The 57,671-nt window shown below is 62.8% G+C and carries 46 protein-coding genes and 1 tRNA gene (1 of these 47 running past the window's edge); 18 read left to right on the top strand and 29 right to left on the bottom strand.

Translation table 11 applies throughout. The annotated features are described in order from the left end of the window. From X751_RS136415 to X751_RS136445, 7 genes are all read right to left on the bottom strand, one after another. Window positions 1-889, bottom strand: partial view of a ribokinase gene (locus tag X751_RS136415; protein ID WP_023746259.1) — the 5' portion only. Its footprint begins 23 nt before the window's first position; 889 of the gene's 912 nt are visible here — the first part of the coding sequence; the start codon lies at window positions 887-889; its stop codon lies beyond the left edge, outside the window. Window positions 890-895: 6 nt separating this feature from the next. Further along, window positions 896-1,666, bottom strand: a complete 771-nt coding sequence (locus X751_RS136420) for a glutamine amidotransferase (RefSeq protein ID WP_023672474.1) — start codon at window positions 1,664-1,666, stop codon at window positions 896-898. Window positions 1,667-1,695: 29 nt separating this feature from the next. Further along, a complete protein-coding gene (locus tag X751_RS136425; protein WP_023746258.1) occupies window positions 1,696-2,784 on the bottom strand; it encodes a phosphotriesterase in 1,089 nt (362 codons plus the stop codon). A 1-nt stretch (window position 2,785) separates the two neighbouring features. After that, window positions 2,786-3,796, bottom strand: a complete 1,011-nt coding sequence (locus X751_RS136430; protein ID WP_023746257.1) for an ABC transporter permease — start codon at window positions 3,794-3,796, stop codon at window positions 2,786-2,788. Continuing rightward, entirely contained in the window at window positions 3,793-4,590 is a 798-nt protein-coding gene (locus X751_RS136435; protein WP_023686756.1) for an ATP-binding cassette domain-containing protein, read from the bottom strand. The genes X751_RS136430 and X751_RS136435 overlap by 4 nt, the downstream gene beginning before the upstream one ends. A 97-nt stretch (window positions 4,591-4,687) precedes the next feature. Then, window positions 4,688-5,629 (bottom strand): substrate-binding domain-containing protein, encoded by a 942-nt coding sequence (locus tag X751_RS136440; RefSeq protein WP_023672470.1) that lies wholly within the window; start codon window positions 5,627-5,629, stop codon window positions 4,688-4,690. A gap of 141 nt (window positions 5,630-5,770) precedes the next feature. Then, window positions 5,771-6,388 carry a cupin domain-containing protein gene (locus tag X751_RS136445; RefSeq protein ID WP_023672469.1) on the bottom strand — a complete coding sequence of 206 codons (618 nt, stop codon included), beginning with the start codon at window positions 6,386-6,388 and terminating at the stop codon, window positions 5,771-5,773. A 178-nt stretch (window positions 6,389-6,566) separates the two neighbouring features. Here X751_RS136445 and X751_RS136450 point away from each other — a divergent pair, with 178 nt between their 5' ends. Further along, window positions 6,567-6,776, top strand: a complete 210-nt coding sequence (locus X751_RS136450; protein WP_023701801.1) for a hypothetical protein — start codon at window positions 6,567-6,569, stop codon at window positions 6,774-6,776. Between the two features lie 448 nt (window positions 6,777-7,224). On the opposite strand, the gene X751_RS136455 is transcribed toward X751_RS136450, so the two are convergent. Beyond that, a tRNA-His gene (locus X751_RS136455) sits at window positions 7,225-7,301 on the bottom strand. Window positions 7,302-7,648: 347 nt separating this feature from the next. Next, window positions 7,649-8,107, bottom strand: a complete 459-nt coding sequence (locus X751_RS136460; RefSeq protein WP_023746256.1) for a phasin — start codon at window positions 8,105-8,107, stop codon at window positions 7,649-7,651. A 322-nt stretch (window positions 8,108-8,429) separates the two neighbouring features. Here X751_RS136460 and X751_RS136465 point away from each other — a divergent pair, with 322 nt between their 5' ends. Next, complete coding sequence (locus X751_RS136465) at window positions 8,430-12,434, top strand: PAS domain S-box protein (protein WP_023746255.1); 4,005 nt, start codon at window positions 8,430-8,432, stop codon at window positions 12,432-12,434. A 265-nt stretch (window positions 12,435-12,699) separates the two neighbouring features. On the opposite strand, the gene X751_RS136470 is transcribed toward X751_RS136465, so the two are convergent. Then, the gene (locus X751_RS136470) at window positions 12,700-14,664 is read right to left on the bottom strand and encodes an acetoacetate--CoA ligase (RefSeq protein WP_023746254.1); all 1,965 of its coding nucleotides are present in this window, start codon (window positions 14,662-14,664) and stop codon (window positions 12,700-12,702) included. A 365-nt stretch (window positions 14,665-15,029) separates the two neighbouring features. Between X751_RS136470 and X751_RS136475 the strand changes: the two genes are divergently transcribed. Continuing rightward, window positions 15,030-16,883, top strand: coding sequence for an AsmA family protein (locus X751_RS136475; protein ID WP_023746253.1), 1,854 nt, complete (start codon window positions 15,030-15,032; stop codon window positions 16,881-16,883). A gap of 42 nt (window positions 16,884-16,925) precedes the next feature. On the opposite strand, the gene X751_RS136480 is transcribed toward X751_RS136475, so the two are convergent. From X751_RS136480 to X751_RS136510, 7 genes are all read right to left on the bottom strand, one after another. Continuing rightward, the gene (locus X751_RS136480) at window positions 16,926-17,744 is read right to left on the bottom strand and encodes an ABC transporter permease subunit (protein WP_023669326.1); all 819 of its coding nucleotides are present in this window, start codon (window positions 17,742-17,744) and stop codon (window positions 16,926-16,928) included. Further along, window positions 17,741-18,706, bottom strand: a complete 966-nt coding sequence (locus X751_RS136485; RefSeq protein WP_027049422.1) for an ABC transporter permease subunit — start codon at window positions 18,704-18,706, stop codon at window positions 17,741-17,743. Before X751_RS136485 ends, X751_RS136480 begins: the two co-directional genes overlap by 4 nt. Window positions 18,707-18,715: 9 nt before the next feature. Beyond that, entirely contained in the window at window positions 18,716-19,855 is a 1,140-nt protein-coding gene (locus X751_RS136490; RefSeq protein ID WP_023746252.1) for an ABC transporter ATP-binding protein, read from the bottom strand. A gap of 83 nt (window positions 19,856-19,938) precedes the next feature. Then, window positions 19,939-21,036: a polyamine ABC transporter substrate-binding protein gene (locus X751_RS136495; protein WP_023746251.1), complete on the bottom strand. Its 1,098-nt coding sequence runs from the start codon at window positions 21,034-21,036 to the stop codon at window positions 19,939-19,941. 425 nt (window positions 21,037-21,461) lie between these two features. Beyond that, window positions 21,462-22,415: a DMT family transporter gene (locus X751_RS136500; RefSeq protein ID WP_023746250.1), complete on the bottom strand. Its 954-nt coding sequence runs from the start codon at window positions 22,413-22,415 to the stop codon at window positions 21,462-21,464. Between the two features lie 161 nt (window positions 22,416-22,576). Continuing rightward, a complete protein-coding gene (locus X751_RS136505; protein WP_023746249.1) occupies window positions 22,577-23,476 on the bottom strand; it encodes a DUF2167 domain-containing protein in 900 nt (299 codons plus the stop codon). A gap of 149 nt (window positions 23,477-23,625) precedes the next feature. Next, the gene (locus tag X751_RS136510; protein WP_023740469.1) at window positions 23,626-25,053 is read right to left on the bottom strand and encodes a short-chain fatty acyl-CoA regulator family protein; all 1,428 of its coding nucleotides are present in this window, start codon (window positions 25,051-25,053) and stop codon (window positions 23,626-23,628) included. 250 nt (window positions 25,054-25,303) lie between these two features. Between X751_RS136510 and aceA the strand changes: the two genes are divergently transcribed. The 3 genes from aceA (at window position 25,304) to X751_RS136525 (ending at window position 27,629) form a co-directional block, all read left to right on the top strand. Next, window positions 25,304-26,593: an isocitrate lyase gene (gene aceA / locus X751_RS136515; RefSeq protein ID WP_023701808.1), complete on the top strand. Its 1,290-nt coding sequence runs from the start codon at window positions 25,304-25,306 to the stop codon at window positions 26,591-26,593. Between the two features lie 55 nt (window positions 26,594-26,648). Next, the gene (locus X751_RS136520) at window positions 26,649-26,891 is read left to right on the top strand and encodes a hypothetical protein (protein ID WP_023669318.1); all 243 of its coding nucleotides are present in this window, start codon (window positions 26,649-26,651) and stop codon (window positions 26,889-26,891) included. Window positions 26,892-27,167: 276 nt separating this feature from the next. After that, window positions 27,168-27,629 carry a response regulator gene (locus X751_RS136525; RefSeq protein WP_023669317.1) on the top strand — a complete coding sequence of 154 codons (462 nt, stop codon included), beginning with the start codon at window positions 27,168-27,170 and terminating at the stop codon, window positions 27,627-27,629. 30 nt (window positions 27,630-27,659) lie between these two features. Here X751_RS136525 and X751_RS136530 read toward each other — a convergent pair whose 3' ends face one another. Continuing rightward, a complete protein-coding gene (locus tag X751_RS136530; protein WP_031196692.1) occupies window positions 27,660-28,361 on the bottom strand; it encodes an HAD family hydrolase in 702 nt (233 codons plus the stop codon). 86 nt (window positions 28,362-28,447) lie between these two features. Here X751_RS136530 and X751_RS136535 point away from each other — a divergent pair, with 86 nt between their 5' ends. The 5 genes from X751_RS136535 to X751_RS136550 all read left to right on the top strand — a co-directional run bounded on the left by X751_RS136535 (window position 28,448) and on the right by X751_RS136550 (window position 34,300). Further along, window positions 28,448-29,263: a class I SAM-dependent methyltransferase gene (locus tag X751_RS136535; protein WP_155922418.1), complete on the top strand. Its 816-nt coding sequence runs from the start codon at window positions 28,448-28,450 to the stop codon at window positions 29,261-29,263. A 2-nt stretch (window positions 29,264-29,265) separates the two neighbouring features. Further along, window positions 29,266-30,234, top strand: a complete 969-nt coding sequence (locus tag X751_RS1000000164930) for an ATP-grasp fold amidoligase family protein (protein WP_050588078.1) — start codon at window positions 29,266-29,268, stop codon at window positions 30,232-30,234. A 102-nt stretch (window positions 30,235-30,336) separates the two neighbouring features. Continuing rightward, window positions 30,337-31,773, top strand: coding sequence for a glutamine synthetase family protein (locus tag X751_RS136540; RefSeq protein ID WP_023681878.1), 1,437 nt, complete (start codon window positions 30,337-30,339; stop codon window positions 31,771-31,773). A gap of 120 nt (window positions 31,774-31,893) precedes the next feature. Further along, window positions 31,894-33,180, top strand: coding sequence for an FAD-binding oxidoreductase (locus tag X751_RS136545; RefSeq protein ID WP_023746247.1), 1,287 nt, complete (start codon window positions 31,894-31,896; stop codon window positions 33,178-33,180). 274 nt (window positions 33,181-33,454) lie between these two features. Next, window positions 33,455-34,300 (top strand): SH3 domain-containing protein, encoded by an 846-nt coding sequence (locus tag X751_RS136550; RefSeq protein ID WP_023746246.1) that lies wholly within the window; start codon window positions 33,455-33,457, stop codon window positions 34,298-34,300. Between the two features lie 21 nt (window positions 34,301-34,321). Here X751_RS136550 and X751_RS136555 read toward each other — a convergent pair whose 3' ends face one another. From X751_RS136555 to X751_RS136565, 3 genes are all read right to left on the bottom strand, one after another. Then, entirely contained in the window at window positions 34,322-35,617 is a 1,296-nt protein-coding gene (locus X751_RS136555) for a Mur ligase family protein (RefSeq protein ID WP_023746245.1), read from the bottom strand. An 85-nt stretch (window positions 35,618-35,702) separates the two neighbouring features. Then, on the bottom strand, window positions 35,703-36,998 hold the full coding sequence (locus tag X751_RS136560) for a Mur ligase family protein (RefSeq protein ID WP_023746244.1): 1,296 nt from the start codon (window positions 36,996-36,998) through the stop codon (window positions 35,703-35,705). A 180-nt stretch (window positions 36,999-37,178) separates the two neighbouring features. Continuing rightward, a complete protein-coding gene (locus X751_RS136565; RefSeq protein WP_027049416.1) occupies window positions 37,179-37,925 on the bottom strand; it encodes an SDR family oxidoreductase in 747 nt (248 codons plus the stop codon). Between the two features lie 323 nt (window positions 37,926-38,248). Here X751_RS136565 and zwf point away from each other — a divergent pair, with 323 nt between their 5' ends. The 3 genes from zwf (at window position 38,249) to edd (ending at window position 42,304) form a co-directional block, all read left to right on the top strand. Continuing rightward, the gene (gene zwf, locus X751_RS136570; protein ID WP_023701815.1) at window positions 38,249-39,718 is read left to right on the top strand and encodes a glucose-6-phosphate dehydrogenase; all 1,470 of its coding nucleotides are present in this window, start codon (window positions 38,249-38,251) and stop codon (window positions 39,716-39,718) included. Further along, window positions 39,700-40,416 carry a 6-phosphogluconolactonase gene (gene pgl / locus X751_RS136575; protein ID WP_023669306.1) on the top strand — a complete coding sequence of 239 codons (717 nt, stop codon included), beginning with the start codon at window positions 39,700-39,702 and terminating at the stop codon, window positions 40,414-40,416. The genes zwf and pgl overlap by 19 nt, the downstream gene beginning before the upstream one ends. A 64-nt stretch (window positions 40,417-40,480) precedes the next feature. Further along, on the top strand, window positions 40,481-42,304 hold the full coding sequence (gene edd, locus X751_RS136580; RefSeq protein WP_023746243.1) for a phosphogluconate dehydratase: 1,824 nt from the start codon (window positions 40,481-40,483) through the stop codon (window positions 42,302-42,304). Between the two features lie 77 nt (window positions 42,305-42,381). Here the strand turns inward: edd and X751_RS136585 are convergent, their stop codons facing one another. From X751_RS136585 to X751_RS136600, 4 genes are all read right to left on the bottom strand, one after another. Continuing rightward, window positions 42,382-44,040 (bottom strand): VWA domain-containing protein, encoded by a 1,659-nt coding sequence (locus tag X751_RS136585; protein WP_023746242.1) that lies wholly within the window; start codon window positions 44,038-44,040, stop codon window positions 42,382-42,384. Window positions 44,041-44,275: 235 nt separating this feature from the next. After that, complete coding sequence (locus X751_RS136590; RefSeq protein WP_032893326.1) at window positions 44,276-45,268, bottom strand: GlxA family transcriptional regulator; 993 nt, start codon at window positions 45,266-45,268, stop codon at window positions 44,276-44,278. Between the two features lie 17 nt (window positions 45,269-45,285). After that, a complete protein-coding gene (folD, locus tag X751_RS136595) occupies window positions 45,286-46,185 on the bottom strand; it encodes a bifunctional methylenetetrahydrofolate dehydrogenase/methenyltetrahydrofolate cyclohydrolase FolD (protein WP_023669302.1) in 900 nt (299 codons plus the stop codon). A gap of 356 nt (window positions 46,186-46,541) precedes the next feature. Continuing rightward, window positions 46,542-48,830 carry a GumC family protein gene (locus tag X751_RS136600; RefSeq protein ID WP_023746240.1) on the bottom strand — a complete coding sequence of 763 codons (2,289 nt, stop codon included), beginning with the start codon at window positions 48,828-48,830 and terminating at the stop codon, window positions 46,542-46,544. A 198-nt stretch (window positions 48,831-49,028) separates the two neighbouring features. Between X751_RS136600 and X751_RS136605 the strand changes: the two genes are divergently transcribed. Then, window positions 49,029-50,324: a lipopolysaccharide biosynthesis protein gene (locus X751_RS136605; RefSeq protein WP_023669300.1), complete on the top strand. Its 1,296-nt coding sequence runs from the start codon at window positions 49,029-49,031 to the stop codon at window positions 50,322-50,324. On the opposite strand, the gene X751_RS136610 is transcribed toward X751_RS136605, so the two are convergent. Genes X751_RS136610 through X751_RS136620 form a run of 3 tightly spaced genes read right to left on the bottom strand, consistent with a single transcriptional unit; the run spans window position 50,321 to window position 53,204 of the window. After that, entirely contained in the window at window positions 50,321-51,244 is a 924-nt protein-coding gene (locus X751_RS136610) for a DUF6492 family protein (RefSeq protein WP_023669299.1), read from the bottom strand. The two genes, X751_RS136605 and X751_RS136610, sit on opposite strands and share 4 nt — an antisense overlap. Beyond that, the gene (locus tag X751_RS136615) at window positions 51,241-52,035 is read right to left on the bottom strand and encodes a WecB/TagA/CpsF family glycosyltransferase (protein ID WP_023715617.1); all 795 of its coding nucleotides are present in this window, start codon (window positions 52,033-52,035) and stop codon (window positions 51,241-51,243) included. The genes X751_RS136610 and X751_RS136615 overlap by 4 nt, the downstream gene beginning before the upstream one ends. Beyond that, window positions 52,032-53,204 (bottom strand): glycosyltransferase family 4 protein, encoded by a 1,173-nt coding sequence (locus X751_RS136620; RefSeq protein WP_023746239.1) that lies wholly within the window; start codon window positions 53,202-53,204, stop codon window positions 52,032-52,034. The genes X751_RS136615 and X751_RS136620 overlap by 4 nt, the downstream gene beginning before the upstream one ends. 172 nt (window positions 53,205-53,376) lie before the next feature. Here X751_RS136620 and X751_RS136625 point away from each other — a divergent pair, with 172 nt between their 5' ends. From X751_RS136625 to proC, 3 genes are all read left to right on the top strand, one after another. Beyond that, window positions 53,377-54,375 carry a glycosyltransferase gene (locus X751_RS136625; RefSeq protein ID WP_023692395.1) on the top strand — a complete coding sequence of 333 codons (999 nt, stop codon included), beginning with the start codon at window positions 53,377-53,379 and terminating at the stop codon, window positions 54,373-54,375. Further along, window positions 54,344-55,663 (top strand): O-antigen ligase, encoded by a 1,320-nt coding sequence (locus X751_RS136630; RefSeq protein WP_023746238.1) that lies wholly within the window; start codon window positions 54,344-54,346, stop codon window positions 55,661-55,663. The genes X751_RS136625 and X751_RS136630 overlap by 32 nt, the downstream gene beginning before the upstream one ends. Window positions 55,664-55,746: 83 nt before the next feature. Continuing rightward, window positions 55,747-56,562 (top strand): pyrroline-5-carboxylate reductase, encoded by an 816-nt coding sequence (proC, locus tag X751_RS136635; RefSeq protein WP_023746237.1) that lies wholly within the window; start codon window positions 55,747-55,749, stop codon window positions 56,560-56,562. 22 nt (window positions 56,563-56,584) lie between these two features. On the opposite strand, the gene X751_RS136640 is transcribed toward proC, so the two are convergent. Then, window positions 56,585-57,484 carry an MBL fold metallo-hydrolase gene (locus X751_RS136640; RefSeq protein ID WP_023697315.1) on the bottom strand — a complete coding sequence of 300 codons (900 nt, stop codon included), beginning with the start codon at window positions 57,482-57,484 and terminating at the stop codon, window positions 56,585-56,587. Window positions 57,485-57,671: the final 187 nt, after the last annotated feature.

Below are 57,671 nucleotides of genomic sequence, written 5' to 3'. Positions count from 1 at the left end.
TTTCCATAAGCACTTTCATTTCCCGTCTGTCGGGGCAGGAACCGAGCGTGCCGGCGCGCCCGACCGAGATGGCTGCGGCGCGGACCGCAATCCGCGCTGCCGCGGGGAGCTCCATGCCGGCCGCAAGGCAACCAGCGAGGCAACCGCAAAAGACGTCGCCCGCGCCGCTGGTGTCTAGCACGGCCACCCTGGGCGCCGCGATCCGGTCGATCCGTCCTTCGCCATCGGCGACAAGGCAGCCGAGTGCGCCAAGCGTCACGATGGCAGCGCCGGCGCCCTGACGGATCAAGTCGCGGGCCGCCATGGCAGGGTCGCCAGCCCCGGTCAGTTGCGCCGCTTCGCCCGCATTGGCGATGACGACGCTGACGTCGCTCAAGCCCGGTGTGTGGTCGGCCGCAAGCGGGCTCGGATTGAAGATCGTCATCGCTCCCGCGCCCCGCGCCACCTTCAGGCAAGTGGCCGTCATATCCGGAGCCAGATTGCCCTGAAATACCACGATATCGCCGCGTTCGATCGCTCGGGTAAAACCGCTGTCGGCCATAGGATTGTACGCGGCGGCGCAACTGGCTCCGGTGACGATCAGGTTCTCGCCCCGCGCATCGACCATGATCGTTGACCGATCGCTGGGCAGTGGCAGCACCGCCAGATGGCTGGCATCGAGATCGCGGCTCAACTGCTCTGCGATCCAGGCTCCGGCGGGATCGTTGCCGATCGCGGCACGGAAGCGAACATCGGCTCCGGTGCGCGCCGCGGCCACCGCCTGGTTCGCACCCTTGCCGCCAAGTCCGTCAGCATGTTCCGATGCGTTCAGCGTTTCGCCCGGCTGGGGAAACCGCTCTAGCCGAAACGTTGTATCGACACAGACATTGCCGACGACATGGACGCTCATGGCTTGCTAGTCCTTGGCCGTAGCCCAGCCCAGCATCTGTTCGAACAATGTCTTGTAGCCATTCCAGGCGATGAAGCCCGGCGGCAGCCAATGCGGCCCTACATCCGAGGTCCAGGCGACAGTGCGGCCCCGGCCATATTTGCCGGTCACCAGCAGTGGCAGCGAACGGTAGTCGGAGGACACGGTGGCGAGAACTTCCGAACCATCCTTGACCGTGACCTCGTTGAAGCCAAGCAGGATTGGCCAGTCCTTGCCGAGGCCCTTGAGGATCGGATGGGTCTGCGGTCCGACGACAACCGGCGCATAGCCCTCTGGAACCTCGACACGGTCGTCCACCGGCAGGCAGATGACCGGCAGAACGTCCTCAACCGGCGTCTTGTGATAGCGCGCGCCGCCATTGATGCCCTGGAAGCTGTAATAGCCGCCGAACATCAACAGACCGCCGCCATTGCCGACATAGTCGCGCAACAGGCGCAGCCGGTTCGGCGTCGGTTTGGAGTGGATCCAGGTATCGGGGTGAAGCAGCAGCGTGTTGGCCCCCAGATCGGAGAGCACGACCGCGTCATAGGCCGAAAGCGCTTCCATGGTCTGCGGGAAATTCCGCTGTGCCTCATGCGCTGGCATGAAGGTGACGTCGAACAGGCTGTCCTTCATCGCGGCCAGCAACTCATCGGCACCGGTGTGATAGGTCACGGTGGGAAACTGATCGAAGCCTTTGATGTGGGTCGCGGTCGAGACCCAGGACTCGCCTGCGAGAAGAACCTTCTTCCTGGACATGTAGTCTCCCTATCTTGTTTTGGAGCGGCTCAGAGGCCCTCGGCGAACACAGTCTTTGGATTGTCGATGAGCATCGTGTCGATTGCCGACTGCTCGACACCATGGCGTTTCAGTCTCGGCACGAAATGCTTGAGGATGAAGCCGTAGCCGAAACCGCCGAAGCGGGTCAGCATGATCTTGAGAAAGACGTCCTGCGACAGCAGAATCCTGTCGAGCAGTCCCATATCGATCAGCGAGCGGATCGCCCGCGCATTCTGCTCGTCGGACGGCGACTGCGCATCCTGGTCGGCATAATAGAAATCCATGCCGATCATGTCGTATTCCAGGAAGGCGCCACGCGCGGCGAGGCTTTGCTGGTAGGCAAGATCGTTGTGGCTGGGGTTCATGTGGCAAAGCACCGTATGCCGGAGATCGGCGCCTTCTGCCTCGACCACGTCAAGCACATCATGCGCCAGCCGCTCCCAGCCGGGCAGATGAATCGTCAGCGGCACGCCGGTCATCTTGGCCGCACGGGCGGAGGCCCGCAGCGACTTGCGCTCCTCGTCGGTAAAATCCTTGCTGACGCCAACCTCACCGATAATGCCGGCAATGATTTCGGGCTGCGCCGACCCGCCGCCGACATCATTGACGAGGAATTCGGTGACGTCGTCAACGTCCATCGCTTTCAGCCAGACGGGATGGGTGTGCTGCAGGTAGAAGCCCGTCCCCATGACGATCCGCAATCCAGAGGCGCGGGCGATGCGCGCCAGCTTCACCGGATCGCGGCCAATGCCAATGTTGGTCGCATCCACCACGGTATGGCCGCCGAGCGCCCGGTATTTCGCCAACTCCGAAAGGGCTAGGTCGCTGTCGTCGAGCGAGACGTTGTCGCGGTTCATGTAGGGGTTCATCCGCAACTCGCCGATGATCTCCATGCTGACCGGCTGCTCGCCGATCTTCTTCTCGTCGGGATGGCAAGGGCATTTCCACGACGTCGCGCCATCGAGCAGTATGTGTTCATGCATCAGCGTCACGCCCATATCGGCAATCGCAACCGGGCCGGTAACGGTCATCACCGTGCCGGAGCGAACACCGATCGGTGGCCGTTCCCTTGGCTTGTCGTCGAACAGATGATCCATGTCAGCGGCTCCGCGTTGCGCCCTTGAACAGCCGGAAATTCAGCCAGATGGCAACGAGGATGATCGTGCCGGTAACGATCGGCGTCAGGAAGGGCGACATATGCGCAAGGATCAAGCCGTTGCCGATGACCGCGACGGTCAACGCGCCGAGCACAGTGCCGATGATCGTACCGCGCCCGCCGAACAGACTGGTGCCGCCAAGCACCACGGCGGCGATGACATCGAGCTCGAAACCCTGGCCGGCATTCGACGAGCCGGAACCGAGCCGGGCGGCGAGGATGATGCCGGCCACCGCCGCCGCCATGCCCGACAGGATGTAGACGAAGAGCGTCATGAAGCGCGTATCGACACCGGCTCGGCGCACGGCCTCTGTATTGGCGCCGATGCCGGTGACATAGCGGCCGAACGGCGTCTGGTTGAAGGCGAGATAGGCAATGATCAGCACGACAAGGGCGAGCAGCGCCGGTACCGGCACGCCGAGAAACCAGGCCCTGCCGATGTTGACGAAGAAGCTGGTCGGTTCGACCGGGATCGAATAGCCGCCGGTGATCAGCAACGCCACGCCGCGGATGACGGAGAGCCCGGCAAGGGTGACGATGAAGGGCGGTATCCGCTCGTAGGCGATGAAGAAGCCGTGCAAGGCGCCGATCGCAGCACCAAGCGCCAGCATGGCGATGACGACCAGCGGCCATGGCAGGTCGGCCTGCAGGAAAACCGCCGACAGCGTTGCCGTCAGCGCCAGCACGGAGCCGACCGAGAGGTCGATGCCGCCGGTGGTGATGACGAAGGTCATCGCGGCCGCAACGATCAGCAGCGGCGCCGACTGGCGCGCGATGTTGAGCAGATTGGGCGTCGTCAGGAAGGAACCGGTGATCAGCGAGAAGACCACGCAGACGACGATGAAGAACAGCGCAATCGAGACGACGCTGCCATTGGCTAACGCCACATCCTTCCACGTGCTGTTGTGAGCGCGTTTGGGCGAGGCGCCAACACCGGCGGAGGTAACGTTCATGGTTGGACCCCCTCATCGCGGCTTGCGCGGGCCGAGCGCGCGGTGAATTTGCGGCCGACGATCAGGTTGACGACCTCCTCGATGCTGGTCTCGCCGATCTTGCGCTCGGCGACATTGCGGCCTTCGTACATGACCTGGATACGATCGCAGACCAGGAACAGGTCCTGCAGGCGATGGGTGATGAGGATGACGCTGACACCACGGGCGCTGACGGCGCGGATGAGTTCCAGAACCGCCTCGACTTCCGCCACCGCAAGGGCGGCCGTCGGCTCGTCCATGATCAGCACCGAGGGGTCGAAAGAAGCGGCGCGGCCGATGGCGATCGACTGGCGCTGGCCGCCGGAGAGGTTTTCGACCTTGAGCTTGGTATCGGCAATGACGATGCCGAGCCGGTCGAGCATCTGGCGCGTCTCGCCATGCATGCGCTTGTTGTCGAGAAAGGGGACGCCGAGAACGCGGCGACGCGGTTCGCGGCCGAGGAAGAGATTGCCCGCCACATCCACCGTGTCGCAGAGCGAAAGGTCCTGGTAGACCATCTCCACCCGTGCGGCGCGGGCATCGGCCGGCGACGAGAAAGACACCGCCTTGCCATCGATCTCGATGGTGCCGGCATCAGGAATTACCGCACCGGACAGGACCTTGCTCAAGGTGGATTTGCCGGCGCCATTGTCGCCGACCAGGCCGAGCACTTCGCCAGGCTTCAGGTTCAGCGAGACATCGTCCAGCGTCTGGATAGGGCCGTACCGTTTGGAAATACCGGTCATCCTGACGCGGTAGGTCTCGCCATCGCTCATCATGGTCCAATTCTCTGGGCGCGACATGTTCAATCGGTCGCCGGGCTGCGCAGGCAACCCTCGGGTCAATGCGCAGCCCAGCGGTCCGGGGAGGATACTACTTGAACATGTCCTTGAACTGGCCGACATTTTCCTTGGTCACGATGGTGATCGGAACGTTGATGATCGGGTCGATCTTCTCGCCCTTCTTGAGCTTGACGAAAGCTTCGATGGCAGCCTTGCCTTCACCGGCCGGATCCTGCTGGACGACAGCGACCACCCAGCCCTCTTCGAGACCCTGCACCGCCGACTTGGTCAGGTCCCAGCCGAACACCTTGACGTCGCCCGTACGGGCCTGGCTGGAGACGGCGGAAACCGCGCCGAGCAGAGCCGGCTCGCCGGTCGCGTAAAGCGTCGTCATGTCAGGATTGGCGGTCATCAGGTTTTCGGAGGCGGACAGGGCGACGTCCTGGACGTTCTGGCCGTCGACCGTGTCGAGGAAGGTGACCTTCTGGCCGCTGTCGGTGACAGCCTTCTTGAAGCCGTCGAGGCGCTGGTTCTGGATAAACGAATTGAGCGCGCCAACGACGCCGATCTTGGCGGTGCCGCTCAGCTTAGTCTTCACGTATTCGGCGTAGGACTTGCCGATATCCTCGCCTGCCTTGGTGTTGTCAACGCCGACGAAGGCGACGTTGTCGCCATTTGGGATCTGCGCGTCAATGGCGATGACCGGAATGCCGGCGGCTTTGGCCGCGGTGATGGCCGGCTTCACACCGTTGACATCGATGGCGACGAGAATGATGCCGTCGACCTTCTGGGTGATGTAGTTCTCGATGGCGTCGTTCTGCGCGCTTGGTACATTGTTGGCGTTGAAGATGACGAGGTCCACGCCGGCAGCCTTTGCGGCAGCCGTTGCGCCGTCATTGATCTGGTTGAAGAACAGGGCCTGCTGGTTGATGGTCACCAGCGCATAGGTCTCGGCCATGGCGGAAGCAGAGCCGAGGGCGAGGGTCATGGCGATGGCTGCGGCGCAGCCTGAAAGGATCTTGGTAAGACGCATTCCGGTTCCCCTTGGTTTTCTCGAAAAGGCCCTTGATCGGGCTCACCTGGCGCCTGAGCGCAGAGCATATTTCAAGATGCTTGATTTCTTGTCAAGTGACTTGAATTGGCATCAACGAAGACAAATGAGGGGCTCGCCCGATCAGAATGTTGCCGGCGTGTTCACCCAGAAAATGCTGGCGCGTTCGTCGCCGACATTGCGGTACCAGTGCGGCAGTTCGGAATTGAAGACGAAGGAATCGCCGGCCGACAGGCGAAACGTCTTTTCGCCGACCATCAATTCGATCGCACCTTCCAGGAGGTAGCCGACTTCCTCGCCAGCGTGCTGGATCGGGCCGGCGCTCTCACCTCCCGCCTCGATGTGATGGATGTTGCACTGCAGGAGATGGCCGGGCGAATACGGAATGACGCGCTCGAGCGAAATGCCTTCGCCGCGCCGAAGCGGATCGAGCGCGATCAACGGCCGCGATCCAGCCCGAAAGACGATGCCTTCCTCACCATCGGATTCCTCGAACATCCAGCCAATGTTGGTGCCAAGCACCTCGACAAGCCGGTGCAGCATGGGAAGCGAGGGCGAGACCTTGCCGTTCTCGACCTTGGAAAGCAGGCTTTCAGAGCAGTTCGCGGCGGCAGCTAGCGCCTTCAAGGTCAGCCCACGCGTCTGCCGGGAGAGTTTCAACCGTATGCCGAGCCGCAGAAGGCTGGTGGCGGTCGAGCGCTCGTCGCCGCCCTTGCTGTTTTGGGTGTCCATCTTGTTCATTTGGGGACGCGAACATCTCCGCTGGTTGGGCTGACTCGTAAAACTGATCCCAGGCGTTGTCCATCCTGTGAAAAACGGACGATGCATCCAATCGACTCGGCTGGGCTTTTCAAAACCATCATCCCCGACCAAACGCTACGACGCCTTCGTGATTCATTGCGGTTGAAAGGAGACCGCGATGGGCAAGCCGCTACCGCTTGAGTTGCGTCAGCGCGTTGTGCGTATGTCGATGAGGGGCATGGTCACCGCGAGGCAGCGCGCCATTTCCGCGTTTCGCCTCGCTTGTGAACAAGACGCACTCTGCCAAGCACTCGGCGATATCTGCCACCTGTTCGAGCCAGCTGAATGCAGAAACTTCTTCAAGGTTGCCGGATACGAGGCTAATTAATCGTGACACGCTTTAGCTGAGCGTGAGCAAGGACGGAGGCTGGTTCAACCCATCGGGACGGCGGCGACCACCCATCTCCTGAAGCCGCAGATCGGCCGGCTGCCGAACGGCATCGATCTCTCCAACAGCGTCGAGAACGAGTATCTGTGCCTTAAGCTACTGCAAGCGTTTGGCGTTTCCGCCGCCCAGGCGCAGATCGCTGACTTACCGATGGTGACGTGGCGGGTGCTCCGATCGTGCGCTCGACCCTCTGCAGGATCGTGTCGAGCGGCTCGGCGACCGGAATCTCGGCAAGCGGCCGATAAACGAACCCCAGCGATTCGGCGCGCTTGATCGCTTGGCGGTATCGGGCGCGCGCCCCGTGTGGATTTTCGCCCAGCATCAAAGCGCAACCAGGACGAAGCGTTCGCCAAAGTTTTCCAGTGATTCAAACAATCGGGAAGGTCGGTGGTACCGTTGGCTGGGATCGAACCAGCGACCTCCGGATCCACAATCCGGCGCTCTAACCATCTGAGCTACAACGGCACGTTCGCCTGAGCCAGATCGTGGTGAAAATTCATTCTCCGAGATCCGCTCTGTCGTTCGGCGATGCGTCCAATACGGTCTATCAGAGACTAATTCAAGGCCTTTGATAAGGCAAAGCCGGTTCTGCCAACAGGCGCCGGTTTTCTTCGGCAAAAGAAAAAGGCCGGCGGGAGGAGGTGCCGGCCTTTTCCTGTTACGAGCCAGCGGGAGGAGGTGCTGGCTGGTCACCCCGGAGAGCAGAGGGAGGAGGTTCCACTCGCCGGGTATTCATTTGGACAACTCTATCGCACACCTATTTGTCTGACGAAATGCGACGTTTTGATGCATCGCAGAGTTGTGCGCAATTGTTAGGCGGCCTTGATGTCCTTCAGGGCCTTCTCGAAAGCGGTCTTGACCGGCTTGGCGACGTCTTCGGCAGCCTTCGAAGCAACAGCCTGGAAGTCCTTGGCCTGCTCGACCGTGGTCTCGACGCGCTTGCGCAGGAAGGCGGTCTGCAGTTCGACCACTTCCGACAGCGACTTGGCGCCGATGAGGGCCTCGAGATGCGAGAAGCCGGCTTCGGCATTGGCGCGCAGAGCGGCGATGGTCTTGAGCGACAGGTCGCTGGAAACGGTCTTGGCAGTCTCGAAGGTCGATTCCAGGACTTTCTGGGTCTCTTCGGCGCCGGTCTTCAGCTTGGAGTAGGCTTCCTTCGACTGCTCGACGCCCTTTTCGGCGAAAGCGCGGATCTGGTCGGTTGCCTTGGAAGCGTCGAAGCTCGGGAATTCGACGTTTTCGATGGTCTCAGCGGTCTTGGCCTTGGTCATTTTCCATCCTTTCGGGGTAGCGGCTTTGACAAAAAGCCGTCTCGTTCATGTATGATGGCAATATAGCGGTTTTTTTGTGCGATGCAATATGTTTGTTGCAGTGCACCATAAATTTCTTCCCATGCGACCCAAGAGGTTATCCAGGGACATTCCGAGAGGCTGTTAACCAAGTGGCCAGAGATTCCACCTGCTTCCCGCCATGGCTTGTGGACCTTCGCCGCGCGGGCTTTTATTAACAAAGCGTTAACTGCAAATTGCCCGCCTTGTAGGTTCGCCAAGAGGGGTTCGCCAAGAGGTTTCACCGAAAGGGTCCGCCAAGCGCATGCCTTCCGAGAACTACTCTTTCCTCGATGTCGCCGTGCTTGATGCGGTTCGCCAGCGCTTCGCCGCCGGCGACGCGATCGCGATTCTGTCGGCCGACCTCGAACAGGTGATCTGGGCCAACGGCCCGGGCGCTGCGGTGTTCGGCTATCCCGATATCGAGGCCATCATCGGCGCCTCGGCTCAGCTGCCGCTGATCGCCAGGCGCCAGATCATGGCGACCGCGGGCTTCCCGCAGATCGGCAGCGACCGCGCCATTACGGTACGGCTGGCGACCGGCATCACCAGCCGCGCCGTCGGCTTCCTGGCCAGTGCGGTGACTATGCCGGACGGCGAAAGCGCCATTATGCTGGTGGTGCCGGCAGCGCAGGCCGGCTCGCGCAGTGCTGCCGACATTGCGGCCCGCGCCATCAGCGGCTTTACCGAAGACGGCCATTTCATCGCCTTTGTCGACGCCGCCGGCACTGTCGAGGCGGCTTCGGATGGCTTTGGCGCGCTCGCCATCCGGCCTGAGACGCTGGCCGCGCTTGTCGCCGACGTGGCGAGCCAGGACGACCGCATCGTCAAGCGGCTGGTCCCCGGCGGCGCAAAGTCCTATCCGGCCGGCTTCGCGCGCCTGACCGAGTCCAGGCATCTGCTGGTGGTCATCGACGAGGATCAGCTCGGTGAGGAAAATCCTGTCGGCGAGCTGGATGCCGAACCTGCTGCAGCGCAGGTCGACGATGGCCCGGCGCAAGCCGCCGCGGAGAACGCGGTAACGGTGGATGCGGTGGCTGACCACCCCACCGCAAGCGGGAATCAGGGCGCCCCACTCGCGGCCGCGCCTGATGTCGGGGAGACAGGTCCGGCTGCCACCGAGCATGATGCTTCGGCGTCAACCGATACAAAGGCGGACCATCGCGAGCAGACGACCGGCCGCGAGCAGGCGGCGAATGACAGCGCGCCGGCGCAACATGATCATTGGTACTTCCATGCCGGCGAAGAGCCGCAGGCGGGCGAGCCGGACAGCCCGGCGCAGGCCGAGCCGGACTCTGTTTCCCCGGCCGAGAGTGCGCAGTTGGACAGCAGTGCCGCTGCGCCCGCCCTGCCGTCCGACGCAGCCCCACCGGCTGCGCCTCCCGCCAAACGTGAGGTCGACCGCTCGGCGCCGCCGCTGCGCTTCGTCTGGCGCACCGACGCCGACGGCAAGTTCAGCGCGCTGTCGCCGGAATTCGGCGACATTGTCGGCAAAGCCGCCGCCGACGTGATCGGCCGCCGCTTCAAGGACGTCGCGACAACTTTCGGCCTCGACGCCTCGGGCGAGATCGCGGGCCTGCTTGAACGGCGCGACACCTGGTCGGGCCGCTCGGTACTGTGGCCGGTTGCCGGCTCCGACCTGAAGATACCGGTCGATCTGGCAGCACTGCCTGTCTATGGCCGCAGCCGCGCCTTCGAAGGTTTTCGTGGTTTCGGCGTCGCCCGCGCCGGCGATGCGGTGGTCGATCCGGAAGCAATCGGCATGGCGCTGGTCCCCAATGGCGCGCCACCGGCAGCAGCCGAGCCGGCCCCGGAACAGCCCGTGGCGGAAGCTCCCAAGGCGGCCGATCCGTTCGAGGGCGAAGTGCCGGCACTGACCATCGTGCCGAAGCAGGAACGTCGTTTTGCCGACAAGGTCATCCGGCTGGCCGAGCATCGGCAGCCCGCCAGCGACAAGCAGCCGACAAGCGAGAGGGGCCTGTCGACGCTGGAGCGCAGCGCTTTCCGCGAAATCGGCGAGCGGCTGAAGAAGGACAATCCCCCGCCGGAGCAGCCGGAGACTGCCAAGCAGGCCGAACCGGCCAATCCGGATCAGGTAATGCCAGACCAGGCCAAGGCAGATGAGCCCAAGCCGGATCATGTCGAGGCGGACCAGGCTGAAACAGCCGCGCCAGCCCGACAACCCGCCGAGGTCTCGAGTCCGGACGAAGCCGGCCCGGCTGCCGTGGCTGAACCATCGGCAGCCGCACCCGAAAGCGAAACGGCTGAGGCCGAACCGCCGGAAAGCGATGCCGAGGACGAAAAGGACCTGACGCGGCTTGACGGCGAGCAGCCGGACGACGGCCTTGCGGACAGCGAAGCAGGCGAGGCGAAGGCGCCGACAGTGTCGCGCTCCCTGCTCGACTATGCCGATCCCGAACCAGGCTCCGTCACCGAAGACAGTACGGAAGCAACGTCGTCCAACGACGAACTTGCGCCGGCTTCCGAACCGGATGATACGCAAGCCCAAGAGATCGTCGAGGCCGCAGAGCCACAGCCGGTTGTTGCCGAGACGCCGGCCAATGCCGGTGAAGACGACAGCATGACGTCGGCCGACTTCCGCGATGCCGAGGACAATGAGGATTGGGCGCCGTCCGACGAGGCGACCGATTCCGCCGTGGAAGACGGGGACAAGGCCGGCGATGCGGACACAGTGCCGGCAGAACCACAGCGCCTGAAAGTGCCGCCGCTCAAGCTTGAGGGGTTCATGCCTTCGGCATTCTCGGCCGGAGATGAACACAAGGCCCCTGACACGTCGATCCTCGGCAAGCTGCCGGTGCCGCTGCTCATCCATTCGGGCGACGAGCTTCATTACGCCAATGAGGAATTCCTCGGCCTGACCGGCTATGACACGCTTGAGGACCTGAGCGACGCCGGCGGGCTCGACGCGCTGTTTGCCGATCCCTATTCAGAAATGGCCGGCGAAAGCGACCACACACTCAAACTGAAGACGCGCGAGGGCCAGGAATTTCCGATCGAAGCCATTTTGCGTTCGGTGCCGTGGCGCGCCGGCAAGGCGCTGATGCTGGTGGTGCGACGTACCGGCGACAACGAGCCGCCGATGGTTGCGCATCTCGCAGCCGACGAGCAGACGCAGCCCGATGTCTCCGAACTCAAAGCGCGCATTGCCGAGATGCGCACCATCATCGACACCGCGACCGATGGTGTGGTGTTGATCGGCCGCGACGGCGACATCCGCTCGATCAGCCGGCCGGCCGAGGCGCTGTTCGGCTTCGACAGCGACGACGTCACCGGTAAACCGTTCGCCTCGCTGTTTGCCATCGAAAGCCAGCGCGCGGCGCGCGACTATCTGAACGGCCTGTCCGAGCCCGGCGTGGCGAGTGTGATGAACGATGGCCGCGAGGTGATCGGGCGCGAGGCGCAAGGGCGCTTCATCCCGCTGTTCATGACCATCGGCAGGCTGCCCAATGACAGCGGCTTCTGCGCCGTGGTGCGCGACATCACGCAGTGGAAGCGGGCCGAAGAGGATCTGACCCAGGCGCGCGCGGTGGCCGAGCGCGCCTCCTCGCAGAAGACCGATTTCCTCGCCCGCATCAGCCACGAGATCCGCACGCCGCTCAACGCCATTATCGGCTTTTCCGAGCTGATGGTGGACGAGAAGTTCGGCCCGGTAGCCAATGACCGCTACCGCGACTATCTCAGAGACATCAACCGCTCGGGCAACCATGTGCTCGATCTCGTCAATGACCTCCTCGACATTTCGAAGATCGAGGCCGGCCAGCAGGAAATGGACTACGAGGCGGTGTCGCTCAACGATACGCTGGCCGAGACGGTGGCGATGATGCAGCCGCAGGCCAACCGCGAGCGTGTCATCATTCGCTCCAGCTTCGCCTCGCGACTGCCGGAAGTCGTCGCCGACCTCAGAAGCGTGCGCCAGATCGCGCTCAACATCCTGTCCAACGCCATTCGCTATACGCAAGCCGGCGGACAGGTGATCGTGTCGACCGCCTATGAAACCTCCGGCGACGTTGTCATGCGGGTGCGCGATACCGGCATTGGCATGAGCCATGCCGAGATCGAGCAGGCGCTGAAGCCATTCAAGCAGATCAATGCGCTGAAGCGCGGGCGTGGCGACGGCACCGGTCTCGGCCTGCCGCTGACCAAGGCGATGGTGGAAGCCAACCGCGCCCGCTTCACCATCACCTCGACGCCGGGCGAAGGGACGCTGGTCGAGGTCGCCTTCCCGTCGACGCGGGTGCTGGCCGAATAGGGCCGGCCATTCCCGGGCGAGAATCCCGGACAAAGAAAAGGCGTCCAACAGGACGCCTTAAATGGGATTTGCTGTCACAACGGGGGCTTGAGCGAATCTGATCCTCAGGGGACGAGGAACGGGATTTCTCCCTCAAGTTACGTGCGACTATCGGCGCCGGGCCTTAACAACTCCTTACCGGCCGTCCAAAAAATTTACGAATGTGTACCACTCATGAAATCTAGGTAAATTCGACCGACATATCTGGTTAACCATCCCGGCCGCGTCACTCAGTCAGCTGCGGCAGGTTCCTGAACAGCTCCAGCGCCTCTGGATTGGCCAACGCTTCCTTGTTCTTGATGGCGCGGCCATGCACCACGTCGCGCACTGCAAGCTCGGTGATCTTGCCCGATTTGGTGCGCGGAATGTCGCTGACGGCGACGATCCTTGCCGGCACGTGGCGCGGGCTGGCGCCGCCGCGGATCTTGGAACGAATGCGCTTTTCCAGATTCTCGTCCAGCGTCACGCCGGTGGCCAGCCGCACGAACAGCACGACGCGGACGTCATTGTCGAAATCCTGACCGATGCACAGCGCCTCAAGGATCTCCGGCATCTGTTCGACCTGATTGTAGATCTCCGCCGTGCCGATGCGCACACCGCCCGGATTGAGCGTCGCGTCGGAACGGCCGTGGATGATCATGCCGCCATGCGCGGTCCATTCGGCGAAGTCGCCGTGGCACCAGACATTGTCGAAGCGCTCGAAATAGGCCGCATGGTATTTCTTGCCCTCAGGATCGTTCCAGAAGCCGATCGGCATCGACGGGAACGCTTTTGTGCAGACCAGCTCACCCTTTTGCTCGCGGATCGGCTTGCCGTCATCGTCCCATACATCGACAGCAAGGCCGAGGCCGGGACCCTGGATCTCGCCGGTCCAGACCGGTTGCGTCGGTACGCCGAGCACGAAACAGGAGACGATGTCGGTGCCGCCGGAAACCGAGGCCAGATGTACGTCCTTCTTGATGCCGTCAAAGACGAAGCGGAAATCCTCCGGCGACAACGGTGAGCCGGTCGAGGAAATCGCCCGCACACTCGACAGATCATGGCTGCGGATAGGCTTGAGCCCGGCCTTGCGCACGGAATCGATGAATTTGGCCGAGGTGCCGAAAAAGGTCATCTTCTCGGCATCGGCGAAGCTGAACAGCACATTGCCGTCGGGGTGGAAGGGTGAGCCGTCATAGAGCAGCAGCGTGGCGCCCGAGGCCAGGCCCGACACCAGCCAGTTCCACATCATCCAGCCGCAGGTGGTGAAGTAGAAGAAGCAGTCGCCTTCGACGAGCCCGGCATGCAGCCGGTGTTCCTTGACGTGCTGGACCAGCGTGCCGCCGGCCGAATGGACGATGCATTTGGGAATGCCGGTGGTACCTGACGAAAACAGGATGTAGAGCGGATGCGCGAACGGCAGCCGCTCGAACGTGACCGCTTTGGCGGTAAAGGGTGACAGCGCCTCTTCGAGCGCCACGGCCTTGTCGATGATCGCTGCGATATCGCGCGAGGTACCGAGATAGTCGACGATCAGGACCTTGCGGACGGTTTCGAGCTTCGCCGCAACGGCAGCGATCTTGTCGGCTACCTCGATTGCCTTGCCATTGTACCAATAGCCGTCCGGCGCAATGAATATGACCGGCTCGATCTGGCCGAAACGGTCGAGCACGCCCTGCTCGCCGAAATCGGGGGAACAGGACGACCAGACCGCGCCGATGGAGGCGGCCGCCAGCATGGCGGCGACGGTTTCCGGCATGTTGGGCATCATCGCCGCGATGCGGTCGCCCTTTTTCACCTTGAGCGACAGGAAAAGCTGCTGAAAGCGCGAGGTCAGCTGGTGCAGTTCGTTCCACGACAGCCGCCGCTCGATCTTGCCCTCGCCGCGAAAGACGATCGCGTCACCGGAACCGGTCTTCTTCAGCAGGTTCTCGGCGAAGTTCAGCGTCGCATCGGGAAAGAACGATGCGCCGGGCATCTTGTCGCCATCGACGAGCACCGTCCCATCGGTCCCTTTGTCGCCGACAATGCCGCAAAAGTCCCACAGCAGGCTCCAGAAGCCTTCGCGATCCTCGACCGACCAGCGGTGCAGTTCGGCGTAGGAGGTGAAGGATGTGCCGCTTTTGGCCGCTGCTGCCTTCATGAACGCGGTCAGTGGTGCTGCGTCGATCTGCTCTTGCGTCGGAGTCCAGAGCGGTGCTTCGGCAGCCATGATCGATCCTCCTTGAAGCCGGTCGGCGTCGCAAGATAGATATGCTTTTGTTTTGATGCACGTCGTTGTCCCGGAACCGCTGCACTCTTCCGGGCGACATGCACTAGCCTCAGCTTTACAGGCGCCGCTGTCCCAAAAACGCCGCGCCTCGTAACAGGCTGAAGCTGCATCGCTTATGCCTACCACCGTGCGGCAGAGCAAGATTTTGTTCCGCTAAACTCGGCCATATGTGCGCAATTGCCATCGCCGGGCCATAAAGACTTGAAATGCCTCAGCCCTAAGTCGTAGTGACGGCTGGAAGGCGTGGTGACGACTGGCGGTTACACCCGTCAGGCGTTTATCGGAATGAAAGCAACCGGGGCAATATGCCATCACCTTTGATCCGGCGCGGAATATGGGCGATCGGCGTTGCCGTGCTCGTCATCGCGCTGGTCGTCGCCGCTCTGCCGCTGTTTGCCTCGACCCGGATCGTGCGCGATCGCATCGCCTGGGAGATGAGCGCGTGGAGCGGTTTCAGGGTCACCATCGCCGGTTCGCCGCGCATCGAGGTGTGGCCGAAGTTCCGCGCCATATTGAGCGACGTCACGCTGTCCCAGTGGACCGAGACCGACGCGCCGCCGGTGATCGAGGCCGAACGGGTCGAGGTCGACCTGTCGGCCATGGCGGCGCTGCAGGGCGATGTGGTGTTTTCGACGGCGCGGCTGGTGCGGCCGACGATCCGGGTCCAGCGCGCCGCAAACGGCATATTCCTGCCCGCCATACCAACGGGCGGACGCATCACCCGCTCCATCGACACGGCGCGCGGCGTGGTCAACGCCGATCCGACGAAGCCGGACCTGAGCAAGCTGCCCGCCGATCCGTTCGGCACAGTGGAATTCAGGGACGGCCGCATGGTCGCCTCCATCGGCGGCAAGGACGTCGAATTGTTGACCAGCCTGTCCGGCCAGGCGAGCTGGGCAGCGATGAACAGCAACGCGACCTTGTCGGCGACCGGAATCTGGCGCGGCGAGAGCGTCACCGTCGATGCCGCCTCGGCCAAGCCGCTGGTGCTGTTTGCCGGCGGCGCCGCACCGGTCACGTTTTCGTTCAAGGCAGCGCCGGCCAGCTTCTCGTTCGACGGCACGGCCAGCATGTCGCAAAACGCCTATTTCGATGGCCAGGCGAAATTCGCCGCGCCCTCGCTACGGCGCGTGCTGGAATGGTCGCAGGCCGGCATTGCTCCTGGTACGGCGATCGGTTCGGTCTCGATTTCGAGCAAGATCACGGCGACCGCCGGCCGCGTCAAATTCGAAAACACCGCGGTGACGCTCGACAACAACCCGGGAATGGGGGCGCTGGATTTTTCGTTCGGCGACGCCTTGCCGGTGATATCAGGCACACTCGCCTTCGATACGCTCGACCTCAGGTCGCTGTTTTCGGCCTTCACGCCGCTGGCACCGACCGGCGAGACCGGTCCCGGCGAAATCGACACCAGCTTCGCCGACCGGATCAATCTCGATCTGAGGCTGTCAGCGGCGCATGCCTCGGCCGGCGCAATCCAGCTTGCCGACGTCGCCGCCACGGCGCAGGTGAAGAACGGGCTTGCCGTCTTCGATATCTCCGATGCGTCGGCCTTTGGCGGCAACGTGCAAAGTAGCCTGCGTTTCGACCGCAAACCGGAGGGCTCGCAGGTCGAGATCCGGCTGCTCGCCTCCGACATTGACGGCGCCGCTTTCGGCACCGCGGCCGGAATGACGCGGCTGGTGCCGGCCAGCACCGGCACTGTCTCGGTCATTCTCAAAGGGCCGGGCAAATCCTGGGACTCGATCTTCGCGAACGCGGACGGCTCGGTCTCTGCGACGTTCGGGCCGGGCGCGCTGAGCGGGCTCAATTTGCCGGCATTTCTGAAGCACACGGAACAGGGCGGCTTCTTCGCGCTCGACGACGTCTCGGACGGGACACTGCCGATGGACGGCGCCGAGCTCAAGGCCACCATCTCGAAGGGTGTGGCAAGGCTGGACAAGGCCGAGGCCAATTCGGCGAAATACAAGGTCTGGCTGTCCGGCATCGCCTCTTACGGCGGACGCGGGCTGGCGCTTTCGGGGGGTGTCACCCAGGCCGACCCGGCAGCGGCACCGGTCAATGGCCAGCAGGGATCCAACCAGTCGTCATTCTTCGTCGGCGGCACCTGGAGCACGCCGTTCATCTCGCCGATCAGCCGCGGCGTCTCAGGCGAATAGGCGGACCCTTACCGGGGTCGCCCTATCCCTCGTTTGACGCAATCAACCGCGCTGCGCGGCCTGTTCGTCGAGCTGGCGTTGCACCTCACGCCGCTTGTTGGCGACCGAAGCGATGATGACGCCTACCGCCACGACGGCGATCAGGATTGTGCAGGCGGCGTTGATTTCCGGCGTCACGCCGAGACGCACCTGGCTGTAGATCTTCATCGGCAGCGTGGTGGCGCCAGGCCCGGAGGTGAAGGAGGCGATGACCAGGTCGTCAAGCGACAGGGTGAAGGCCAGCATCCAGCCGGAGACGATGGCCGGCATGATGACCGGCAGCGTGATCTGAAAGAAGGTCTTTACCGGCGTTGCGCCGAGGTCCAAGGCAGCTTCTTCCAGCGAACGATCGAACGACACCAGGCGCGACTGCACGACGACAGCCACGAAGCACATGGTCAAGGTGATGTGAGCAAGCGTCACGGTCAGGAAGCCACGGTCGAGACCGACGGCAACGAACAGCAGCAACAGCGACAGGCCGGTGATGACTTCCGGCATGACCAGCGGCGCAAACACCATGCCGGAAAACAGGATGCGGCCGCGGAAGCGGGTGTAGCGGGTCAAGGTCAGTGCTGCCAGCGTGCCGAGCACGGTTGCCACAGTGGCGGAGATGACACCCACACGCGCGGTCACCCAGGTGGCGTCCATCAGCCCCTGATTGTGGAACAGCGAGGCATACCATTTGGTCGAGAAGCCGCCCCAGACGGTGACCAGCTTCGACTCGTTGAAGGAGAAGACGATGAGCAGCACGATCGGCAGATAGAGAAAGGCAAAGCCCAGCACGACCGAGGTGACGTTGAAGCGGCTCCAGGTGGCGTTCATTTGTCCTGCTCCTGGGCGCGTGCCTGGGCCTGCTGGAAGAGCATGATCGGCACGATCAGGAGCAGCAGCAGGATGACGGCGACGGCCGACGACACCGGCCAGTCACGGTTGGCGAAGAATTCATTCCACAAGGTCTTGCCGATCATCAGCGTCTGCGAGCCACCGAGCAGATCGGGAATGACGAACTCGCCAACCGCTGGAATGAACACCAGCAGGCAGCCGGCGATGACCCCGGGCAGCGACAGCGGGAACGTGATCTTCCAGAAGGCTGATGTCGGCGGGCAGCCGAGATCCTTTGCCGCCTCGATCAGCGAGTAATCCATCTTTTCCAGCGACGAATAGAGCGGCAGCACCATGAATGGCAGGTAGGAATAGACGATGCCGATGAAGATCGCCGTGTAAGTGTTGAGGATGATCAGTGGCTGATTGATGATGTGCAGCGACAACAGCAGCTGATTGAGCAGACCCTCGGGCTTGAGGATGCCGATCCAGGCATAGACGCGGATCAGGAACGACGTCCAGAACGGCAGGATAACCAGCATCAGCAAGGTCGGACGGATCGTCGCCGGCGCGCGGGCCATGCCGTAGGCGATCGGGAAGCCGACGAGCAAGGTCAGGATCGTCGAGACAGCAGCGATGATAACACTGGTCACGTAGGCTTTGAAGTAAAGCGCGTCCTGCGTTAGCCAGACATAATTGTCGACGCTGAGTTCGCGGAAGCGGACAAAGAACCCGGACATGCCGTCCCTGAAATCGAGCGCCGGCGTGTAGGGCGGCATGGCGATCGCCGACTGCGACAGCGAAATCTTGAAGACGATGATGAACGGGATGAAGAAGAAGAACAGCAGCCAGAGATAAGGCACGATGATGACGAGCCGGCTGACAAAGCCGGCACCGAGCCGCATCAGGAACGGTTTGGCCGCGGCCGATGGACCGGCGTCGGTGAGTGCAATGTTGGACATGGCCGCCCCCTACCGCGTCAGCACGACGCCGGCATCCGGCCGGAAGGAGACCCAGGCGCGGTCGTTCCAGGTCAGCGGGTCCTCGGTGACTCGCGCCGCGTTGAGCGCGCTTGCCCTGATGATCTGCCCGTCATCCAGCCGGATGTGGTAGACGGTCATGTCGCCGAGATAGGCAACGTCGTAGACCTCGCCCTCAAGCGCATTGACTGCGTCGGCCGGTTTCTTCGACGACACCTTGATCTTCTCCGGCCTGATGGCGAAGACGATGTCGGAACCGGCCTTTGTATCGGTGCTGTTTTCGACGACGATCTGGGCCCCTGTCGCGCCGGTAATGCGCGTGGTGTTTGCCGCACGCTCGGCGACCTTGCCTTCGAACATGTTCACATTGCCGACGAAGTGGGCAACGAAGCGTGAGCTCGGCGCCTCATAGACTTCCGCCGGCGTCGCCACCTGCATCACCTCGCCCTTGTCGATGATGGCGATGCGGTCGGCCATGGTCATCGCCTCTTCCTGGTCGTGGGTGACGACGACGAAGGTAAGGCCGAGATTTTGCTGCAGGTCCATCAGCTCGAACTGCGTTTCCTCGCGCAGCTTCTTGTCGAGCGCGCCGAGCGGCTCATCGAGCAGCAAGACTTTTGGCCGCTTGGCAACCGAGCGGGCGAGCGCGACGCGCTGGCGCTGGCCGCCCGACAATTGGTGCGGCTTGCGCTTGGCGAACTGCTCTAGCTTCACCAGCTTCAGCATCTCGGCGACGCGCTTTTCGATATCCGGTCCCGGCATGCCTTCCTGCTTGAGGCCGAAGGCAATGTTCTTTTCCACGCTCATATGCGGGAACAGCGCATAGGACTGGAACATCATGTTGACCGGGCGGCGGTAGGGCGGGATGCCGCGCAGATCCTGGCCGTCGAGAAGGATACGGCCGGCGGTCGGATCCTCGAAGCCGGCAAGCATCCGCAGCAACGTCGACTTTCCGCAGCCCGACGCGCCGAGCAGGGCGAAGAACTCGCGCTCGAAAATCGTCAGCGACAGATTGTTGACGGCGGTGAAGTCACCGAACCTCTTGGTGACGTTCTCGAATTGGATATATGGCTTGGCGTTTGGGTCGTTCCATGGCGCGAAATCCCTGCGGATGCTGCCAAGCGATTTCATGTCCCACTCCGTCCTGTTTTTTTGCTTCTTGCCCCAGAGAAGAATGGTCCCGGCAGGTGACTGCCGGGACCATGTCGCCTTGCTTACTGACCGGTGACGATCTTGGTCCAGCTGCGCGTGATCAGGCGCTGGGTCTTGGGATCGTAGGGCTGGACGGTATAGAGCTTTTTCAAGGTCTCGGCGTCCGGATAGACCGCCGGATCATCCAGCAGTGCCTTGTCGACGAACTGCTGCGAAGCCTTGTTGCCGTTGGCGTACAGCACATAGTTGGACGACTTGGCGATCACTTCCGGCTTCATCATGTAGTTGAGAAATTCGAGTGCCTCGGCGGCATGCGGCGCATCGGCGGGAATCGCCATCTGGTCGAACCACATCTGGGCGCCTTCCTTGGGCACGGAATAGCCGATCTCGACGCCTTGCTTGGCCTCGACCGCGCGGTTGCGCGCCTGGAAGACGTCACCCGACCAGCCGACCGCCAGGCAGATGTCGCCGTTGGCGAGCGCGTTGATGTATTCGGACGAATGGAATTTGCGGATATACGGCCGCACCTTCAGCAACGTCTCCTCGGCCTTTGCGATGTCGTTAGGTGAGGTGCTGTTCGGATCGAGGCCGAGATATTTGAGCGCCGCCGGGATGATGTCGGCCGGCGAGTCCAGCACATAGACGCCGCAATCCTTCAGCTTGGCCAGGCTGTCGGGATTGAAGAAAACATCCCAGCTGTCGATCTTGTCGGTGCCGAGTGCAGCCTGCACCTTCTTGATGTTGTAGCCGATGCCGACCGTGCCCCACATGTAGTTGATCGAATATTCGTTGCCCGGATCGTATTTGGCGGTGCGCTCCGAAACCGTGTCCCACATGTTGGAAATGTTGGGCAGCTTCGACTTGTCGAGCTTCTGGAACACGCCGGCCTGGATCTGGCGGGCCAGGAAGTTGCCGCTGGGCACGACGACGTCATAGCCGCTGCCGCCGGCAAGCAGCTTGGTCTCGAGGATTTCATTGGAATCGAAGGTGTCGTAGACGACCTTGATGCCGGTCTCCTTGGTGAAGTCGTCAATGATCGAACTGTCGATGTAATCCGACCAGTTGAAGACGTTGACGACGCGGTCCTCGGCATGGCCGCCGACGGCGAAAAGCGTCAGAAATGCCGAGGTTGCCGAAAGCCAGAGCGCTTTGCGGATCATGCTGTTCTCCTTTGATGAGTGTTCCTTCGCCAAGTCGTCGCTGTTCGAGCGCGATTGGGCATTTGCTTCAGAGTATTGAGCTTTCCGGGCAGCCACAAGCATGAACTGCCAGCGCCGTCCGGGCGGTTCGACGAGCGGCAGATGATGGCTCTGTGTGCCCGCATGGCGGGCGCGCTGACGCCGTCAGAGGCTTTCGCCGCGGCGCTGGCAGGGATACGACGCTGTGGTCCGGTCTTGGTCCGACCGGCGGGGACACTTGGCAAGATAAGCCTGTCTTGTTGTTGCCGTGCCCCAGCCTGCCCGTGCCGCAGCAAGGTTGTCAATGGCCCGCGCGGGGAAGCTCGGTCAATAGGGCGTGCGGCTTCGCTAATTGGGGAAAGACGGGCGTAATTAGGGAAGACGGGCTCAACCAAGGGAAAGGCGGGTCAATTAGGGGATGGCAGGCCGGTGGTCCCCGGCCGTGCAGGTCTCGCCTGGCGCTTGAATTCAAGCGCGATATGGACGAGCAGCGCGGCGACCACCACCGCGCCGCCGATGATGGTGCGCACCGAGGGCACCTCGCCATGAACGAGCCAGACCCAGATCGGTCCGAGGATCGGCTCGAACGTGCCGAGGAGTGCTGCGATCGCCGCCGGAACCAGCCTCGCGCCGGTGGCGAAGAAGGCAAGGCCCAGGCCGAGATTGATGACGCCGAAGGCAAACAGGAAAGCCATGTCGTGGGCCGACGTGGCAAACTGCGTGGCTTGCGATGCGGCGAAAGCCGCTGCCAGCATCGTGCCGAGGCACGTCGCCGGCGTCATGCGCACATGGGCGAAGCGCCGGGTGATGACGGTGGCAATCGAGAACATGACGGCGATCAGCAGCGACAGCCCGTCGCCGATGGGCGATACGGCGCCGTCGAGCGATTCCGACACCATGATGGCGACGCCGGCGATGACGGCGGCGATCGCCACCCAGGTCGCGACGGCGACGCGTTCGCGAAACAGCACCCAGGCAAGCAATGCCGCCAGCAGCGGCACACCGGCCTGCATCAACAGGATATTGGCAACGGTGGTGTAGGCGAGCGCGACAACGAAGCACGTCGACGCCGTGGCGAAACAGACGGCCACGGCAAGGCCGGGCAGGCCCATGTCGCGAAACAGCCGCAACATGCCGCGCCAGCCGTCGCGCCAGGCCATGAAGCAAACCAGGAACACAGCCGCCCACAGCGAGCGCCAGAACACCACCGTCCAACTGTCAGCGGTGTCGATGAAGCGGGCGATGGTGCCGCCAAAGCTCCACATCAGCGCCGACAGGAACACCAGCAGCAAGCCGACCCGCTCTTCGCGCGGCGAGACGATCGGCGATGCGGCGATTGGAGAAGATGCGGTATCGGTCATGGGGTGCGACTGTCGGCTATCTCGGGGCGGCATGATGCACAATGGACGACAGAAACGTGCCGTATTCGCCTAGCGCATAGGCTACCGCCGGACGTGATCCAGCCCGGCATTCCCTTTGGCGCACCGCCAACCGGCAGCCATACGGGCAAACACCGCCGTTTCTAGGACATGCCCTTGTTGCCGCGGATAAAGCGCCAGAGACCGGCCAACGGTACCAGCAGCAGAATGCCGAACTTTTTCAGGGCGATGAGCGCGACTGCAATCAGGCCGGCCTTTGCCGCGAGTTTTCCGGCGATGAGGCCGCCAATGCCAACCGCGGCGACCGTGTCGGTGCCTGGCAGAAAATCGGTGTATTTCTTGCCGGTGTTGAAGTCCGCCACGCCCAGCACTTCGTCCAGGCTCTGCTTGATCTCCGGCAATTGTTCGACCGTAGCGATGTAGCTCATCACGAAGACGCCTTCCCGGCCGAGGAAACGGACGTCGTAATTGAGCGTGTGGACGGTATCGTCTCCGAACTGCAGTTCCTTGGCCCAGTGCAGCCGTTTGTGGACGAAATCATAGACCGGCGGCGAGGCCCAGCCGATCAGCTTGATCGGGGGAAAGCCGTCCTTCACCCGCTGATCGTTGGCCGACAATGTGTCCGCCTGCATGCTGCTCAGCAATTCGGTGTAGTCGATGGATGCGGCGTCGGCGTCATCGACATGGCCGATCTTTTCATAGCGCAATTCGATGCCCCAACCGTTGCCGGCGATGGGCTCGTACTTGGCCGGGAAGATCATGCCGATTGCTTCGGACGCGGTATCAGCCGGATTGCCCCAGGCCTCGGTCAGGACGGACGTCGCGTCCTTCTTGCCCAGAAAATAGAACTTGTCCTTGAGATCGAGATGGATGCCTTCGGGAAGGTCGACCGCGCCGGTCTTTGGATCGATCTTGTCCAGGAATGCCTTGCCGTCGTCACTATACTGTTGATAGTCCTTGAAGAATTCCGAGGATTTTTCCGCCAGAGCTGGCCCTGCCGAAACGGCAAGCGCCACGCCAAGCCACAAAGCTTTCCTGTTCATAAGCCGTCCCCCCTTGGCTGCCCTGCGGCTCACCTTTCGATAGCGCAGCGCCGATGCTTAATCAATATTTGGTTCGGCGGTGGTTCGGGCCGCACTCTATTGCTTAAGGCCAATAGCTCCAGTCTTCCGGGACGGCCAGCTCGAGAGCATCACTGGAAATCGAAAGCGCTCAGGCCCGTCACCATCTCGTCGAGGCCCAGCGGACGGGTCACCGGCGGCTCGGCGCGGGCGAGGCAGCCGATGCGTTCGCACAGCCGGCAAGCGGGACCGACCGGCGTGGCGGCGCCCTGTCCGGCCTTTGCCGGCAGCCCGGCGCCATAGACGATCTCGTCGCGAAAGCCGATATCGCAGCCCAACAGCAGCGCGGTGCGGCGCGGACGCTCGGAGAACGAACCCTGCGGCCCTTCGAGCGTGCGTGCGATGCAGAGGAACTCGGCGCCGTCGGGCATTTCCACCGCCTCCACCAGGATTTGGCCAGGCGAAGCGAAAGCGGCATGGACCGGCAGTTTCGGGCAGCCGCCGCCAAAGCGGCTTTGCGGAAAGCCCTGGCCGCCGGCCTTGCGGAAGCGGTTGCCGGCATTGTCGACCTCGAGCATGAAGAACGGGACCCCGGACAAGCCAGGACGCTGCAGCATGGTCAGGCGGTTCGCCGCCTGTTCGAAGGAGACGCCGAAACGCGAGCGCAGCACATCGATATCGTAACGAGCCCGCACGGCGGCGGCATGAAAGGCCTGATAGGGCATCATCAAGGCATTGGCGGCGTAGCGGCCGAACTCGAAGCGGGCGAGCCGGCGGGCTTCGTCCGTACCGAGCTTCAGCGCCTGAATTTCGCCGGCGATCGCGACCGTCATGCGGATCAGGCAGGCCTCCATGGCGACTTCGCGCAACTGGTCGAACGGCGACAGCCGCTCCGATAGAAAAAGACGCTGCGAATGACGGTCATAACGGCGGCGCCAGTTCGGCATGGTGGCGACCGGCAGCACTTTAACGACAATGCCATACTCGCGCTTCAGCCACGCCTTCAGCGCGCCGAACAGATCGTCGCCGGGGTCGAGCACCGAGGTGAAGGCCTCGGCCTCTTCCTCCAGTGCTGCAAAATGGTTCGGCCGGCGCTCGAAAATCTCGTGCACTTCGTCGATCGGCAGCCGCGCACCGGACAGCGCCGTGGCGCGGCCCTCGCGCGCCAGAAGCTCGTTGAGATCGGACAGCCGCTCGGCCTGCTCGCGGTAAGCGCGAAACAGTTTTATCATCGCAGCCGATGCGTTGGGGGCTGCCTCGGCCAGTTCGATCAGTTCCTGGTCGCCCGGCAGCTCACCGGCAAGCAGCGGGTCGCCGAACACTTCCTTCAAGGCCGAGATCGACCCTCTCGCCTCACCCTGCAATTCATGCGGGTCGACCTTGTAGACAGAGGCCAGCTTCAGGATCAGTTGCACCGTCAGCGGCCGCTGGTTGCGCTCGATCAGGTTGAGATAGGACGGCGAGATGCCGAGCCCCTCGGCCATCGCCGTCTGGGTCAGGCCTCTGGCGATGCGGATGCGGCGGATGCGCGGCCCGGCGAATATCTTCTGGTCGGCCATCGGCTTTCCTTGACAGGAATTTACACGACTTGCGAGCGATGAACGGCGCACCATCTTTTACAATCATGACAGATTTACCGCGATAAGCAGTCAAACACAACACAGGTTTTCTCTTATTTTCTACCAGAAATAGCGGTTTTCCTCGCTCTCGTCGCGGCGCAGTGTAAATGATGTCACACACACAGACGACGCACACTGTCCCAGGGCGCGGCGTTTCAAGACACTGACATCGATTGATCTGGAGTGACCAATGACTGATTTTTACAATCTTGTCCCATCCGCGCCCGAAGGCCGCTTCGACGGCATCGAACGAGCCTATTCGCCGGACGATGTGAAGCGGCTGCGCGGGTCGGTCCAGATACGCCAGAGTCTTGCCGAAATGGGCGCCAACCGGCTGTGGAAGCTCATCCACGAGGAAGACTTCGTCAATGCACTCGGCGCCATGTCGGGCAACCAGGCGATGCAGCAGGTGCGTGCCGGGCTGAAGGCAATCTATCTCTCGGGCTGGCAGGTCGCCGCCGACGCCAACACCGCGTCGGCCATGTATCCGGACCAGTCGCTCTATCCCGCCAATGCGGCGCCCGAACTGGTCAAGCGCATCAACCGCACGCTGCAGCGCGCCGATCAGATCGAGACCTCGGAAGGCAACGGCCTGTCGGTCGAAACCTGGTTCGCGCCGATCGTCGCCGATGCCGAGGCCGGCTTCGGCGGACCGCTCAACGCCTTCGAGATCATGAAGGCGTTCATCGAGGCGGGCGCTGCCGGCGTCCACTATGAGGACCAGCTGGCCTCTGAGAAGAAGTGCGGCCATCTCGGCGGCAAAGTGCTGATCCCGACCGCCGCGCATATCCGCAACCTCAACGCGGCGCGTCTGGCGGCCGACGTGATGGGCACGCCGACGCTAGTCGTGGCACGCACCGATGCGGAAGCGGCAAAGCTTCTGACCTCCGACATTGACGAGCGCGACCAGCCTTTCGTCGACTACGATGCCGGCCGCACGGTTGAAGGCTTCTACCAGGTCAGGAACGGCATCGAACCGTGCATCGCGCGCGCCATTGCCTATGCGCCGCATGCCGACCTGATCTGGTGCGAAACATCCAAGCCCGATCTGGCGCAGGCCAAGAAATTCGCCGAAGGCGTGCGCAGGCATCATCCGGGCAAGCTGCTCGCCTATAATTGCTCGCCGTCGTTCAACTGGAAGAAGAACCTCGACGACGCGACGATCGCCAAGTTCCAGCGCGAGCTCGGCGCCATGGGCTACAAGTTCCAGTTCATCACATTGGCCGGGTTCCACCAGCTCAATTTCGGCATGTTCGAGCTGGCCCGCGGCTACAAGGCGCGGCAGATGGCCGCCTATTCCGAGCTGCAGGAAGCCGAGTTCGCGGCCGAAGTCCACGGCTACACCGCGACCAAGCACCAGCGCGAGGTCGGCACCGGTTATTTCGACGCCGTGTCGATGGCGATCAGCGGCGGCCAGTCCTCGACCACCGCCATGCATGAATCGACCGAGCACGCGCAGTTCAAACCGGCGGCGGAATAACAGAAAACAACCAGAGGAAACGCCCAACAGGGCAAAGGGACATAGGAGAAGAAAAATGGCATCGATAAGCCGCGTCAAGGAACGTGCAGAAGAGCAGTCGACCACGATGAGCGTCGACCAGCAGGCGACGATCCGCATGCTGGCCAACGACCTGCACAGGCTCAATCAATCGGTGATGAAGGCAGTCGAGGCCGGCGTCTCGGTGGAACTGGTGCGCTCGGCCCGGCATCATGGCGGCGACGGCAATTGGGGCGACCTGCTGATCCCGGTGATCGTCACGCAGAAGAGTCACGGCTGATCTTCCCTTACGGAAGCTTTGTGCTTGTGGAACCTATGGGCCCCGCCGCTCACTGGCCGATTTCAACGTCACCCGCGAGTTTTCAGCGCGGGTGACTTTCGCTTTTGAGCGTGAACTTAACTACAGTTCGAAAACAGAACTTGTCTCCGGGGTTTAATATTTCCGGCTATATTTCGCAGGTCCGTCATTTCAGCTTGACATGGCGGGCGATCTCACGCCAATTGGCTCTCGGATTTCAACCCTGCATTGAAGCAGCGCCGAGTGCCCGCCCCGCCCATGTGCCCTGTGAACCGCGAGACCGACACCGCCAAACATCTGAATTCGTCAAGCAGGGACGCGAACTCCGAGATATCAACGGATTTCTCCCACGTGCTGGTCGTTGGAAAATCGCCGATCAACCGGGTGGTGGTGTCGAAGATCGTCGAGAAGTCCGGACTGAAGCCGATCTCCGAGTCGCCCGAGATGGCGGCCAAGACATTGCGAACCCTCATTCCGGGCGCCGTCGTTCTCGATGGCGGCCCCGACAACGAGGACTGCCGCGCGCTGATGGCGGCCATCGACGCCTTGCGGCGGACATCTGGGCGGTCGCTCCCCAAGGTGATCCTGCTTTCAACCAAGACCGGCACGCCCGACAGCCTGGGTCTGTCGAGCGTGGTCGATGTGGTGGTAACCAAGCCGATCACCACCGAAAGGCTGCAGCCGGTGGTCGACCGGCTGATCAGTCTCGGGCGCGGCTGATCGCAATCCGCCCGAACGCGTGTGGGGCGGTCAGCCTTCCTTGCCGATGCTCTCGATCAAAGCCGGCAGTTCGCCAAGATCGACAAGCTGACGAAAACGCGGTGCCTCGACCGGCGGCTCGACGTGTTCGAGCACCCAGGTCAGCTCGTGCGGCACATACACACCCCAGCTGCCGGCCTCGATGGCCGGCACCACGTCCGACTTGAGCGAATTGCCGACCATCATGCTGGTCTGCGGGCTGCCGTGACGGCCAAAGATCCTGGCATAGGTGGCGGCGCTCTTGTCGCTGACGATCTCGACGGCATCGAACAGGTCGCCAAGGCCGGACGCCGCCAGCTTGCGCTCCTGGTCGAACAGATCGCCCTTGGTGATCAGCACCAGATGGTAGGCGCCGGCGAGCTTTTCGACTGTCTCGCGCGCATGCGGCAGCGCCTCGACAGGATGGCCGAGCATGTCGCGGCCGGCGGCAAGGATTTCGGCGATCGTCGAGGCCGGCACACGGCCCTCGGTCACTTCTATCGCCGTTTCGATCATCGACAAGGTAAAGCCCTTGATGCCGAAGCCGTAGACGGCAAGGTTGCGCTTCTCGGCCTCCAGCAGCCGTGCCGAAATGTGTTCGGCCTCGCCATGGTCGGCGAGCAGGGTTGCAAAATGCTTCTCGGTCAGGCGGAAGAACTGTTCGTTCTGCCATAGGGTATCGTCGGCGTCGAAGCCGATAGTGGTCAGGGGCATGGTCGACTGTCCCGTTCAAGTGAAGGCAATGATGTAGACGTTGTCGCCGCACACTGCTAGCTACGGCAAGGGAATGGTGGGAAGCAATGCCGGAATTGGGCGCCTGGAAGCGTGAACTGGAGCAAATTGTGGGCTCCTTGCCAGGGCGTACTCCGACTGAACTCATAAATGCCATCCGAGATCTTGGCATCGCCATGGGACACGATACCGGCGAGGCGTTGCTTGAAACCTACCCGGAGATCCTTTCGTACCGACCGGCGCTGACCGCCGCATTCGGCAAGATGGTGCAGGAGCAAGATACCGCCGAGATCAGGCACATGCTGGATCAGGATCTGAGCGGTCCGGCATCCTTCGGGCAGATCGCAGCGGGAAAAACAAGCATCGGCGTGCTGTCATCCAGGGATGCGTATAATCGCCTGAACGAAGTCTTCGATCAGGTCGATTTCGGCAGCTGCTGCCGCGCTGTCATGGTCGGCTGCGGAGGGCGTCCGTTTACGATGTTCCGCATACACGACCAGACTGTCGTCCCCGAAATCATCGGTCTCGATATTGTGCCTGAAGCGGTCGAAACGGCAAACAGGCTTGCGGCCAAGCTCGGCTATGTGCGGATGCGGGCCGAGCTTTGCGACGGCCGCGACTATGACTATGGCGAGGCGCAGGTCGTTTACGTCGCCAGCATGGTATCGCCCAAGGCAGCGGTGGTTTCTCGCATAGCCGATACCGCGCCTCAAGGTGTGCAGATCGTCTTGTGGGAGCCGGTCTCGCTTGGCAGGCTGTGGGCGGAAAGCGTAGAAAGAACGCTTGATCCCCGGCTTGCGGTTACCGGCCGCACGAGCATCCATCGAAATATGACGCGGGACGTGTTCGTTGCACGCGGGAGTGTTCCCAGGCCAGCAAGCTGATCATGCCAGGGCTGCGGATGAGCGACCGCGTGCTGCTTACCCTGGTACAGGCATGGTGCCTTGTCCGCCATCCGATGATTTGCGCCCGCACCTTCAATCATAGCGGCGTGCTGCCCGATCCGGCAAGGCCCGCTTCCTATGCAGACAAGTTCCTGTGGCGCAAGATTTTCGACCACAATCCCTTCTTCACCACGGCTTGCGACAAGCTCGCCTCGAAAGCCTACGCTCTGTCCACCTGTCCAGAACTCAAGACCGCTGCGGTTCTGTGGTCCGGATATGACGCGGCAGAACTTCCGGCGGAGCTGCTCACCGGCAATGTCATGGTGAAGGCCAATCATGGCTGCCGCTGGAACATGATGGTGCGCAACGGTGAGGTAGACAGAGCTAGGCTGCGCCGGCGTACGGCACGCTGGATGCGCCACCGCTACGGCAGGAAGCTCGGCGAATGGGGCTACAAGCACGCCAGCAGGCGCATCCTCGTGGAAGAGATGCTCCTCGAGGACGGTCAGCCCGTTGCTTTGGAGTACAAATTCCACGTGTCTAACGGGACGACGGCCTATGTCTATGCCGCGCGTCGGGATGAGCACGGCAACGAACAGAAATGTCATTTCGACCGTGACGGAACCTACGCGCCGCCACCGCCAGGCAGCGGCCCCCAGTGGGTCCGGATCGACCTGCCGGCATCCTTCCCGCGCATGCTTGCCATCGCCGAGCGGCTGACCGCGCCGTTCGATCACATGCGATGCGATTTCTACGAAATCGAAGGCGCGATCTTCTTTTCCGAATTCTCGGTCTATCCGCTATCCGGCAAAGGCATCATCAACACAAGGCTCAGGGATCTGTGCGCAGACAGCTGGAACCTCAGCCAATCCTGGTTCCTGACCGCGCCGCAAAGCGGATGGCGCAGGCGCTATGCCGGTGCCTTGCGCAGATGGCTGGGCGCAAATGCGCCGCCCGGCAAGGCCGTCTGACATAGGCCGTTCAGCCTCGTTGCCGCACCTATCGGGCCGGCTCCCCTTCCCTTCCATCACCGGCAACGGCTATACTCCCAAATCCGCAACCCAAACTGGTGAATGATGCCGCCTGCGAAAAAGGAAGTCCGTCCGTCGACCCGCGGAGGACGCGTCCGAACGCCTGCCTTCGTGAAAAATCAACGCGGCGTGAAGAACTGGAAGGAAGTCAGCGCCTGGCTGGAATGGCGCGGCATCGAAGACATAGAATGCATCACGCCTGATCAGGCTGGCGTCGCGCGCGGCAAGATGATGCCGTCGAAGAAATTCACTTCCAACACCTCGCTGGCGCTGCCATCGGCAGTGTTCATGACGACGATTTCGGGCGGCTATCCCGAGGACGGCAACGGTTTCCACTATCCGGAGGATGATGGCGACCTGAAGCTGATGCCGGATCTGTCGACGTTGACCGTGGTGCCGTGGGAAGAAGACCCGACGGCCGCCGTCATCTGCGACCTCGTCCATCAGGATGGCCGCTCGGTCGAGTTCACGCCGCGCAACGTCCTGAAGCGCGTGGTGGCAGCCTATGACAAGCGCGGGCTGAAGCCGGTGGTGGCGCCCGAGATCGAATTCTATCTGGTGCGCAAGAACCCCGACCCGGATTACCCATTGACGCCACCAGTCGGGCGTTCCGGGCGGCCAATCGGCGGCGGAGCCGGCTATTCGATCGCCGGCGTCAACGAGTTCGACGAACTGATCGACGACATCTACCATTTCTCCGAAAGCCAGGGCCTGGAGATCGACACGCTGATCCACGAGGAAGGCGCCGGCCAGCTCGAGATCAATCTGCGTCACGGCGATCCGGTCGAGCTCGCCGATCAGGTGTTCATGTTCAAACGCACCATTCGCGAGGCAGCGCTGAAGCATGAGATCTATGCCACCTTCATGGCCAAGCCGATCCAGGGCCAGCCAGGTTCTGCCATGCACATCCACCAGTCGATCATCGACAAGAAGACCGGGCTGAACATCTTTTCGGCGAAGGACGGCTCGGAAACCGACGACTTCTTCCATTTCATCGGCGGCATGCAGAAGCATGTGCCGAACGCACTGGTGATGTTTGCTCCCTACGTCAATTCCTACCGCCGGCTGACGCAGTCGGCCTCGGCGCCGGTCAACAACAAATGGGGCTATGACAACCGCACCACGGCGTTCCGCGTGCCGCGCTCGGATCCGGCGGCGCGGCGTGTCGAAAACCGCATCCCGTCTTCCGACGCCAACCCCTATCTGGCGCTGGCGGCCTCACTTGCCTGCGGGCTGATCGGCATCACCAACAAGATCAAGGCCGAGCCTCCGGTGCTGACCACCGCAAACGCCGATGAGATCGACCTGCCACGCGGCCTGCTCGAAGCCGTCGACCTTTTCGAAGGCGACGAGGAACTGTGCGCTCTTCTGGGCAAGTCCTTTGCCGCAACCTATGCAGCGATCAAGCGGGCGGAGTTCGAGACCTTCATGGAAGTGATCAGCCCGTGGGAGCGGGAGTATCTGTTGCTCAACGTGTGAGCGGCGACTTCGTCGTGTGAATGGTGAATAGTGAATGGTGAGTAGTTTCATATTGGATGGATGAGCGCAGACGTCGTGCGTCTCGCAGCCATTCACCATTCACCATTGGCTGGTGTCCCCATGCCTTACCAATCACCTATCTCCCCCGGTCGCTCCTGGTACGAAGACACAGCCGGACCACGCCCTGAGTACCCTGCCCTGGACGGCGACCGCAGCTGCGACGTCGTCGTGGTCGGCGGAGGCTTCACCGGGCTGTCGGCGGCCGCTCATTTGGCGAAGGCGGGAGCCGACGTCGTTCTGATCGAGGCGCATCGCTTCGGCGACGGCGCTTCAGGGCGCAATGGCGGCCAGCTCGGCACGGGCCAGCGCGCCTGGGCCGAAGAGATGGAGGCCGAATACGGCTTCTCCCGCGCCAAGGCGCTGTTCGACCTTGCCGAGGAGGCGAAAGCGCACCTGCTCGAATTCGCCGCCGTCAACCAGATCGACATCGACTATATGCCCGGCCAGTTGTCCGTGGCGCACAAGCCGCGTTATCTCGACGACTACAAGGCGCATGCCGAGATCATGGCCGGCCGCTTCAATTATCCGCACATCGCCTTCATGGATGCCAGGGAAACGGCCGAACGGCTGGGCTCCACACGCTACTTCGGCGGCACCCGCGACACCGGCACCGGACACATCCACCCGATGAAGCTGGTGATCGGCACGGCAAAGGTGGCGGCAGCGGCCGGCGCGCACCTGTTCGAGCAGACACTATCGACCGGTGTTACCTCCAGCGGCGGCAAGGTCAGGGTGACGACTCCGAGAGGCACCATCACCGCCCAGAAATGCCTGATCGGTGTAAATGCCTATGGCGGCACGCTGGAGCCGGTGAGTGCCGCGCACATCATGCCCATCGGTTCCTTCATCGGCGCGACGGTGCCGCTGGGCGTGGATTCGAAAGTGCTGCCGGGCGGCGAGGCGGTCGACGATTCGCGTTTCGTCGTGCGTTATTTCCGCAAATCCAGGGATGGAAGGCTGCTGTTCGGCGGGCGCGAGGTCTATGGCGTCAACGATCCGAAGGACATCCATGTCCATATCCGCCGGCAGATAGCCGAGCTTTATCCGGAGCTGAGCGATGTCGAGATCACCCATGGCTGGGGCGGCTATGTCGGCATCACCATGCCCAGGAAACCGTTCGTGCGCGAGGTGATGCCCAATGTGATCTCGGCCGGAGGCTATTCCGGCCACGGCGTGATGCTGTCGAACTTCTTCGGCAAGCTCTATGCCCAGACCGTCGCCGGCAACCGCGACAGACTGAAGCTGATCGAGGACCTGAACATCCCGGCTTTTCCCGGCGGCCGGCGATTTAGAACGCCATTATTGTTCTTGGCACTGAACTGGTTTGCCCTGAGGGACCGAATATAGGGAAAGTATCTCATATCAGCCGTGGCTGGTACTGAGCTGATTCTATTGAGCTGTTGGTTGCCGCAGCGAGACGTTGCAGAATCCTTAACAAGAGCGCACAATTCCCCTGAGGGCGCACTGATGCCACAATCAAGGGCAAAGGATGCCGGTTCTGGGCGATTGAACGGGGATTTCTGCGGGCCTGCCCGCTTTGTTGTGGGACCGATGCCGATCGAATGCCGGGCTGCCGGCGCCGATCGAAAGAACACCGGCCCATCTTTTGGAGGTGGCAAGAGTGAACGAGCCCTTCAGTTTCGGCGCGCCGGAACGTCGGCGCTTCGCCATGCAATTCGGTTATGACATGCGGCCCTCCTTCTGGCAGGGGGTGCGCACGAATTCGCATCTGGTGATCGCCGCGGTCGGCACCGCAGCGCTGCTTGGCGTGGCGGGCATAGCGCTTTGGCTGGCGTTGCCGGCCAGCGACCGGCAAGCGATCGCCAGCACACAGCAGAACGTTCCGACTTTTCCGGTCAAGACGACCAAGATTGCCCCGGTCGCGGCCACGGCTGCCGCGGTAGCGGCGCCACAAGCCGCGCGCAAGGGCGATGCGGTTTCATCGACGGTCGCTGCCGGTGGGGCTGCCATGCCGCCGCTGTCGGCGAACGATCCGCGCTGGACTGCGGCGCAATCCAACAGCGACCCTGCCGCGACGCCATCCGATCAGGCGCCTGCCGAGCAGGCTGCCGCCAAACCGTCTGATGCCGCGGCATTCGAAGAACCGGCGGCGCAGAGCGACGCCACGACGCAGCTGTCAAAGGTCGCTGCTCCCGCCAATGACGACGACGCTGAGACCGCCGCCATACCGACGCCAAAACCGCAACTTCCAGACGAGCAATCTTCCGCCGCAACGGACGATACCCAGGCCAAGGCCAAGCCACAGAAGGTGGCTGCTGCCGCCGGCACCGGACGCATCCTCAGGGCGGTGACAATGCGTAGCGGTCCGCAGAAAAACGCCGCCGCCATGGGGACCGTGCCCGCCAAGTCGTCGGTGCAGGTGATGAGTTGCAAGAAATGGTGCCAGATCGTCTACAACGGCAAGCGCGGCTGGATCTACAAGAGCTACATCAAGACCGGGGCTTGAGACGCAAGCCGCCAGATCTGGTCAGCCGCCGAGCAACCACCTGAAACGGTGTCTCCTGCGAGCAAGTTTGCGCTTCGCCAGGAAATCCCGGTGTTCCTCGAACGGCACTTCGTAGAGGCCGCACATTTGGCAGCTTTCCGACTTGCGGCATATCGGGACCCAGCATTTGACGTCGTGTGTCCAGGCGAGCGCGATCCTTTCCAGATGAAGGTTGGACGAACTTTTCAGCAGAATCAGTTCTCCTGGGACTGCCGTCCGTTTGATATGATCCGAAACTTCCTTGGCAGTGCGAAGCTCAATGAAACGGCCGCTGTCGCGGTCGGCCTGGCTGGCGCGCGAGCGATGCGCATTGTCGCCGGTATAAATGACCTCATCGGCGATTTCGCGCGCGATGTTGTAGGCGGCGCCGTATTTCCTCGACGAGCCGGCGTAGTCGGATATCTGCCCCAGCACAATGCGCTTGCGAGAACCCTTGGCCTTTGCAATCATCTCCAGGGCAATGTTGAGCGAATGCCAGGGCGCTTTGGCCGTATCGACCAGGAATTTCGGACCCGCGGATACCTCTTGCACCGTAGAGCGGTTGGGCAGTGGTGCAAACGATGCCGTTCTCGCTACGACTTGCTCTGGCGGGACGCCAAGTTCCAAGGCGGCGGCAACAGCCGCTGCAGTCGGCAGCCAGAATTGCTCGCCGGGAAAAGGCGCTTGAATATTCAGGCTGCCACCGCGCCAATGAAGGGTGAACCGCAGCAATTCCGGATACGCGGCATGCACGTCACTCACGCGGTAGTCTGCCTCGCCGGACTGGCCGAAGGTCGCAATCCGGCATTTCGCGCCAGACGCCATGCCGATCACCAGTGGGTCATCGCAATTGAGAACCGCAAGTCCATCAGGTTGGAGTGCCCCGACCAGCGCCCGCTTCTCTCCCGCCACAGCTTCCAGAGTCTTGAACTTGCCGAAATGCTCCAGACGGATCATCGTAACCACCGCCACACTCGGCTTCATCATCTGCGCCATGGCGCTGATCGTGCCGAAGTCGGAAGCGCCGGCTTCGAAAACGACGTAATCGACTTTGCCGGCCTTCCTCAGGCGCTTGTAAAGCGTTCGGATGAGCGCAGGCATTGTATTGGCCTGGGCCTGTAGATGCACCTTGCCTTGGGCGGCCAGTATGTGTGCAAGCAGGCTGGTGGATGTGGATTTGCCGGAGCTGCCGGTAATGCCGATGAACGTCGCCTTGTTACGCGCCCGCACCCAGCGCGCCTGCAGCCGTCGCAGCGCCCAGCCCAAGTCCTTGCGAATTTTCAGCAATTCCAGTTTCACACCCCGCCAGCTTTTAGCCCAGCCTAATATGCGTCGTGCCAAGTTCCAGAGTCAAACGGGCGCTGGCGTGCTTCAGCCAAAGATTCTAGCGGCCGAGGAGCCGCAGCAGTCTGTGCTTGCGGCGCTTCGATTTTCTCTGCGCCACAAACTCACGGTGCTGCTCAAACGGCACTTCATAGAGGCCGCATTGCTCGCATCCCTCGGTTTTGCCGCATACCGAAACCCAGCACTGGACGTCGTGGGTCCAGGCAAGTGCGACACGCTCGAGGTGCAGATTGGACGAGCTCTTGAGCAGGATCAACTCGTCAGGCTGCGCGGTTTGGGCGATGTAGTCCGACACTTCCCTGGCCGTGCGCAATTCGATGAAGCGGCCGCTGTCGCGATCTGCCTGGTTCGCCTTGGAGCGATGGGCATGATCGCCGGCATAAATCACGTGGTCTGCAATCTCGCGCGCGCTGCTGTAGGCTTGGGCATATCTGTTATTCGAGCCGGAAAAATCCGATAGCTGGCCAAGAACGATACGTTTTCGCCCGAATGTCGATCCGGCTACCATGTCGAAGGCAAGGCTCAGCGAATGCCAGGGCGCCTTTGCGGCATCCACGATGAAGTGGGGGCCGCCCGCGGGGACCAGCACCTGGCCGCGATTTTCCAGAGGCTGGAACGTCGCGGTTCTGTCCTTGACCATCTGCGCAGGCACGCCCAGTTCAAGAGCGGTTGCAACCGCCGCTGACGTCGGCAACCAGAAATGCCCGCCGGGGAACGGCGTCTCGATATCGAGCACACCGCCGCGCCAGTGGAGCGAGAACCGCAACGGCCTGGGATAGGAGGCCTCGATATCGCTGACGCGATAATCCGCCTGCTCCGATGTGCCGAATGTGACGGAACGGCAATCGCTCGCCGAGGCCATGCCCATCACAAGAGGGTCATCGGCATTGAGCATCGCGAAGCCGCCCGGCTCCAGCGCCGCGACCAGGGCGCTTTTTTCTCGTGCGACGTTTTCGACAGTCTTGAAACTGGCGCGATGCTCCAGCCGGACCATTGTGACAACAGCCACGTTGGGGCGAAGCAATTCGGCCATGGGCTTCATTGTATCCGGGCCGAATGCAGCAGCCTCGAAGACGACGTAGTCGGTTTTGCCGCCCTTTCCCATTCGCCTGGATAGCGTCGAGACCAACAGTTTCATCGTGTTGGCCAGAACCTGTGTATGGACCGAACCATGACCGGCCAGGATGTGTCCAAGCAGGCTTCCCGCCGTCGTCTTGCCGGAGCTTCCGGTAACGCCGATGAAAATTGCCTTGCTTCGCGCCCGCGCACGCGTGGCCAGGTAAAGCCGCAGCCGCCATCCCAGATCATAGCGACTTTTCTGCTGCCTGATCTTCATCACCCGCCAACACTATCCACGATCCCGTTATGCCTTTCGGGTGATCGAGAAGTCAAACCGGGGTCCGGCGTGACGACGTCAACTGTTCGTTCCTCGGCCGGCCGGCGCACCGATGCGAACTTTTGCCGACGTTGCTCTGTCTGCCGTGCATTGCGAACAGCGAGGTACTTCCCGAATTGCTCAAATGCAGCGGCCGCCGTCGACCTCCAGCGCCACGCCGGTGATGAAGGCGGCTTCGTCCGACGCAAGCCAAAGCGCAGCGTTGGCGATATCGAGCGGCGTCGACAGACGGCCGAGCGGTATCGAGGCACGGAATTTCTCGCGGATCTCGGGCGTGTCAGTGCCCATGAATTTCTCCAGCATGCCGGTCTCGCCGGCGACCGGGCAAAGGCAGTTCACGCGGATGTTCTTGGGCGCGAGTTCGACCGCCATCGACTTGGTCGCGGTGATCGCCCAGCCCTTCGAGGCATTGTACCAGGTGAGCCCCGGACGCGGCCGCAGACCGGCGGTCGAAGCCGTGGTCAGGATGACGCCGCCGCCCTGCCGCTCCATGATCGGCACCACGGCAAGTGCGGCGTGGTAGATCGCCTTCATGTTGACTGAAGTGATCAGGTCGAAGGTCGCCTCGTCGACGTCGAGCATGTCGCCATTGCGATGGGTGTAGCCGGCATTGTTGACCATGATATCGATGCGGCCGAAGGCGCTTTTTGCGGCATAGACCATCTCGTCGAATTCGGAACGCTGCGAAACGTCGGTCTGGGTCCAGATCGCGGCCTGGCCGATCTCTGCTGCAACGCGCTCCGCGCCCTTGGCGTTGAGGTCGGCGACGACGACCTTGGCGCCCTCTTCGGCAAAGCGCCTGGCCATGCCTTCGCCGAAACCTGACGCAGCACCCGTGATGACGGCAACCTTGTTTTCCAGACGCATGCTTTTTCCGCTCATTGAAGACCCACCTCGCAAGCGCATTTTTCCTTTTTGTTTGATGCGTGTCTGTCTCCCCAGAACCGCTTCGCACTTCTGGGCGACACGCATTAGCTTTCGTCACATTCCCGCTTTATGTTGCAGGCGCGAAAGCCCCGGGACCATCGCTTGACGAAAAGCCTCCGGGTGGCAGCCAGTGTCAAGGCACATTTGGAGCGAATCAATATGCAGTGATTTGGCCTCGATGTGACACCATGGCACTGGATAGTTTAAATCGATTAGATTATATGCTGCCGCGTCACAGCGAGCGGCGTCAAAGCGGACAGACCATGACCAGCCAGATCATTCCCGTCGAGCCTTTCGACTTCATCATTTTCGGCGGCACCGGCGACCTGTCGGAACGCAAGCTGCTGCCCTCGCTCTACCACCGCCAGCGCGACCACCAGTTTTCCGAGCCGACCCGCATCATCGGCACCTCGCGCTCCAAGATGAGCGACGAGGAATTCCAGGCTTTCGCCAAGCAGGCGATTTCCCAGCATGTGAAGCCGGCCGACATCGACGCCGAGGAACTCAAGACATTTCTTGCCCGGCTGTCCTACGTATCGGCCGACGCGACGACGGGTGCCGGCTTCGACAAGCTGAAAAAGGCGATCGGCGAAAGCGACCGCATCCGCGCTTTCTATCTGGCGGTGGCGCCGGCGCTGTTCGGCGACATCTCGCACCAGCTGAAAGCCCACAATCTCATCACGCCGAATTCACGCATCGTGCTGGAGAAGCCGATCGGCCGCGACCTCGATTCGGCGCGCAAGCTCAACGACGTGGTTGGAGACGACTTCCACGAAAGCCAGATCTTCCGCATCGACCACTATCTCGGAAAGGAGACGGTGCAGAATCTGATGGCGCTGCGCTTTGCCAACGCGCTCTATGAGCCGCTTTGGAATTCTGCCCATATCGACCATGTGCAGATCACGGTAGCCGAGACCGTCGGTCTTGAAGACCGCGTCACCTACTACGACAAGGCCGGCGCGCTGCGCGACATGGTGCAGAACCACATGCTGCAGCTGCTCTGTCTGGTTGCCATGGAAGCGCCATCGTCGATGGATGCCGATGCCGTGCGCGACGAGAAGCTGAAGGTGCTGCGGGCGCTGAAGCGCATCAACGGCAATGAGGCACCCAAGCACACCGTGCGCGGCCAATACCGCGCCGGCGCCTCTGCAGGCGGCGCGGTGAAAGGCTATGTCGAGGAACTTGGCAAAGACAGCTCCACCGAGACTTTCGTCGCCATCAAGGCTGAGATCGGCAATTGGCGCTGGGCCGGCGTGCCATTCTATCTCAGGACCGGCAAAAGGCTGGCGACCCGCGTTTCGGAAATCGTCATCGAGTTCAAGCCGATCCCGCATTCGATCTTCGGCGACAGCGCCGGGCCGATCTCAGCCAACCAACTGGTGATCCGGCTGCAGCCCGACGAAGGCGTCAAGCAGTTCATCATGATCAAGGATCCAGGCCCGGGCGGCATGCGGCTGCGCCAGATTCCGCTCGACATGAGCTTTGCAACATCTTTCGACGGCCGCGCGCCGGACGCCTATGAACGGCTAATCATGGATGTTATCCGCGGCAACCAGACGCTGTTCATGCGCCGCGACGAGGTCGAGGCGGCATGGAAGTGGATCGACCCGATCCAGAACGCCTGGGAAAGCGCCAGGCAGGAGGCGCAAGGCTATACGGCCGGCACATGGGGTCCCTCGGCCTCGATTGCGCTGATCGAACGCGACGGGCGGACATGGCACGAAAGCAGTTGAGCGAGCCCGTCTATAACTGGAACGGCTTTGCCGGGCGCCAGGACCTGGCGGCAGCCCTTGCCGGCAATGTCGCGGCGCGCCTGACCAAGGCCATCGACGAGCGCGGCACGGCCCTGCTTGCCGTTTCCGGCGGCACCACGCCGGCAAAGTTCTTTGCAGCACTTTCGGCCATTCCGATCGCCTGGAACAAGGTGACGGTGACGCTGGTCGACGAACGGTTCGTGCCGGCCTCCTCGCCGCGCTCGAATGCGGGGCTGGTCGCGGCCAACCTGCTGCAGAACAAGGCGGCTGCCGCGCACTTCGTGCCGCTCTACCATGAGGCGGCAAGCATCGAGACCGCCGCGGCGGCCGACGATGCGGCGCTGAAGGCTCTGCCCTGGCCCCTCGATGTCGTCGTGCTCGGCATGGGCGGCGACGGCCACACCGCCTCGTTCTTTCCCGACGCCGAGAATCTCGGCGATTTGCTCGACCCGGCCTCATCAAGGATCGTGCTGCCGGTTCACGCGGCAAGCGCCGGCGAACCCCGGTTGACGCTGCCGCTGGCGCGGATCGTCGACGCCGGCTTCATCGCGCTGCATATAGAAGGCGAGGACAAGCGCACCGCCTTCGACGGTGCGATGGGACCGGGTGCGAAAAAGCCCATCCGCAAAGTGCTCGAAGCGGCACCCACCCCGGTAGAGGTGTTCTGGGCACCCTGATTTCACGCAAAGCAGTCCCGGGAGACGGTGGAGGACGTTCTTCCGGGGCTCGAAAGGACCGACCATGACAGCCAGACGCGACATCGAAGCCATCACGGAACGCATCCGCCAACGCTCGAAAGCCGGCCGCGAGCGCTATCTCGGCCGCATCGCCGAGGCGTCCAGCCGCACCGCCAACCGGGGCGTCCTGTCTTGCGGCAACCTCGCGCATGGCTTTGCCGTCTGCAGCCCGTCTGAAAAGCTGGCGCTCGGCGCCGACAAGGTGCCGAACCTCGGCATCATCACCTCCTACAATGACATGCTGTCGGCGCATCAGCCCTTCGAAACCTTCCCGGCGCTGATCAAGGAAGCCGCGAAGGAAGTTGGCGGCATCGCGCAAGTGGCCGGCGGCGTGCCCGCCATGTGCGACGGCGTGACCCAGGGACAGCCCGGCATGGAGCTGTCGCTGTTTTCGCGCGACGTGATCGCCATGTCGGCGGCGATCGGCCTGTCGCACAACATGTTCGACGCCGCCGTCTATCTCGGCGTCTGCGACAAGATCGTGCCGGGGCTGGTGATTGCAGCCCTCACCTTTGGCCATCTGCCGGCGGTGTTCGTGCCGGCAGGGCCGATGACGACGGGCCTCCCCAATGACGAGAAGGCCAAGGTCCGCCAGCTCTATGCCGAGGGCAAGGCCGGACGCGCAGAACTGCTCGAAGCGGAGTCCAAATCCTATCACGGGCCGGGCACCTGCACGTTCTATGGCACCGCCAATTCCAACCAGATGCTGATGGAGATCATGGGCCTGCATACGCCCGGCGCGTCCTTCGTCAATCCAGGCACGCCGCTGCGCGACGCGCTGACGCGCGAGGCGACCAGGCGAGCCCTGGCGATCACCGCGCTCGGCAACGCCTACACGCCGGTCGGCCGCATGATCGACGAGCGCTCTTTCGTCAATGGCGTCGTCGGCCTGCACGCCACCGGCGGCTCTACCAACCACACCATCCATCTCATCGCCATGGCCGCGGCGGCCGGCATCACGCTTACCTGGCAGGACATTTCCGACCTGTCGGAAGCGGTGCCGCTTCTCGCGCGCGTCTATCCGAACGGGCTTGCCGACGTGAACCATTTCCATGCCGCCGGCGGGCTCGGCTTCCTGATCCGCGAATTGCTCGACGAAGGCATCCTGCATGAGGATGTGCAGACGGTATGGGGCGAAGGCCTGAGGCCCTATGCGGTCGAGGCCCGGCTCGGCGAAGATGGCGGCGTCCTGCGTGAAGCCTCGCCGCTGCAGAGCGGCGACGAGAAGGTGCTGGCGCCGTTCAAGAAGGCCTTCCAGCCGACCGGCGGCCTGAAAGTGCTCGCCGGCAATCTCGGCCACGCCGTCATCAAGACGTCCGCCGTGAAGCCGGAACGCCGCGTCATCGAGGCGCCGGCCAAGGTGTTCGACAGCCAGCAGGGACTGAACGAAGCCTTCAAGGCCGGCACGCTGACCGGCGACTTCATCGCCGTCATCCGCTTCCAGGGCCCGAAGGCAAACGGCATGCCGGAACTGCACAAGCTGACCACCGTGCTCGGCATCCTGCAGGATCGTGGCCAGCGCGTCGCGCTGGTCACGGACGGGCGCATGTCTGGCGCTTCCGGCAAGGTGCCGGCGGCGATCCATGTAACGCCGGAAGCGGTCGAGGAAGGGCCGATCGCCAGGATCCATGACGGCGACATCATCCGGCTCGACGCCGATGCCGGCACGCTGGAAGTGCTGGTGCCGGGGCCCGAGCTCGCGCTGCGCCGCACGGCCGACATCGATCTCATCGGCAACGAGTTCGGTTTCGGCCGCGAGCTGTTCGCTGGTTTCCGCCAGCTGGTCGGCCGCGCCGACCACGGCGCCAGTGCTTTCGGCACGGCCTGAGGCATCATTGCCTATTTTGTAAAAAGGGCGGCTCGAGCTCGGTTTGAGGCCGCCCTTTGGTGAGGGATGGATGGCGATTACGGCTGAACCGTAATCTCGCTCCGTTCGCCGGCCTTGACCGTCACCGGCATTTCCTTGTCATGGCCTTGATCGGGCATGTGGCGGAGGACGACATAGTCGCCGGCCGGGATAGTCTGCTGCCAGGTGTCGCCATAGTTCAGGCCGAGCGCCTTGCGGTTGCCCTGGATATCCTTCTTCGACGACAGCACCTCGATCGAATAGGCGCCCGGCGCCGACATCACCAGCACGCCGGCATCGAGCGTCACCTTGACGTCCTTGACGTCGCCAACCTTGACGCTGAAAGGCTGCTCGACGGTTGCGAGCTCAAGCGAGGTGACCGCGACATAGTCGTCCGGCGGCAGCCAGAATTTGCTGTCGGGCCCATAGGAGTGGGCGACATCGTCACGCGAGCCGTCGATCTTTTTCTTGGCCTTGACGATCTGGACGCTGATGCCCGAGGAGTCGGCCTTGTCGCCACCTGCAGTGTAGTAGGCGTTGACGGCGGCATGGCCGACGCCGACGACTATGTCTTTTTCCACAGTCTGCCCGGCGGCGAGCTGGATGTTCTCGGTCACCGAGCCGCTGCCGATCGCAACCGTCACCTTCTGCTCACCAGCCGGCACGATGATCCTGGTGTCGCCATAGTGGGTGGTGCTGCCGCCCGGGAAGGCGAAGTCGACATGGGCTTCGTCACTGATCTCGGCGCCCTGGCTTGGCTTCGGATGGATGAGCATGGTGCCGGCGTTCAAGGTGAAGAGCGGCTTGTAGACCTGGCCCGCCTCGATCTTGACCTTCTGTTCCGCCCGAGCTTCGTCGGCGCGCGCGACGACGACATAGTCGCCCGGCTCGAGATTGGCCTCGTAGTTGTTGTACTGGGTGGTGACGGCCTCGCCGCGCGTGCCATTGGCCTTGGCCTTGTAGACCTCCCAGGCATTGCCGTCGGTGATCGGATCGCCGCCTTCCGCCATGACCACGGTCGGGATGAAATTGAATTCGGGCTTTGCCGGTTCAGGGGCAGGCGCCGGAGCGGGTTCGGGTGCCGGCGCCGGAGCCGGCGCGGCGACGGTTTCGACCAGTGCTTCGTGCAGCGCCTTCTCGTCCGAGGCCTGGATATATTTGCCGCCGGTGTTGTCGGCAAGGCAGGCGATCTGCTTGCCCTCGTCAGCGGTCAGGCCGAAGCCGACGACGTCGACGGTGAAATCGACGCCTGAGGCCTCCAGTTCCTTGCCCAGCGCGCACGGGTCACCTTCACAGGTTTCAAGCCCATCGGTGATGAGAACCACGGTCGCCTTGTCCTCGGTGTATTTCAGAGCTTCGGCCGCCTGCTTGACGGCTGCGGTCAGCGGCGTCTTGCCGAGGAATTTCAGGCTGTCGGCAGCGGCCGAAATGGCGCTAGCCGAGCCGGCTTGCGGCGGCACGATCAGCTCGATGTCGTCGCAGCTGCCCTTTTCGCGGTGGCCATAGGCCATGAAGCCGATCTCGTCGTCGCCCGGGACCGACTGCAGTACGGTCCTCAGCGATTCGCGCGCGATCTCGAGCTTCGGCTTGCCGTCGATCTGGGCCCACATCGAGCCTGAAGCGTCAAGAATGATGATGACCTTATTGGCGGCAAAGCCGAGCGAAGTCATCGACAAAAGGAGCAGCGCCGCAGCGACGCTCCGCAAAAGTCCCGCCATCGAAATCTCCTTGAGGCCGCCCTCTGATCCGCGCCGGAAGCTATTTGACAGCGCGTCCGGACACAAGCCTGGAGCGGGTTACTAGATCATGATGAGATTTGGATGAAATCTCATCATGATCTAACCCTTTGTTGGAGCACGATCTTTTCCAAAAACCGGCACCCACTTTTTGGGATCATGCTTCTAACGGTTGCAGTGTAACAGGATCGGCGCCGGCAGAGCTGGTAACACGAAATCAGTAGGTGGTGCGCCGCTCTTCGGAAGGCGGACGGCCAAACTGCAGCCGATAGCTCTGCGCGAAATAGGAGTGCGAGGTAAAGCCGGTGGCGATGGCCACGTCGAGGATCGGCATGTTGGTCTGGCGCAGCAGTTCGCGCGCCCGCTCAAGCCTGAGCCGCATGTAGTAACGACCGGGCGTGACGCTCAAATGGCGCAGGAACAAGCGCTCGACCTGGCGCACCGACAGGCCCGCCGATTTGGCAAGCTGCACGGCTGATAGCGGCTCGTCGAGATGGTCGGCCATCAGTTCGACGATGCGCCTTAGCTTCTCCGACTTGCCGGTCAGGTCGCGCTCCGGCCCGACGCGCTGGCGGTCGCCGGCGGAGCGGATGCGCTCATGCTGGAACTGGTTGGCGACGCCATTGGCGAGGTTGGAACCGAAATCGCCGCGCACGATCTCCAGCATCAGGTCGATCGAGGTGGTGCCGCCCGCGCATGTGTAGCGCTTGCGGTCGATCTCGAAGACGTTGCCGGTGCAGTTGATATCGGGAAAGCGCTCGACGAAGCCGGCGCGGTTTTCCCAATGGATGGTGCAGCGATAGCCTTCGAGCTGGCCGGCTTCGGCCAGGAGATAAGAGCCGACCGACAGCGCGCCGAGCGCATTGCCGCGCCGGCCCCAACTGCGCAGAGCCGCCAGCACCTTGCTCTTGCCAGGGAACTCGATCGACAGGCCCACCGACACGAACAGGATGTCGACCGGCGGCAGGTCGGCGACGGCATAGTCGATCTTGAGCGGCAGGCCGTTGGAGGCCATGACGGAGTCGCCGTCGGCCGAGACCGTCGTCCAGCCGTAAAAATCGCGGCCGAGCAGGCGGTTGGCCGAGCGGAAGGTATCGATCGCCGCTGCCAACGAAAACATCGAAAACTTGTCGACCAGCAGGAACGCGAATTGCCGGCCCCCTTGAACGGGATCATCCGGCCGTTCAGAGGGTATAGTAAGGTTCGGCAAAGAAGCTGCTTTCTGGGTCAGAAGGAAGGCCGCTTCAAGCCGGCCGCAAGGTAGGCTGAGGCTAACGTATTGGCCATCAGCATGGCAATGGTCATCGGTCCGACACCGCCGGGCACGGGGGTGATGGCGCCGGCGGCCTTGGCGGCTTCGGCATAGGCTACATCGCCGACGAGGCGGGTTTTGCCTTCGCCCTTCTCGGGTGCGGCAATGCGGTTAATCCCGACATCGATCACGGTGGCGCCGGGCTTGACCCAGTCGCCCTTGATCATTTCGGGCCGGCCGACGGCGGCAACCAGAATGTCGGCTGTGCGGGCCAGCGCCGGCAGATCCTTGGTGCGGCTGTGGGCGATGGTGACGGTGCAGTTGGCGGCAAGCAACAGATTTGCCATCGGCTTGCCGACGATGTTGGAGCGGCCGACGACGACCGCGTTGAGGCCGGAAAGATCCTTGCCGCGCACGCGTTCGATCAAAAGCATGGAGCCGGCCGGCGTGCAGGGCACGAAGGCTGTTTCGAGTTCGCCGGTGCCGAGCTTGCCGACATTGATGAAATGAAAGCCGTCGACATCCTTTTGCGGTGCGATGGCCTGGATGATCTTGCCGGCATCGATATGGGCGGGAAGCGGCAGCTGCACCAGAATGCCGTTGATGGCCGGATCGGCGTTGAGTTCGCCGATGATCTTCAGCAGTGCCGCTTCGGACGTGTCGGCCGGCAGTGTGTGCTGCAGCGAATGAAAGCCGCATTCCTTGGCGGTGCGCGACTTCGACGCGACATAGACCTGGCTTGCCGGATCCTCGCCGACGATGACCACCGCCAAGCCGGGCTGGGCCTTTCCCTTGGCGACCAGGTCCTCGGTCAAGGCCTTGACCTTCTGAACCACGTCTGCGGCGACGATCTTTCCGTCAATCACTTCGGCCATGAACCATCCTCGACATCATTCCAGCCAAGGCGCGGCGCGCGCCTTGAACGTTGCTTCGTGCATGTCGTTGTTCCAAACGTTCCGCCCATTCGGGCCAAGCCCGACGGCAGCGCTTTTTGAGGCGCCATGCTGCGCGGCATTGTCACGAAATTTGGCCTAAGCAATCCCGTCAAAGCGCCGTCACATGCCGTAAACTCGAAACCGGCAGCTTTTATTCTGTGCTGACGGGCTCAGAGCGACTCATCCTTTCACGGAAAGGCTGAACCGCTCTATTTCTTGTTTTGACGCAATTCCCAAGGGAAAGCGCGCTACGCGCTTTTCCCGGGAAAACCGTTTCACACTTTTCCTGGAATTGCTCAGAAATAGCGGCGGTGCGAACGGCTTTCGGTGAGTTCGCGCACCGCTTCGCGAAATTCGCGCAGGCTGGCGCGGATATCGTCGATTTGCGCCTGCTGGTCTTCCGGCGCCGCCCCAGCGGGCTGCGGAGAAGACCACGGCCCGGACGCCGCGGGCATCGGCTGAGCCTGCGAATAGGCATAGTCAGCCGGCTGACGAGGCTGCGCGTAGCCAGGCTGCTGCGCAGGGGAATTGGCGTGCGGAACCTCGTTCCGGAAGTCCGGCTGGCGATAGCCCACAGGCTCCTGCACCGGCCTTGTATATTCGGCGGCTGGTTGGGCGCGGTAGGTCTCGACGGGTTCGCCTGACGTCCCGCTACCCGGCGCGGCTTTGCGCATCGCCGAGAACAGTCCGTCGAACAGACCTGGGCTCCGGGCGGGAGCGGCCGCGGTCGGCAACACCGGAGGTGCTGCCGGTGGCGGCGCCACAGGCAGCGGCGCGCGATAGACCTTGTCCTCGACCGGAGGGGGGCGCTCGTCCATTCTGCCGCGCGAACGCGAATTGGCAGCGCCGCGCAGGCTGGCAAAGGCGCCGCGCATGGCGCCGACACCGATGCCCGAAGCAAGCCCGAGCAGCAGGCCGGCCATCGCTATTACAGCCCGCGACGGTCCGTTGGGTTCGAGCGGCGGTTGCGCGGGGGTCATCAGATTGATGTTGGTGGTGTTGATGTTTTGCTGTTCGCCGGTCTCCTTGGCGCGCAGAAGGTACTGTTCGTAGACGGAGCGTTTGGCCGTGGCGTCACGCTCCAGTTCGCGCAGGCTGACCAGATCGCTGTTGACGTCGCCGCTCTGGACCTTTGCCTGAGCCAGGCGGGAAGCGAGATCCTGCTCAAGCTGAACCGAGCGCTTCAAATCGACCTGCAGCGACGAGGCGATGCGGCGCAGTTCGCCTGCGATGCGCTCGCGCGAGCCGTCGAGCTGGGCGTTGAGCGCCTGGTATTCGGGATGACGCGGTCCCAGACGCACGGCGGCGCGGTCGGCCTCCTGCTTCAAAACTGCATATTGCGCGCGCAGTTCGCTCATCGTGTTGGATTTGATTTCTTCCGGCAAGGTGCCGTTGATGACCGAATTGACGTCCAGCGAACGCGCCGACGCGGCCCGGGCATTGAGTTCCAGCGTACGGGCCCGGGTGACTGAGAGCTGCTCGTTGAGCTTCAGCATCTGGTCGTCGCTGATCAGATGGCCCTGCGCGTCGACGAGATCATGCGTGGCCCTGAAATCCTCGACCTTGCGCTCCGCTGTCTCGACATTCTTGCGCAGGTCATCGAGCTTGGCCGTCAGCTGGTCCGTCGCGCGCCCGGCCATCCCGAACTGGTATTGGGCCGCCTCCTGCTGGAAAACGTCCCTGGTCGTATTGGCTATCTTCGCCGATTTGTCGGCGCTTTGAGTGGTGGCGCTGATGGAAACGACAAAGCTCTTGCCGCTGCGCTCAACCGACAGGCTCTTGGCCAGATTGCCGACCGCCAGCGCCTGGCGGCGCACTTCACCGCCGCCGCCAGGGCCATCCTGGCGCGACAGTATCGAGCGAATGAGCGACAGGACGCCAAGGCCGCCAGAGCCCTGTCCGTTGAATTCCGGATCGTCGACGAGATTGAGATCGGCCACGACCTTGTCGAGGACCTTGCCGGATGTCACCATCTTGATGCGGGTTTCGACAACAGCCAGCGCCGCATCGGGCTGCCCGACCGGTTGGGTGAGATCGTTGTCGGAAAGCTTCAGGTCGCCTGGCTCGATGACCATCTGTGTGGTGGCTTCGTATTTCTTCGGTGTCGAAACGGCGACGGCGACGCCGAGCACCGTGCCCAATATCGTAGTCGAGACGATCAGCAACTTGGAACGACTAATGCCGCGGACGACCTGGAGCGGATCGATCAGCGGCTTCCATTCCTGCCCGTCATCGTCGTCGCGGTCCGGTCGCTGCTCGTGGAAAGAGCGGAGCTCATAGGCGGCGTGCTGCTGACGCCGGCCGGAAACAGGCTCCTCACGCGCGCTGGCGGCCGAAACGGGTTCGCCGTCGGCCTGGAACTGCGGCGGCTCGGGCGGTGACGTTGGCGCCGGATTCGACCGCGCCTCGCGTTGCGAGCGGGCTATGCGGTGACGCGTGGCGGCGTCCTCGCGCCATGACGGATCCACCCGGTCACCGATCGAGACCGCCGACGCATCCGCCGCCTCATCGCCGCGCACGGCTTTGCCGAGCGCCAGGAGGGAGCGCTCGCGCCTCCAGTCTTCACGGTTTTCCCTGTCGACCATTGTCTCGAAACTTTACCTTCGACGGCGCAGGAGCGGCGGTCGGCCAATCGTTAAGTCACGCTAAACAGGCATGGGAAACAAAAGGTTAATTTCCGAAGTCTGCAAGTGAAAGTTTCTCGCTTCGCCACGCATTGCCGGGATCTGTAAAATGGCGTCAGAACCGCACGTTAAGCTTTGCGGCTTACGGCTTTCCTCGATATGACGCAGGCCAGCGACATACCGCAAAGGCGGACACTCGCCCGCATCGGCACCTTCCTCGCCGAAAGACGGGGGCTGGTTCGCGACTATCTTTCAGCCATCAGCGGCGCCGGCGGGCGGCTGGTGTTCTCGCTTGCCTATTTCATCGCACTTGCCAACACGCTGTCGATTGCCGAGTTCGGCATGTTCGCCACCGCCTCGGCGGCCGGCGTCATGCTGTCGCGCATCCTCGCTTTCGGCTTCATCTCGGCGCTTTACCGCACAGCCACCATCCGCCCCAATCTGATCGGCACCTTCACCGCCGGCTTCCTTTTGCTTGGCGCCGTGTCCTTACCACTGCTGGCGGCGGCCTCCTGGGGCGTCTACCTGATCTTCTTCGCCAGCACCGTTCCGCTGGCCGTCTTTGCCGCAATCGTCTTTGCAGAGGCGCTTTTGTGGCGGCCGGTCGAGGTGGTGCTGATCGTCAACAACGGGCTCGGCAAATTCGGCCGCGCCGCCGTGCTGTCGATCGTGGCCACGGCGTTCCGCGCGCTGGGCGCCGTGCTGTTCATGCTATCGGGCCAGCACAGCGTCTGGATCTGGTCGTTGTTCTACATCGGCGCCAACGCCGCCTCGCTGCTGCTGGCCTTCGGCTTCTATTATCCACGCCAGCGGCTGAGGCTGCGCACCGAGCTCTATCTCAGGCGGCTTGCCGATTCGATCTATGTTGCAGGAGCCGAAGTGCTGTTCTACCTGCAGTCGGAATTCGACAAGCTGCTCGTGCTGGCGATCGGCGGGCCGCATCTGGCCGGCATCTATGCCATCATCATGCGGCTGGTCGACCTGACGGCAATCCCGATCCGCACCTTCTCGATGATGCTGGTGCAGAGGATGATGCGGGCGCCGGAGCTGTTGTCGCGACTGCGGGTCAAGAGCGGTATCGAAGCCGGCGTGTTCCTGGTGTCGACATTGGCACTGGCCGCACTCGGCATCGTGCTGCATTTCTTCCCCAATGCACTTGGCCGGAATGTCGCCGAGGCGGCGCCCTTGGTGGCGTTGGCAATCGGCGTGCCGGGACTGCGCAACCTGGTCGAATACCAGGCCGAGCTGCTGTTCGCGCGCGGCCAGACCGCGCTCAGGGCGCTCAACCTCGGCCTGCTGGCGGGGCTGAAGGCGGTGCTGTTGACCTATGTGCTGACCACGATTGCCGACACGCCCAGGCTTGTCGTATCGCTCAATGTCGTCTTCCTGCTGCTCTATCTCGCCTCGGCGCTGCTAACCTATTCGGCGCTGCGCAAGCCCGCCAAGGCAATCTAAGCCAATCCGATCAGGCGGCGGATGCGGCCGATATCGGTGCCGATGAAGGATTGCATGCCGATCGCCACCTGCCCCGGTGCCATAGCGGCGACGAAGCTGCGGAATTCGTCATCCGACAGCGCCTCCCCGGTCCAGTGCACGCGGCAGAATTCCTCCGAGCCGTGGAAATGGCCGGCGCCCCCCAGCACATCGTCGACATAGCGGCCATAGATCATGCATTCGGAGAACCGGCGCACTGAAGCGATGACCTCGACCCAGCCGCGCGCGTGCACCTTCTCGATCTCGGCGCACATCGCCGTCACGGTCTGACGGCGCCAGGCGATCAGCGTCGAAATATAGTCGTGGTTCGAAACCTCGGATGCATCGATACCAATCGCCGAGGCCGCATTGCGCGACCAGATGCGATGCTCGTCGTGACCGTCGCTCGACAGCACGCCGTCGCGCCGGAACAGCCGCACCTTGCCGTCGCGCCAGAAGGCGCTCAGATCGAATGGCTTGAGGAAGGCGACGTCGGAATCGCAGAAGACCAGCACGTCTTCTCCAGCATGCGCAGCGATGGCGATGCGGCGCAGCTGCTGCACATGCCAGCCGCGCAGCGGCTGGGTCTTGAGACTGAGCCAGATGCGACGGCGAAAGAGGCTCATCGGATCGTCGAACACACGCAGCCAGCGCGGCAGCAGGTCGCGCTCGTCGACAACGCTGCGGCGGTCGTTTTCCAACTGGCGAAACAGCGCCACGTCGCGGTGCTCGACCAGAATGTAATGATGCGCCAAGCCGGAGACATGGCGGTCGAGGGTCTCGCACAACAGGCGGCAGCGTTCGAAATCCGGCGCATAGCTGGCGGTCACCACCGCCGCCGTCGGCGTTTGCGGCAGGGCACCGGTCTCGGCTGCAGGGCTCGGCACGACGCGGCTGTTCACCGCAACTCTCCGGCGGGCTCGGGCCGACGCGAGAATTTCTGCCTGACGACACGCAGCAGGAACACCGGATTGCCGACGACGTAGCGGCGCCACAGCCGGCCGGGCTCGATGCACAGACGGAACAACCATTCGAGCCTCAGCTGGCGCATCCACAGAGGCGCCCGCGGCACCGTGCCGGAGAGAAAATCGAGCAGCGCGCCGACGGCGATCGGCAGCGTGCAGTGGCGGGCATCGATATGACGGGCGATCCACAATTCCTGGCGCGGCACGCCCATGGCCACAAGCAGCACGTCGGGCCGCAATGCCTCGATGCGATCGACGATCGCCTGCTCTTCGGCGGGGGAGAAATAGCCGTCATGGATGACGACGAATTCGTGCTGCACCGCCAGAGCGGCTAGCCTGACCGACGCCGCCTCGGCGTTGGCGCGGGTGGCGCCAAGCAACCCGACGGTCAGCGGCCTCGCCGATGCCTGCAGAAAGGCCGGAATGAGATCAGTGCCGTTGAGATTGTCCGGGAACGGCGCGCCGTAGAGCAGCTTTGCCGCCAGATCGACGCCAACGCCGTCAGGCAGGATGAGGAAATCGTCGAGCGCCTCGGCAAAGACCGGATCGGTAGAGGCGATGTTGGCGTTGTGAGCGTTGAGAAAACTGACCTTGGTGAAGCGCCGCTCGGCAATCAGACGAGTGAGCAGCGCGATCGCGTCATCCCAGCCGATGGCAAGGACCGAAATGCCAAGGATCGTCTTCAGCGTATCGAGCCCGAAGGCGGCGCGGGCGGTGTGCATGTTCATGCAAACACCTCCTCCCCCACCGGCCCGAGCTTTTCCAGGCCGAGCCTGATGGCGGCATCCAGTGCCTTGATCTGCCGGCGATGGAAGGCGCTGCCATCGACATCCCTGACATCGGCCGCCGCTGCCTCCAGCGCGCCGGCGAAGGCGGCCGGATCGTCGGTGACGAAACAATTTGCCGGGCGATGATCGATGCCGCGCAGCGAACGGCTGGTGGCGACCGACGGCAGGCCGAGTTCGAAGGTTTCGATGGTCTTGAGCTGAACGCCGCTGCCCGCGGTTCTGATCAGTGGGATGACGGCGGCGCCGCGCACGAAATCCTGGGCGTCGGGCACGCGGCCGACAAATTCGACACCGGGATGGGCAGAGGTGATATCCGACGGCATGTTGCCGGCGACCCTGATGCGAAAGCTCCGGCGAAGATGCGGCACGACTTTTTCCAGGAACCAGTCGAGGCCGATGCGGTTCGGCTGCCAGGTCCAGGTGCCGATCAGCGCCGCGTCGCACTCGATGCGGCGCGGCTTGACCGGCTTTGGCGCCGTGGCAGTGGTCACCAGCGGCAGCACCGCCGAGCGGTCGTCGCTGGCAACGCCGAGTGCGGCGCGGTCTTCCTCGGCCAGCGTGAAGACGAAGCGAGCCCGGCGGCAGAGCCGCTCCTCCATGGTCTTGAGCAGCCTGGCCTCGCGGGCAAACAGCAGGCGCTGGAAGCGACTGTTTGCTGCTGCCGCATTCTCTTTGGCCGAACCATGTTCGACATTGTGGGCGACGAAAATCGAGGGACGGTCGGCGAACAGTTTTTCAAAGGCGCCGGCGAACTGCACCGAATTCAGGACATAGCCGTCGAAGGGACCGGCGCGCTCGATCGCGGCACGGACTTCGCTGTCGGAAACCGCGCGCAGCTTCACGGAAGCGAAGGTGAGCCCTGACAGCACCGCCTTGCCAAGCCAGGCGAGCTTCTGCCGCGCCGAGGCGCTTTCCGTGCGCACGTCGACGGCGCCGAGCACGAAGGTGTTTTCGGGGTCGCTGGGCGCCTTGCCCGGCCAGATGAAGCCAATGACGGTGACGCGCACGCCGGCGCGCCGCAAGGCGGCGATGATCGCAGCATTGGCGATCTCATAGCCCGAAGCGAGAGCGCCGTCGGGCACGATCGATGTGGCGAACAGCAGATGCATCTCACCTATCCAGGCGTCAGCCACTAGCAAAGCTGGGTGAACCCTTGATTAAATCACGCAACGCAACGGCTGAAAGGCGCGGACCGGCAGGCGCCGCTGCGAAAGGTGATTAACGAAACGTTATCGTCGCGGTGTTATCGAAAGCCAGATTCAAAACATGCGGCTGGAGCGGATGATCCCTTTGCCATCGGACGGTTCGGTTTCGATTGCGGGACGCTCTCCGGGGCTCGCCGCAGAGACGATGGAAGCCGTCGTCACGCTGCCGACCTTCAAGCGGCCGCAACTGCTGCTCGAAACGCTGGCGTCGCTCAAGGCACAGCAAACCAGCCGGCGCTTCGCCGTCATCGTCATCGAAAACGAGGCCGAGGCGCGTGAGGGCGCCCAGGCGGCCGTGCCGCTGTTCGAACGCGACGATATGAAGGGCATGGTCATCATCGCGCATGAGCGGGGCAATTGCAGTGCCTACAATGCTGGCTGGCAGACGGCGATCCTGCATTTTCCGGATTTCCGCCACCTGCTGGTCATCGACGATGACGAGATCGCCGACGCGGACTGGCTGGAGCGCATGTGCAGGACGGCGGAGACGCTTGGCGCCGACATTGTCGGTGGCCCGCAAGTGCCGGTGTTTACCGATCCTGCTCACGCCAAATGGGCCGAGCACCCGGTGTTTGCGCCGCCCTATCGCCAGACCGGGCGCGTGGCCGCACTCTATTCCTCGGGCAACCTTCTGGTCGGGCGCAATGTGCTCACCATCATGGGGCCACCCTTCCTCGACCTGCGGTTCAACTTCATGGGCGGCGGCGATTCCGACTTCCTCAGCCGCTCGGCGCAGAAAGGTTTCGTGCTTGGCTGGTGCGCCGAGGCAAAGGTGCGCGAAGGCGTTCCGGCCCGGCGCGTCGAGGCTGACTGGATCCGCGCCCGATCCTTACGCAACGGTGTAATCTCGACGCTGGTCGAAAAGAAGAAGCGCGCCGGCACGCCATTCGCCGGCGCCAAGGTGTTTGCAAAAAGCCTGGCGCTGCTGATAGCCTCGCCCGTGCGCGGCGCAATCAAATTGGCGCGGACAGGATCGCTGTCGACGGCGCTTTACCCCGTCTATGTCTCGCTCGGCCGCGTGCTTGCCGAATTCGGATACGCCAATGAGCAATACAGGCAGCCTGAGAAGAACTGACGAGCTGCTGCTGGGCGGCATCGTCACCCGCGACGGCGTGGCGACGGCGATTGCCGCGCTGTTGTTTGCCGTCGTCATCGTGTCGTTCCGGCCGTTTCAGCCGGCAGGCGCGGAACTGACCGGCGACGGCGGCGACATCGTCAACCAGCTCGGCTTCAGTTCGCTCGGCGCCATTTCGACCTTCTCACTGCTGACGTTCGCCGACCCCAAGATGGTGCGCTCGCTGCTCAGCCCGTCCTGGATCCTGATGCTCGGCTTTTTCATGCTTTCGGTCATCAACGCGACCGACCCGTCCTCGGCCATGCGCGCGGCCTTCTTCACGCTGCTTGGCGTTCTGACGATAGCGACGGTCCTGGTGCTGCCGCGCGACGCCGACAGTTTTTCGAAAGTCATCATATTCTGCGCGATCGTCGTTATCGGCCTGTCCTATATCGGCCTCATCGTCTTTCCGCATGAGGCCCTGCATACGGCCGATTCGCAGGAGCCCGAACATGCCGGCCTGTGGCGTGGTGTGTTCGCCCACAAGAACATTGCCGGACCAATCATGGCCTGCTTCAGCTTCGCCGGCCTCTATCTCTTCCGGCGCGGCCAGAAGTTCTGGGGCGTGGCGATCTTCGGCGCGGCGATGATCTTCATGCTGCACACCGGCTCCAAGACGACGGCCGGCCTGGTGCCGTTCTCGATCCTGATCGTCGTGCTGCCGGGCCTGATCGGCATGCGGTTCGGCACGCCGATCCTGTTTGCACTGGCGATCATTGCGACGGCCATCGGTACCTTAGGCATCGTCTTCATCCCCCCGGTGAAAGAGCTGGCGGCCACCTATTTCCCCGACCTCACCTATACCGGACGCACGACGCTGTGGGAGTTCTCCGGCGAGATGCTGGCGAAGAAGCCCTGGACCGGCTACGGCTATGAAAGTTTCTGGGGCACGCCGCTGCTGCTCAGTCAGGACCAGCCCTTCGACCGGGCCTGGGACATCCGGACCATCGTGCATGGCCATGACGGCTATCTCGACATTGCGGTGCTGATGGGCATCCCGGCGCTGTGCGTTGCCGTCTACACTTTCGTGATCGCGCCGCTGCGCGACTACATGCGCATCCCGCCGCGCAAGGAGAACATCTATCTCGGTGACTTCTTCATGATGGTGGTGCTGTTCACGGCGCTGAACGCGTTCCTGGAAAGCTTCTTCTTCCATCGCGGCGACCCGGTGTGGCTGTTCTTCGTGCTCGGCGTGCTTGGCTTGCGGCAAGTGTCGCTGCGGCCGATCGCGGTGCGCCGGCGACCTTGACCGGCTGGCCTGAGCACCCCTTGAGGGGCTTTCCCGTCTGCCCGCTAGCGTCTAAGGAGAACCCTTGTCTCGGAGGGCTCTCAATGACGATCAGGCTTGTTCTCGCCGGTTGCGGCAATATGGGTTACGCCATGCTTGCGGGCTGGCTGAAATCCGGCAAGCTTGCCCCGCAAGCCGTGTTCGTGGTCGAGCCCAATGCCGAATTGCGCAAGCGCGCCGAGCACCTCGGTTGCAGTGTCGCCGCGGACGCGAACGGGATCCCCGCCGACGCAGAGCCCGACCTCGTCGTCATCGCCGTCAAGCCGCAGGTGATCCGCGACGTCGCCGCCGCCTACAAGCGCTTCGGCGACGGCAGGACCACCTTCGTCAGCATCGCCGCGGGCACGCCGGTCGCCACCTTCGAGCACATACTCGGCCATCTCGCGCCTGTTATCCGCTGCATGCCCAACACGCCGGCCGCGATCGGCAAGGGCATGATGGTGGTCTATTCCAACCCGCTGGTGACCGACGACATCAGGCGTTTCATTGCCGAGCTGCTGTCGGCGAGCGGTGTGGTGACGACGATCGACGACGAAGGCCTGATGGACGCGGTGACGGCGGTTTCGGGGTCCGGTCCGGCCTACATCTTCCATTTCATCGAGGCGCTTACGGTTGCAGCCGAGAAGGCCGGGCTGCCGGTCGAGACCGCCAGGCTGCTGGCCATGCAGACCGTCTATGGCGCTGCTGCACTCGCTGCCGAAAGCGGCGAGAAGCCCGGCGTCCTGCGCCAGCAGGTGACCAGCCCCAACGGAACCACGGCAGCCGCCCTTGCCGTGCTGATGGGCGAAGACCGGCTGACGAAGCTGCTGACCGAGGCGGTGGAAGCCGCGCGGCTGCGGTCGGTGGAATTGGGGAAGTAGCCGAGGCGCTCGCGGGGCCGTATCAGCCCCACTTCATCTCACCCTTGGCGACCTTTGCGCCCAGTTCCAGGGACGAGACGTCAAGAAGATCGGGATAGCGCCGCTTCATCGCTGCAATCAGCTCGACGCTGGATTTCGCTTTTTCGGCTTCCTTATTGAAAGCTTCGAGGTAGGCGCGGGTGAATTCCACGGCCGCCAGACCGTCCGGTGCACCGGCTACCTGATGGGACGGCACCACGATGTTTGGTTTGCGGGACGCGATTTCGTTGAGCGCGGCAATCCATTTCTTGCGGTCGTCTACGGTTGGCTCGTCGGCAACCCAGACATGTACGCCGGACGAGATCAGCACGCCGCCGAACACCGCTTCAAGGCTGGGCACCCAGAGATACCGCCGGTCTTTCAGATCGGCGACGGTGACGATCTCGATCTTGTTTCCTTCGATTTCAAGTGAGGTGATATCGGAAGCCTCGGGAATGACGACATCCGCCAGGACCTTCGGTCCATTGTCCTTGAGCTGTGGGCTCCAGACATCCAGCTTGGCTTGCACATTGGCTTTGATGGCCGCAACCGTTGCGCCGGCCGCGATGATCTTGGCGCCGGGGAAAGCATCCGCGACGGGACGGAGGCCAAAATAATAGTCAGGGTCGCTGCAACTGACATAGATCGTCGTCAGGGTCTTGCCCGTCGCCTTGATCGCATCCGCGACCGCACGGCCATCGGACAGGGTAAATCCGCCGTCGAGGAGGATGGCTTCTTTTTCCCCGGTCAGCAGCACCGGCGTGCGGCGGAAACCATTCTCGTCAGCCTGAAAATAGGTCCATTCCAGCTTGGCGGCGGCCCTGGCTGCAAAAGCCAGAGGCTGAAGCATGGCAACCATGCCCGTTGCCAGAAGGGTTTTCATCGTCTCGCGTCTTGTCCAAATGGTTTGCAAGATTTCAATCCTCAATGGGGGTTCAACTGATCGTTCGGAGATTGGCATCTCGGCATCGTTTGAAAAACCCGGAGGTAGTGTGCTGAGAGTTCTGCAAATTCGCTGAGAGGGGGCGGTCATGGCAGGCTGGTGATTGTTCACGTCACCTGATTCCCGCGAAGGAACGCCACCATGACAA

The organism is Mesorhizobium sp. LNJC394B00, from assembly GCF_000502555.1.
Taxonomy (GTDB): Bacteria; Pseudomonadota; Alphaproteobacteria; order Rhizobiales; family Rhizobiaceae; genus Mesorhizobium.
The sequence above is the reverse complement of the archived record's forward strand: the minus strand, read 5'-3'. Positions and strand labels throughout refer to the sequence as shown.

Coding starts and splice junctions, on each gene's coding strand:
- X751_RS136420 (WP_023672474.1), bottom strand. CDS start 1,666: ATGTCCAGGAAGAAGGTTCTTCTCGCAGGCGAGTCCTGGGTCTCGACC.
- X751_RS136425 (WP_023746258.1), bottom strand. CDS start 2,784: ATGGATCATCTGTTCGACGACAAGCCAAGGGAACGGCCACCGATCGGT.
- X751_RS136430 (WP_023746257.1), bottom strand. CDS start 3,796: ATGAACGTTACCTCCGCCGGTGTTGGCGCCTCGCCCAAACGCGCTCAC.
- X751_RS136435 (WP_023686756.1), bottom strand. CDS start 4,590: ATGAGCGATGGCGAGACCTACCGCGTCAGGATGACCGGTATTTCCAAA.
- X751_RS136440 (WP_023672470.1), bottom strand. CDS start 5,629: ATGCGTCTTACCAAGATCCTTTCAGGCTGCGCCGCAGCCATCGCCATG.
- X751_RS136445 (WP_023672469.1), bottom strand. CDS start 6,388: ATGAACAAGATGGACACCCAAAACAGCAAGGGCGGCGACGAGCGCTCG.
- X751_RS136450 (WP_023701801.1), top strand. CDS start 6,567: ATGGGCAAGCCGCTACCGCTTGAGTTGCGTCAGCGCGTTGTGCGTATG.
- X751_RS136460 (WP_023746256.1), bottom strand. CDS start 8,107: ATGACCAAGGCCAAGACCGCTGAGACCATCGAAAACGTCGAATTCCCG.
- X751_RS136465 (WP_023746255.1), top strand. CDS start 8,430: ATGCCTTCCGAGAACTACTCTTTCCTCGATGTCGCCGTGCTTGATGCG.
- X751_RS136470 (WP_023746254.1), bottom strand. CDS start 14,664: ATGGCTGCCGAAGCACCGCTCTGGACTCCGACGCAAGAGCAGATCGAC.
- X751_RS136475 (WP_023746253.1), top strand. CDS start 15,030: ATGCCATCACCTTTGATCCGGCGCGGAATATGGGCGATCGGCGTTGCC.
- X751_RS136480 (WP_023669326.1), bottom strand. CDS start 17,744: ATGAACGCCACCTGGAGCCGCTTCAACGTCACCTCGGTCGTGCTGGGC.
- X751_RS136485 (WP_027049422.1), bottom strand. CDS start 18,706: ATGTCCAACATTGCACTCACCGACGCCGGTCCATCGGCCGCGGCCAAA.
- X751_RS136490 (WP_023746252.1), bottom strand. CDS start 19,855: ATGAAATCGCTTGGCAGCATCCGCAGGGATTTCGCGCCATGGAACGAC.
- X751_RS136495 (WP_023746251.1), bottom strand. CDS start 21,036: ATGATCCGCAAAGCGCTCTGGCTTTCGGCAACCTCGGCATTTCTGACG.
- X751_RS136500 (WP_023746250.1), bottom strand. CDS start 22,415: ATGACCGATACCGCATCTTCTCCAATCGCCGCATCGCCGATCGTCTCG.
- X751_RS136505 (WP_023746249.1), bottom strand. CDS start 23,476: ATGAACAGGAAAGCTTTGTGGCTTGGCGTGGCGCTTGCCGTTTCGGCA.
- X751_RS136510 (WP_023740469.1), bottom strand. CDS start 25,053: ATGGCCGACCAGAAGATATTCGCCGGGCCGCGCATCCGCCGCATCCGC.
- aceA (WP_023701808.1), top strand. CDS start 25,304: ATGACTGATTTTTACAATCTTGTCCCATCCGCGCCCGAAGGCCGCTTC.
- X751_RS136520 (WP_023669318.1), top strand. CDS start 26,649: ATGGCATCGATAAGCCGCGTCAAGGAACGTGCAGAAGAGCAGTCGACC.
- X751_RS136525 (WP_023669317.1), top strand. CDS start 27,168: ATGTGCCCTGTGAACCGCGAGACCGACACCGCCAAACATCTGAATTCG.
- X751_RS136530 (WP_031196692.1), bottom strand. CDS start 28,361: ATGCCCCTGACCACTATCGGCTTCGACGCCGACGATACCCTATGGCAG.
- X751_RS136535 (WP_155922418.1), top strand. CDS start 28,448: ATGCCGGAATTGGGCGCCTGGAAGCGTGAACTGGAGCAAATTGTGGGC.
- X751_RS1000000164930 (WP_050588078.1), top strand. CDS start 29,266: ATGCCAGGGCTGCGGATGAGCGACCGCGTGCTGCTTACCCTGGTACAG.
- X751_RS136540 (WP_023681878.1), top strand. CDS start 30,337: ATGATGCCGCCTGCGAAAAAGGAAGTCCGTCCGTCGACCCGCGGAGGA.
- X751_RS136545 (WP_023746247.1), top strand. CDS start 31,894: ATGCCTTACCAATCACCTATCTCCCCCGGTCGCTCCTGGTACGAAGAC.
- X751_RS136560 (WP_023746244.1), bottom strand. CDS start 36,998: ATGAAGATCAGGCAGCAGAAAAGTCGCTATGATCTGGGATGGCGGCTG.
- X751_RS136565 (WP_027049416.1), bottom strand. CDS start 37,925: ATGCGTCTGGAAAACAAGGTTGCCGTCATCACGGGTGCTGCGTCAGGT.
- zwf (WP_023701815.1), top strand. CDS start 38,249: ATGACCAGCCAGATCATTCCCGTCGAGCCTTTCGACTTCATCATTTTC.
- pgl (WP_023669306.1), top strand. CDS start 39,700: ATGGCACGAAAGCAGTTGAGCGAGCCCGTCTATAACTGGAACGGCTTT.
- edd (WP_023746243.1), top strand. CDS start 40,481: ATGACAGCCAGACGCGACATCGAAGCCATCACGGAACGCATCCGCCAA.
- X751_RS136585 (WP_023746242.1), bottom strand. CDS start 44,040: ATGGCGGGACTTTTGCGGAGCGTCGCTGCGGCGCTGCTCCTTTTGTCG.
- folD (WP_023669302.1), bottom strand. CDS start 46,185: ATGGCCGAAGTGATTGACGGAAAGATCGTCGCCGCAGACGTGGTTCAG.
- X751_RS136600 (WP_023746240.1), bottom strand. CDS start 48,830: ATGGTCGACAGGGAAAACCGTGAAGACTGGAGGCGCGAGCGCTCCCTC.
- X751_RS136605 (WP_023669300.1), top strand. CDS start 49,029: ATGACGCAGGCCAGCGACATACCGCAAAGGCGGACACTCGCCCGCATC.
- X751_RS136615 (WP_023715617.1), bottom strand. CDS start 52,035: ATGAACATGCACACCGCCCGCGCCGCCTTCGGGCTCGATACGCTGAAG.
- X751_RS136620 (WP_023746239.1), bottom strand. CDS start 53,204: ATGCATCTGCTGTTCGCCACATCGATCGTGCCCGACGGCGCTCTCGCT.
- X751_RS136625 (WP_023692395.1), top strand. CDS start 53,377: ATGATCCCTTTGCCATCGGACGGTTCGGTTTCGATTGCGGGACGCTCT.
- X751_RS136630 (WP_023746238.1), top strand. CDS start 54,344: ATGAGCAATACAGGCAGCCTGAGAAGAACTGACGAGCTGCTGCTGGGC.
- proC (WP_023746237.1), top strand. CDS start 55,747: ATGACGATCAGGCTTGTTCTCGCCGGTTGCGGCAATATGGGTTACGCC.